This window comes from Streptomyces sp. CAI-85 (assembly GCF_013363615.1).
Lineage (GTDB): Bacteria > Actinomycetota > Actinomycetes > Streptomycetales > Streptomycetaceae > Streptomyces > Streptomyces antibioticus_B.
Genome location: NZ_JAANNX010000043.1, coordinates 1 through 42,670 on the forward strand (window position 1 = coordinate 1; position 42,670 = coordinate 42,670).

37 protein-coding genes, 1 pseudogene and 1 riboswitch are annotated in these 42,670 nt (G+C 71.3%); of the genes and pseudogenes, 12 read left to right on the top strand and 26 right to left on the bottom strand.

The genetic code is table 11. The features are described from left to right. Positions 1 to 581 (bottom strand): annotated as a pseudogene (locus G6W55_RS28765) (tRNA 2-thiouridine(34) synthase MnmA); the annotation flags it as partial. A gap of 93 nt (positions 582 to 674) precedes the next feature. Here G6W55_RS28765 and G6W55_RS28770 point away from each other — a divergent pair. Beyond that, complete coding sequence (locus G6W55_RS28770; RefSeq protein ID WP_078634904.1) at positions 675 to 1,334, top strand: N-acetylmuramoyl-L-alanine amidase; 660 nt, start codon at positions 675 to 677, stop codon at positions 1,332 to 1,334. Between the two features lie 21 nt (positions 1,335 to 1,355). Here the strand turns inward: G6W55_RS28770 and G6W55_RS28775 are convergent, their stop codons facing one another. The 3 genes from G6W55_RS28775 to G6W55_RS28785 all read right to left on the bottom strand — a co-directional run bounded on the left by G6W55_RS28775 (position 1,356) and on the right by G6W55_RS28785 (position 3,095). Further along, on the bottom strand, positions 1,356 to 2,525 hold the full coding sequence (locus tag G6W55_RS28775; RefSeq protein ID WP_078634903.1) for a cysteine desulfurase family protein: 1,170 nt from the start codon (positions 2,523 to 2,525) through the stop codon (positions 1,356 to 1,358). Positions 2,526 to 2,607: 82 nt separating this feature from the next. Then, the gene (locus tag G6W55_RS28780) at positions 2,608 to 2,883 is read right to left on the bottom strand and encodes a DUF4190 domain-containing protein (RefSeq protein WP_078634902.1); all 276 of its coding nucleotides are present in this window, start codon (positions 2,881 to 2,883) and stop codon (positions 2,608 to 2,610) included. Between the two features lie 41 nt (positions 2,884 to 2,924). After that, entirely contained in the window at positions 2,925 to 3,095 is a 171-nt protein-coding gene (locus G6W55_RS28785) for a hypothetical protein (protein WP_167797263.1), read from the bottom strand. Between the two features lie 145 nt (positions 3,096 to 3,240). Between G6W55_RS28785 and G6W55_RS28790 the strand changes: the two genes are divergently transcribed. Then, positions 3,241 to 3,867: a TetR family transcriptional regulator gene (locus G6W55_RS28790; RefSeq protein WP_175523704.1), complete on the top strand. Its 627-nt coding sequence runs from the start codon at positions 3,241 to 3,243 to the stop codon at positions 3,865 to 3,867. 90 nt (positions 3,868 to 3,957) lie between these two features. Here G6W55_RS28790 and G6W55_RS28795 read toward each other — a convergent pair whose 3' ends face one another. The 11 genes from G6W55_RS28795 to G6W55_RS28845 all read right to left on the bottom strand — a co-directional run bounded on the left by G6W55_RS28795 (position 3,958) and on the right by G6W55_RS28845 (position 15,217). Beyond that, positions 3,958 to 4,338, bottom strand: a complete 381-nt coding sequence (locus G6W55_RS28795) for a hypothetical protein (protein ID WP_254876485.1) — start codon at positions 4,336 to 4,338, stop codon at positions 3,958 to 3,960. A 127-nt stretch (positions 4,339 to 4,465) separates the two neighbouring features. Next, a complete protein-coding gene (locus G6W55_RS28800; protein WP_175523705.1) occupies positions 4,466 to 5,326 on the bottom strand; it encodes a thioesterase family protein in 861 nt (286 codons plus the stop codon). 56 nt (positions 5,327 to 5,382) lie between these two features. Further along, complete coding sequence (locus G6W55_RS28805) at positions 5,383 to 6,045, bottom strand: trimeric intracellular cation channel family protein (RefSeq protein ID WP_217687507.1); 663 nt, start codon at positions 6,043 to 6,045, stop codon at positions 5,383 to 5,385. Between the two features lie 58 nt (positions 6,046 to 6,103). Continuing rightward, positions 6,104 to 7,309, bottom strand: coding sequence for an ABC transporter ATP-binding protein (locus G6W55_RS28810; RefSeq protein WP_375372482.1), 1,206 nt, complete (start codon positions 7,307 to 7,309; stop codon positions 6,104 to 6,106). 14 nt (positions 7,310 to 7,323) lie between these two features. Then, complete coding sequence (locus G6W55_RS28815) at positions 7,324 to 8,421, bottom strand: ABC transporter ATP-binding protein (protein WP_030793626.1); 1,098 nt, start codon at positions 8,419 to 8,421, stop codon at positions 7,324 to 7,326. Beyond that, entirely contained in the window at positions 8,418 to 9,416 is a 999-nt protein-coding gene (locus G6W55_RS28820) for an ABC transporter permease (RefSeq protein ID WP_175523708.1), read from the bottom strand. The genes G6W55_RS28815 and G6W55_RS28820 overlap by 4 nt, the downstream gene beginning before the upstream one ends. A 110-nt stretch (positions 9,417 to 9,526) precedes the next feature. Beyond that, positions 9,527 to 11,329 (bottom strand): ABC transporter substrate-binding protein, encoded by a 1,803-nt coding sequence (locus G6W55_RS28825; protein WP_030793620.1) that lies wholly within the window; start codon positions 11,327 to 11,329, stop codon positions 9,527 to 9,529. A gap of 80 nt (positions 11,330 to 11,409) precedes the next feature. Continuing rightward, the gene (locus G6W55_RS28830) at positions 11,410 to 12,417 is read right to left on the bottom strand and encodes an ABC transporter permease (RefSeq protein WP_030793617.1); all 1,008 of its coding nucleotides are present in this window, start codon (positions 12,415 to 12,417) and stop codon (positions 11,410 to 11,412) included. A gap of 328 nt (positions 12,418 to 12,745) precedes the next feature. Then, entirely contained in the window at positions 12,746 to 13,540 is a 795-nt protein-coding gene (locus tag G6W55_RS28835; RefSeq protein ID WP_175523709.1) for an enhanced serine sensitivity protein SseB C-terminal domain-containing protein, read from the bottom strand. Positions 13,541 to 13,634: 94 nt separating this feature from the next. Continuing rightward, entirely contained in the window at positions 13,635 to 14,423 is a 789-nt protein-coding gene (locus tag G6W55_RS28840; RefSeq protein ID WP_030793611.1) for an enhanced serine sensitivity protein SseB, read from the bottom strand. A gap of 113 nt (positions 14,424 to 14,536) precedes the next feature. Then, the gene (locus G6W55_RS28845) at positions 14,537 to 15,217 is read right to left on the bottom strand and encodes an AAA family ATPase (protein WP_375372481.1); all 681 of its coding nucleotides are present in this window, start codon (positions 15,215 to 15,217) and stop codon (positions 14,537 to 14,539) included. Positions 15,218 to 15,394: 177 nt separating this feature from the next. Then, positions 15,395 to 15,498, top strand: a riboswitch (glycine riboswitch). A 166-nt stretch (positions 15,499 to 15,664) separates the two neighbouring features. Between G6W55_RS28845 and gcvT the strand changes: the two genes are divergently transcribed. From gcvT to G6W55_RS28865, 4 genes are all read left to right on the top strand, one after another. Then, entirely contained in the window at positions 15,665 to 16,786 is a 1,122-nt protein-coding gene (gene gcvT, locus G6W55_RS28850; RefSeq protein WP_175523710.1) for a glycine cleavage system aminomethyltransferase GcvT, read from the top strand. A gap of 110 nt (positions 16,787 to 16,896) precedes the next feature. Next, positions 16,897 to 17,274, top strand: coding sequence for a glycine cleavage system protein GcvH (gcvH, locus tag G6W55_RS28855; protein ID WP_078634896.1), 378 nt, complete (start codon positions 16,897 to 16,899; stop codon positions 17,272 to 17,274). A gap of 14 nt (positions 17,275 to 17,288) precedes the next feature. Further along, a complete protein-coding gene (glyA, locus tag G6W55_RS28860; protein ID WP_205072043.1) occupies positions 17,289 to 18,554 on the top strand; it encodes a serine hydroxymethyltransferase in 1,266 nt (421 codons plus the stop codon). A 113-nt stretch (positions 18,555 to 18,667) separates the two neighbouring features. Further along, on the top strand, positions 18,668 to 20,035 hold the full coding sequence (locus G6W55_RS28865; RefSeq protein ID WP_175523711.1) for an L-serine ammonia-lyase: 1,368 nt from the start codon (positions 18,668 to 18,670) through the stop codon (positions 20,033 to 20,035). Positions 20,036 to 20,052: 17 nt separating this feature from the next. Here the strand turns inward: G6W55_RS28865 and G6W55_RS28870 are convergent, their stop codons facing one another. The 5 genes from G6W55_RS28870 to G6W55_RS28890 form a co-directional block, all read right to left on the bottom strand. Continuing rightward, entirely contained in the window at positions 20,053 to 22,413 is a 2,361-nt protein-coding gene (locus G6W55_RS28870) for an arylsulfatase (protein WP_175523712.1), read from the bottom strand. Between the two features lie 112 nt (positions 22,414 to 22,525). Next, entirely contained in the window at positions 22,526 to 23,470 is a 945-nt protein-coding gene (locus G6W55_RS28875) for an HAD family phosphatase (RefSeq protein ID WP_175523713.1), read from the bottom strand. Continuing rightward, positions 23,467 to 24,465: a formylglycine-generating enzyme family protein gene (locus G6W55_RS28880; RefSeq protein ID WP_217687510.1), complete on the bottom strand. Its 999-nt coding sequence runs from the start codon at positions 24,463 to 24,465 to the stop codon at positions 23,467 to 23,469. Before G6W55_RS28880 ends, G6W55_RS28875 begins: the two co-directional genes overlap by 4 nt. Before the next feature lie 66 nt (positions 24,466 to 24,531). Continuing rightward, positions 24,532 to 25,254, bottom strand: a complete 723-nt coding sequence (locus G6W55_RS28885; RefSeq protein ID WP_175523714.1) for an NADPH-dependent F420 reductase — start codon at positions 25,252 to 25,254, stop codon at positions 24,532 to 24,534. Between the two features lie 61 nt (positions 25,255 to 25,315). Next, positions 25,316 to 25,528, bottom strand: a complete 213-nt coding sequence (locus tag G6W55_RS28890) for an EF-hand domain-containing protein (protein WP_175523715.1) — start codon at positions 25,526 to 25,528, stop codon at positions 25,316 to 25,318. 99 nt (positions 25,529 to 25,627) lie between these two features. Between G6W55_RS28890 and G6W55_RS28895 the strand changes: the two genes are divergently transcribed. Continuing rightward, complete coding sequence (locus G6W55_RS28895; protein ID WP_175523716.1) at positions 25,628 to 26,281, top strand: GNAT family N-acetyltransferase; 654 nt, start codon at positions 25,628 to 25,630, stop codon at positions 26,279 to 26,281. An 11-nt stretch (positions 26,282 to 26,292) separates the two neighbouring features. On the opposite strand, the gene G6W55_RS28900 is transcribed toward G6W55_RS28895, so the two are convergent. From G6W55_RS28900 to G6W55_RS28925, 6 genes are all read right to left on the bottom strand, one after another. Further along, a complete protein-coding gene (locus G6W55_RS28900) occupies positions 26,293 to 27,498 on the bottom strand; it encodes a YncE family protein (protein WP_175523717.1) in 1,206 nt (401 codons plus the stop codon). Continuing rightward, complete coding sequence (locus tag G6W55_RS28905; RefSeq protein WP_175523718.1) at positions 27,498 to 28,286, bottom strand: polysaccharide deacetylase family protein; 789 nt, start codon at positions 28,284 to 28,286, stop codon at positions 27,498 to 27,500. The genes G6W55_RS28900 and G6W55_RS28905 overlap by 1 nt, the downstream gene beginning before the upstream one ends. A 95-nt stretch (positions 28,287 to 28,381) precedes the next feature. Continuing rightward, entirely contained in the window at positions 28,382 to 28,885 is a 504-nt protein-coding gene (locus G6W55_RS28910) for an ATP-binding protein (protein ID WP_175523719.1), read from the bottom strand. 289 nt (positions 28,886 to 29,174) lie between these two features. Next, entirely contained in the window at positions 29,175 to 29,942 is a 768-nt protein-coding gene (locus G6W55_RS28915) for an enoyl-CoA hydratase/isomerase family protein (protein WP_030793570.1), read from the bottom strand. Positions 29,943 to 30,031: 89 nt separating this feature from the next. Then, the gene (locus G6W55_RS28920) at positions 30,032 to 31,282 is read right to left on the bottom strand and encodes an Ig-like domain-containing protein (RefSeq protein ID WP_175523720.1); all 1,251 of its coding nucleotides are present in this window, start codon (positions 31,280 to 31,282) and stop codon (positions 30,032 to 30,034) included. A gap of 190 nt (positions 31,283 to 31,472) precedes the next feature. Then, on the bottom strand, positions 31,473 to 32,714 hold the full coding sequence (locus tag G6W55_RS28925) for an Ig-like domain-containing protein (RefSeq protein WP_175523721.1): 1,242 nt from the start codon (positions 32,712 to 32,714) through the stop codon (positions 31,473 to 31,475). Positions 32,715 to 32,865: 151 nt separating this feature from the next. Between G6W55_RS28925 and glgX the strand changes: the two genes are divergently transcribed. The 5 genes from glgX to G6W55_RS28950 form a co-directional block, all read left to right on the top strand. After that, complete coding sequence (gene glgX / locus G6W55_RS28930; RefSeq protein WP_175523722.1) at positions 32,866 to 35,100, top strand: glycogen debranching protein GlgX; 2,235 nt, start codon at positions 32,866 to 32,868, stop codon at positions 35,098 to 35,100. 91 nt (positions 35,101 to 35,191) lie between these two features. Further along, positions 35,192 to 37,042 (top strand): ABC transporter ATP-binding protein, encoded by a 1,851-nt coding sequence (locus tag G6W55_RS28935; protein WP_175523723.1) that lies wholly within the window; start codon positions 35,192 to 35,194, stop codon positions 37,040 to 37,042. Then, positions 37,039 to 38,898 carry an ABC transporter ATP-binding protein gene (locus G6W55_RS28940; protein ID WP_175523724.1) on the top strand — a complete coding sequence of 620 codons (1,860 nt, stop codon included), beginning with the start codon at positions 37,039 to 37,041 and terminating at the stop codon, positions 38,896 to 38,898. The genes G6W55_RS28935 and G6W55_RS28940 overlap by 4 nt, the downstream gene beginning before the upstream one ends. 247 nt (positions 38,899 to 39,145) lie before the next feature. Further along, complete coding sequence (locus tag G6W55_RS28945; RefSeq protein ID WP_175523725.1) at positions 39,146 to 41,194, top strand: M4 family metallopeptidase; 2,049 nt, start codon at positions 39,146 to 39,148, stop codon at positions 41,192 to 41,194. A 298-nt stretch (positions 41,195 to 41,492) separates the two neighbouring features. Continuing rightward, positions 41,493 to 42,670, top strand: a 1,178-nt coding sequence (locus G6W55_RS28950; protein WP_175523726.1) for a M4 family metallopeptidase, incomplete at its 3' end; no start/stop codon positions are given.

Here is a 42,670-nt window from a genome sequence, read left to right on the forward strand (position 1 = left end):
TCGGCCTCGGCGCGGATCTCGTCCTTGGTGGTGAGGGTGTCGCCGAGCGGGAACAGCGCGTGGGCGAGCTGCTTCTCGTCCAGGACGCCCAGGACGTACGACTGGTCCTTGGCCATGTCGGAGGCGCGGTGCAGCTCGCGGGTGCCGTCGGCGCCGGTGACGATCTGCGCGTAGTGGCCGGTGCACACCGCGTCGAAGCCGAGCGCCAGCGCCTTGTCGAGCAGGGCGGCGAACTTGATCTTCTCGTTGCAGCGCAGGCACGGGTTGGGGGTGCGGCCGGCCTCGTACTCGGCGACGAAGTCCTCGACGACGTCCTCGCGGAAGCGGTCGGCGAGGTCCCAGACGTAGAACGGGATGCCGATGACGTCGGCGGCCCGGCGGGCGTCGCGGGAGTCCTCGATGGTGCAGCAGCCGCGCGCGCCCGTGCGGAAGGACTGGGGGTTGGCGGAGAGCGCCAGGTGGACGCCGGTCACGTCGTGGCCGGCTTCGGCGGCACGGGCGGCGGCGACCGCGGAATCGACCCCGCCGGACATGGCGGCGAGTACACGGAGGGGGCGGGGGCGCTGCGAGGTCTCAGTCATAACCCTTCCAGGGTACGGGGCGCCGGGAACCGGATCCCGCGGATATCCGTTGACGGGTTCGAGGGGCGACGAAGGACGGGTGAAGGACAGGTCATGGGGGCGAGGAAGCGGGACTCCGACCGGCGGATCGGCCGGCGGGCGCTGCTGGTCGGCGGGGCGGCGGCGGCCGTGGGCTCGGCGTTCCTGGCGCGGGACGAACTGTCCGAGTTGTACTGGCGGCTGCCGGGGGTGCGCAAGCCCCGGGTGGAGGGCGCGGTGGACTACCGGGGCGCGCGCTGGGTGTCGGCCTCGGAGGCCAACTTCCGCTGGGCGGACCGTCCGGACGACTACGGGATCGACATGATCGTGGTCCATGTCACCCAGGGCGGGCTGGAGAGCGCGGTGAAGGCGTTCCAGGACCCGGGCCACCAGGCGGCCGCGCACTACATCGTGGGCAAGGACGGCCGGGTCACGCAGATGATCCGCGAGCTGGACGTGGCGTACCACGCGGGCAACCGGGGGTACAACGAACGCAGTGTGGGCATCGAGCACGAGGGCTTCGTGGACCGCCCGCAGGACTTCACGGACGTGATGTACGAGGCGTCGGCGCGGCTCGCGGCCGGGATCTGCCGGCGGTACGGCATACCCGTCGACCGGGAGCACATCGTCGGGCATGTGGAGGTCCCGGGGACGGACCACACGGACCCGGGCGAGCACTGGGACTGGGACCGGTACATGAAGCTGGTGGCGGCGGCGCACACCGCCACCGCCTGAGACGACGGGCCGCGCGCAGCCTCAGGTCAGGCCGGCCGCGCGGGCGCGTTCCACGGCCGGTCCGATGGCCTTGGCGACGGCCTCCACGTCGGCCTCGGTGGAGGTGTGGCCGAGGGAGAAGCGCAGGGTGCCGCGGGCCAGGTCGGGGTCGGTGCCGGTGGCGAGCAGGACATGGCTGGGCTGGGCGACTCCGGCGGTGCAGGCGGAGCCGGTGGAGCACTCGATGCCCTGGGCGTCGAGCAGCAGCAGCAGCGAGTCGCCCTCGCAGCCGGGGAAGGTGAAGTGGGCGTTGGCGGGCAGCCGGCCCCCGGGTGCCGGGTCGCCGCCGAGGAGGGCGTCGGGGACGGCCGTACGGACCGCGGTGACCAGGGAGTCGCGCAGGGCGCCGATCTCGCGGGCGAACCACTCCTGCTGCTCGGCGGCGAGCCGGCCGGCCACCGCGAAGGAGGCGATGGCGGGGACGTCGAGGGTGCCGGAGCGGACGTGGCGTTCCTGGCCGCCGCCGTGCAGCACGGGCACGGGGCTGTACGCGCGGCCGAGGAGCAGCGCGCCGATGCCGTAGGGTCCGCCGACCTTGTGGCCGGAGACGGTCATGGCGGCGAGGCCGGAGGCGCCGAAGTCGACGGGGATCTGCCCGAACGCCTGGACCGCGTCGGCGTGCAGCGGGACGCCGAACTCGGCGGCGACGTCGGCGAGTTCACGGATCGGCAGGACCGTGCCGATCTCGTTGTTGGCCCACATGACGGTGGCGAGGGCGACGTCGTCGGGGTTGCGGGCGAGGGCGGTGCGCAGGGCGTCGGGGTGGACGCGCCCGTAGGAGTCGACGGGGAGGTACTCGACGGTGGCGCCCTCGTGCTCGCCGAGCCAGTGCACGGCGTCGAGGACGGCGTGGTGCTCGACGGGGCTGGCCAGGACGCGGGTGCGGGCCGGGTCGGCGTCGCGGCGCGACCAGTACAGGCCCTTGACGGCGAGGTTGTCGGCCTCGGTTCCGCCGGAGGTGAAGACGACCTCGCTGGGGCGGGCGCCGAGGGCGTCCGCGAGGGTCTCGCGGGCTTCCTCGACGGTCCTGCGGGCCGTGCGGCCGGACGCGTGCAGGGAGGAGGCGTTGCCGGTGACGCTCAGGTGCGCGGCGAGTGCCTCGACCGCCTCCGGGAGCATCGGGGTGGTCGCGGCGTGGTCGAGGTAGGCCATGGTGACCCCGATTCTACGGGGCCCGGTTCGGAGCCTCGCCGCGTGGTCGGCCGCGCGGGTGGGACGACCGGCGGACGATGGCTCAGAAGCTCCAGGAGATGGTCGAGTCCGCGTGCATGAAGGCCAGCAGGACGACCAGGTCGGCGACGCCCAGGGTGAGGCCCAGGAAGGCGCGGCCGCGGCGGGCCGTGCCGCGCCAGAGGGCGACGGAGGCCAGGACGATGGCGATGGGGCCGAGGAACACATTGAGGACGAGCAGTCCCAGCAGGCCCAGGATGAAGGACGCGACGGCCATGCCGTCGGCGTCACGGGCGGCGGTGCGCTGCGGGGTTCGGGTGGCGGGTGCGGTGAGCTGCATGACGGTTCGACTCCTCGGGTCGTGGGTGCGCGGGGTGCGGGTCAGTGGGTCGGGGTGGTGTGCCGGCGGCGGCCGTGGCGCTCGCGGAGCGCGAAGATGCCCAGCCAGACGGCGATCACGGCGGCGGTCACCAGGGTGAAGGTGAGCGGCGCGTGGGCCACGGTGCCCATGACCACGCCGAGCAGCAGAAGTGCGGCGACGAGGAACAGCATGCGATGAAACCCCCTCCGGACGGTCCGGACGACCGTCTCTCGTTAAACTTCGGTGAACAGTTGTAGTTACAGTTGTTCACTGACTCTCGAGTCTAGCGCGTCCGACGACTTTTCAATTCCGGAGAACAGTTGTTAACTGGATGACATGAGTCACACCCTCGGCATCCGGCAGGCCCAGAAGCAGAAGACCCGGCAGGCGCTCCTGGACGCGGCGCTCGTCCTGCTGGAGGAGCAGAGTCTGAGCAGCCTGGGTCTGCGCGAGGTCACCCGGGCCGTCGGGGTCGCCCCGACCGCCTTCTACCGGCACTTCCGCTCCACGGCGGATCTCGGGGTGGCGCTGGTCGAGGAGGCGCTGGGCAGCCTGCACCCGATGATCCAGAACACGGTGGCGGGCGCGCACACCAGCGAGGAACGCATCACACGGGCCGTCGAGCTGATCGCCCGTCATGTCCACACGCAGCCGGCGCACGTCCGGTTCATCGCCCGGGAGCGGCACGGCGGGGTGCAGCCGGTGCGGGAGGCGATCCGCAGCCAACTGGGCCGGTTCGCCGAGGAGGTGCGGGCCGAGCTGGCCAAGGACCCCGAGTCGGCGGGCTGGAGCGAGGAGGATCTGCTGATGCTGGCGCATCTCTTCGTGGACCAGATGCTCGTGACGGCCTCGCTGTTCCTGGAGTCCCTGGAGGCCCCGGAGGAGGAGCGCGAGCGGGTCACCCAGCTCGTGACCCGCCAGATGCGGCTCATCAGCATCGGACGCCATCACTGGCTCGACTGACGCGCGCGGGTACGGGCGTACGGCCGGGGGCGGCGCCCCCTCGGTCGGGTGCGCCGCCCCCGGTGGGTCGGTCCGCCGTGCCGTCGTGGTTCAGCCCTGCGACGGCTGTCCGCCGCCCGGCCCGCCGCAGCCGCCCTGGCCACCACCGGGACCCCCGCTCGGCATGCCCGACGGGACACCGGTGGGGATGCCGGTCGGAGTGCCGGTGGGGGTACCGGTCGGGGCACCGGTGGGCGCGCCCGACGGGACACCCGACGGAGCGCCGGACGGGGCACCGCCGGGTCCCCCGCCCGGGCCGCCGCTCGGCATGCCGGAGGGCGCCTGGCAGCCCTGGCCGCCGGAGGTGCCGCTGTCCGAGGTCGACGAGCCACCCGAGCCGCAGGCCGCCAGGGCGAGGGGCGAGAGCGCCAGCAGCGCCACGACGGGGACGAGACGACGAGGCATCGGCATCTGTACCGGCACACGCTTCATGAGAGTCGGCTCCAAGCGGGATGAGGAAGTCCTGAGACCGGCACTATGACAATGCCGGCTGGGCTTTCCTTGGGCCTCGCCTGTCACCTGACTGTCGATCAGGCCGAGCCGCGCCTCCGCCCTCCCGTCAGGCGAGCCTGGCCCGCGCCAGTTGCCGGGACTGTGCCACCAGGCGCCCCGCGCTGTCCCAGACCTCCGCGTCCTCCTCCAGGAAGCCGCCGGCGAGGTTGCGGGTGGTGATGGAGACGCGCAGCGGCCCGGGAGCCGGGCGGGAGCGGACGTGGACGGTGAGTTCGACCGTGGGGACCCAGCCGCGCAGGCCGATCTCGAACGCGGTCGGCGGCAGCGCGTCCACCGCGAGCAGCAGGGAGAGCGGGTCGTGGTCACGGCCGTCCTTCAGACCGAACCAGGCCCGCATCTCGCCCTTGCCGGAGGGCTGCCCGAGCGCCCAGCCGAGGGTGGCGGGGTCGAGCTTGAGCATCAGCCGGTCGGCGATCGCGGAGCTGCCGTCGACGGGCGCGGGGCCGTCCTCGGGGCCGAAGCACTGTTCCATCGGCGGCATCGCGGGCGGTGTCGCCGTCGTCCGTACGTCGTCGGGCAGGGCGCCCAGGTCGCCGTAGGAGGCGAGGACGCGGATCCGCTCGACCTCGTTCCCCTGCTCGTCGTACTGGAGGAGCGAGGCGGTGCCGGTGGAGAGGGTGCGGCCGCCGCGGACCACGTCGGTGCGCACGACGGCCGGGCCCGGCTGGGAGGCGGTGAGGTAGTGCGCCGAGATCGTGAACGGGTCCTGGTGCGGCAGGGCGTCCGCGAGGGCGCGGCCGAGGACGGCGAGCAGATAGCCGCCGTTGACGGCATTGATGATCGTCCAGCCGGCCGAGAGGTCGATGTCGTAGACACCGGGTGCGCGCCGGGTCAGCGCGGTGTCCCGGTCGAACTCGCTGTCGCCGATGGTGGCCCGCGGGGCCGCCGCGGTAGCTGCTTCTGACATGACTGAACGGTACAACAGGTAATTACTAAGCGGTAGCTTTCTCCGCCCCTGCCCTCTTACTCCTCCCGCACCGTCGACCGCCGGTTCCACGCGCGCGGTGCCCGCCAGTGGTACCGCATCGCCAGCAGGCGCAGCACGAAGGCCACGGCGGCGGCGAAGCCGCTGGCCAGCGGGGTGAGGGCGTCGTAGCGGATGCAGAGCACGACCATCCCGGCGCCCACGATCGCCGGGACCGCGTAGAGGTCACGGTCCCAGCGCAGCAGGGAGGGCACCTCGTTGGCCAGGACGTCGCGCAGCACACCGCCGCCGACGGCGGTGGCCAGGCCGAGCGCCGCGGAGGCGGTGAGGCCGAGTCCGTAGTCGTACGCCTTGGTCGTGCCCGTGACACAGAACAGGCCGAGGCCGGCCGCGTCGAAGACGTTCACACCGGTCTGGATCCGCTCCACCTGAGGGTGGAGGAAGATGACCAGGAGCGCGGCGAGCAGCGGGGTGAGGAAGTAGCCCAGGTCGGTGAAGGCGGCCGGCGGCACCGCGCCGATGACCAGGTCCCGGAAGAGTCCGCCGCCCAGCGCGGTGACCTCGGCGAGGACACCGATGCCGAAGACGTCGAAGTTCTTGCGGACGGCCAGCAGCGCGCCCGAGATGGCGAAGACGAAGATGCCGATCAGGTCGAGCGTATGCTGAACGGACGGAGTGAAGATCTGCTGCATCACCTTCATATTGTGACGCAAAGCGAAGCCCCCGCCTTACATTGCAAGGCGGGGGCTCCGTGTTGATCTACTTCTCTTCGGCGTCCTTGGCGACCTCGGCGGTCTCCTTGGCCGTCTCCTTGGCCGTCTCGGCGACCTCCGCCGCCACCGCGGCCGACGTCTCCGCCGACTCCGCGAGCACCTCGTCGGCCACCAGCTCCGCCGCCTCCTTCGCGGCGGTCAGCAGGACGGTGTCCTGCGGGGCCTGGTCCGCGAAGTTCTCCGGGTGGTGGCAGGCCACCTGCTGGCCGGTCCGCAGCTCGATCAGCTTCGGCTCGGTCGTGCGGCAGATGTCCGTCGCCTTCCAGCACCGGGTGTGGAAGCGGCAGCCGCTCGGCGGCGAGATCGGCGAGGGCACGTCGCCCTTGAGCAGGATCCGCTCGCTCTTGGCGTTCCGGCGCTTGGGGTCCGGGATCGGCACCGCCGACATCAGCGCCTTGGTGTACGGGTGCATCGGCGACTTGTAGAGCTGCTCGCGGTCGGCCAGCTCCACGATCTTGCCGAGGTACATCACCGCGATCCGGTCCGAGACGTGCCGGACGACCGAGAGGTCGTGCGCGATGATCACGTACGTCAGACCCAGTTCCTCCTGGAGGTCGTCCAGCAGGTTCACGACCTGGGCCTGGATCGACACGTCCAGCGCGGACACCGGCTCGTCGGCGACGACCAGCTTCGGGTTGAGCGCGAGGGCGCGGGCGATACCGATGCGCTGGCGCTGGCCGCCGGAGAACTCGTGCGGGTAGCGGTTGTAGTGCTCGGGGTTGAGACCCACGACCGACAGCAGCCGCTGCACTTCCTTCTTGATGCCGCCCTCGGGCGTCACGCCCTGGAGCTTGAAGGGAGCGCCGACGATCGTGCCGATGGTGTGCCGCGGGTTCAGCGACGAGTACGGGTCCTGGAAGATCATCTGCACATCGCGGCGCAGCGGACGCATCCCGCTCACACCGAGGTGCGTGATGTCCTTGCCCTCGAACTCGATCGTGCCGCCGGTCGGTTCGAGCAGGCGGGTGATCAGCCGGCCCATCGTCGACTTGCCGCAGCCGGACTCGCCCACGACACCGAGGGTCTCGCCGGACCGGACCTCGAAGTCCAGACCGTCGACCGCGTGCACCGCCCCGACCTGCCGCTGGAGCAGGCCCTTCTTGATCGGGAAGTGCTTCTGGAGCCCGGTGACCTTCAGCAGGACGTCGCCGTCGGTCCGGCCCGGTCCCTTGCTCTGCGCGGGGATCTTCACCGCATTCTCGTCACTCACAGCTTCGGCGCAATCTCTTCGGTCCAGATACGCTCCCGCTGCTCCGTGCTCATGTGGCAGGCGGCCCAGTGACGGCCGCCGACCTCGGCGAGCTCCGGACGGACGGTGCGGGTGACGTTGTCCTTCGGGAGGTCCGCGTACGGGCAGCGCGGGTTGAAGGCGCAGCCGGACGGGATGTTGATCAGGGAGGGCGGGGAGCCCTTGACCGGGATCAGCCGTTCCTGCTGGTCACGGTCGAGGCGCGGCATGGAGCCGAGCAGACCCCAGGTGTAGGGGTGGCGGGGCTCGTAGAACACCTTCTCCGCCGGGCCCCGCTCCACGCAGCGGCCGCCGTACATCACCAGGATGTCGTCGGCGAGTTCGGCCACCACACCCAGGTCGTGGGTGATGACGATGACCGCGGAGCCGAACTCCTTCTGGAGGTCGCGGATCAGGTCGAGGATCTGCGCCTGGACGGTCACGTCGAGGGCGGTCGTCGGCTCGTCCGCGATCAGCAGCTCGGGGTTGTTGACCAGCGACATCGCGATCATCGCGCGCTGGCGCATACCGCCGGAGAACTCGTGGGGGTAGTTGTCCACGCGCTTGTCGGGCTGCGGGATGCCCACCCGGTCGAGCATCTCGACCGCGCGTCGCTTCGCGGTCTTCTTGTCGACGTCGTGGTGGATCCGGTACGCCTCCACGATCTGCTGGCCGATCGTGTAGTACGGGTGCAGCGCGGACAGCGGGTCCTGGAAGATCATCGCCATCTCGCGGCCGCGCAGCTTGCGCACGTGGTCCGGGTCGGCGGAGAGCAGCTCGGTGCCGTCCAGCCAGATCTCGCCGGAGATCTGCGCCTTGCGCTTGCCGTACTGGCCGGCGGTGTGCAGGCCCATGATGCCGAGCGAGGTCACCGACTTGCCGGAGCCGGACTCGCCCACGATGCCGAGGGTCTTGCCCTTCTCCAACTGGAAGCTGAGCCCGTCGACGGACTTGACGAGACCGTCGTCCGTCGGGAAGTGCACCTTGAGGTCGCGCACCTCGAGGAAGGCGGTCGGCGCGGGCGAGGCGGGGGTGGGTTCGCCCACGGCCGCTCCGCTCTTGCTCAGGTCGGTCATGCGAGCCTCACTCGGGGGTCGATCACGGCGTACAGGATGTCCACCACGAGGTTGGCGACGAGCACCGCGAGGGAAGTGACCAGGGTGACGCCCAGGATGATGGGCAGGTCCTGGTTCTTGATGGCGTTGAGCACGGCCTGGCCGAGGCCGGGCAGGTTGAACGCCGTCTCGGTCAGGATCGCGCCGCCGATCAGGGCGCCGAGGTCCATGCCGAGCATGGTCAGCAGGGGGGTCATGGTGGAGCGCATGGCGTGCTTGCCGATGACGGTCCGCTCCGTGAGGCCCTTGGCGCGCGCGGTGCGGATGTAGTCCTCGCCGAGGATCTCCAGCATGGTGGCGCGGGTGATCCGGGCGTACATCGCCGCGTACAGGAAGGCGAGCGTGACCCACGGCAGGATCATGCCGCCGAACCAGGCGCCGAAGTTGTCCTCCAGGGGCACGAACTGTCCGTCGAACAGGTCGAGTCCGTAGACGAAGATCGACAGCGCGACCATGCCGGTGAAGTAGATCGGGAGGGAGACGCCCGACAGCGCGATCACCATCGCGCCGCGGTCCCACAGGCTGCCCCGCTTGAGGGCGGAGAGCACACCGGCCGAGACACCCATGAGCAGCCACAGCACGGCGGCACCCAGCGCGAGCGCCAGGGTCACCGGGAAGCGGTCGGTCAGCACAGGCCAGACGGCCTGCTCACTGCGGAAGGAATAGCCGAAGCACGGGGCGGCGCAGTGGATGGAGTCGCCGCCTCCCGCGTAGGTGCGGCCGGCGAATATTCCCTTGAAGAACTCCCAGACCTGGGCGTAGATCGGGTCGCCCAGGCCCAGCTTCTCGCGCACACCCTCGACGGCGGCAGGGTCGGCCTGCTTGCCCACGAAGCTCAAGGCGATGTCTACGCCCGCCCACTTGGGGATGAGAAAGAAGATGCCGAAGACCACCATGACGATGACCACGAGCATCACTGCGGCGGCGAACAACCGCCTGATGAGGTAAGCGAGCACAGCTCTCGGCCCGCCGCGGACCGCGGGCCACCGGAGGTCGTCCGGTGGCCCGCGGTCACGCCGCGACGGCCTTCACCTGCCTTTCGTGCCGTTCGGCGGGTGTGCCGCGACTACTTCTTGGGGTTCTTCAGACCGAGGTTGACGAAGTCGTACTGACCGCTGTAGCCGTCGGTCGTGTAGACGTTCGCCAGGTTGTCCGAGCGCCAGTTGATGAAGCGCTCGAAGACGAAGGGCAGGTAGTACGCGCCCTCCATCACCTTGTGGTTGATCTCCGTGGAGATCTTGGCCTTGCCGGCGTCGTCAAGGGTGGTGACGTACGAGTCGAAGAGACCGTCGATCGTCTTGTCCTTGATGAGCGCGTAGTTGTTGTTGCCGCTCTCGGAGATGTACTTGCTGCTCCACAGCGGGAGACCGAAGCCCTGCACGGACGGGAAGTCCGGGCCCCAGCCCATGATGATGATGCCGTAGCCCTTCTTCTTCACGTTCGAGGGGCTGCCGATGATGCCGGCGGTCTGCGAGCCGTCGTACTGGTCGATCTCGGCGGTGATGCCGATCTTCTTCAGCGACGCCTGGAGGGACTGCGCGGTGGCCACCTCGACCGGCTTGTTGTTACGCACCGCGATGGTGGTCTTGAAGCCGTCCGGCTGACCGCAGGCCTTCAGGGCCTCCTTGGCCTTGGCCTCGTTGCCGCTCTTGTTGGCGCCGGAGATCTCGTACGGGTCGTACTTCTGGCCCTCGGCACCCGGGACGGACGGCGGCAGCATGTTCGTGCCGATGTCGCCACCGGCGATCGGGCCGCCACGGGCCGTCTGGAGCGAGACGTGGTCCGCGCCCAGGATGACGGCCTTGCGGCACTCGATGTTGTCGAACGGCGCGACGCTCTGCGGGAAGACCGCGTAACGGACGTAGCCGGAGACCGGGTTGTCCAGGTTGGCCTTGTGCTCCTTCAGGGCGGTGGTGCGGCCCTGCGGGGACATGCCGGTCTGGTTGAGGTCCAGGTCCAGGTCACCGCTGATCAGACGCTGGTCGAGCTGGTTGGCGTCCGAGAAGAACTGGATCGTGATCTTGTCCGGGTAGGCCTTGCGGACCGGGTCCGACGCCTGCGCCCACTTGTCGTTGCGGACCAGGGTGAGGTCCTTGCCCGGGGCGTACGACTCGAACTTGTACGGGCCGGAGGAGAACGGCTTCAGGCCGTACTTGGACTTGGTGTCCTTGTCCTGGCGGACCGGGGAGGCCGAGACGAGCGCCAGCATCTCCTCGAAGTCCGAGTTGGCCTGCGGGAGCTTGAAGACGATGGTCTTCTCGTCCGGCGTCTCGATGGACTTCAGGCCGAGCTTGTCCTTGGAGGTGTCCTTGTAGGGGCCCTTGTACTCGCCCTTGGGGTCGAGGACGTCCTTCAGGTACGTCGGACCGCCGGCCAGCACGTCCTGCGCCCAGACACGCTCGATGCCGTACTTGACGTCCTGGGAGGTGATCGGCTTGCCGTCCTCCCAGGTGATGCCGTCACGCAGGGTGTACGTGTAGGTCTTGCCGTCGTCCGTGACCTTGGCGGTCTCGGTCGCGAGGTCCGGCGTGATCTCGGCACCCGCGGCACCCGGCTCAGCCTTGTTCGTCACGAGCTGACGGCTGTAGTAGCGGGCGAAGTTCCACATCATGCCGTAGTAACCGCGCGTGGTGTCCCACGAGTCGGCGTCCTGGGCGGCGCCGAACTTCAGCGTGCCGCCCTTCTTGGCGAGGGACGCCTGGGCGACCTTGTTGTTGGCTGCGTCGAAGCCGGCGGCACCGGTGCTGGAACCCTTGCCGCTGTCGTCGTCGCTGCCGCCGCCGCACGCCGCCGTGGTCAGCAGCGCGGCGACCGCGACGGCAGCGGCAAGTGCCTGCTTCCGCCGCCCTGAGGTGCGTTGGGTAGTCACGATCTCGGATCCTCCGGATTTGATGAGAGCCCCCGTGTCAGTGCCACGGGACATTTGTGGTGCGGCTGCGGTGCGGCGGTTCAGCGGGACGCCTTCGGGTCGAGCGCGTCCCGGACGCCGTCGCCGAAGAGGTTGAACGCCAGCACGGTGATGAAGATCGCCACGCCGGGGACCACCATGAACATGGGGTCGGACTCGTAGTAGTCGATGGCGCTGGAGAGCATCTGGCCCCACGAGGCGGTGGGCGGCTTGACGCCGACGCCCAGGAAGCTCAGCGCCGCCTCGGTGAGGATGTTCGTGGGAATCATCATCGTCGTGTAGACGACGATCGGGGCGACGAGGTTCGGCAGCAGCTCCTTGAAGAGGATGTACAGCCGGCCCGCGCCCAGCGACCGGGCGGCCTCGACGTACTCGCGCTCGCGCAGCGAGAGGGTCTGGCCGCGCACCACGCGTCCGATGTAGGGCCAGCCGAAGAAGCCGATGACGAGGATCATCACGAAGACGCGCACGCTCGAACCGGTGAGGCCCAGCAGGTTGTTCGGCATCACGGAGACCAGCGCGATGATGAACAGGAGCTGCGGGAAGGCGAGCAGACCGTCCATCACCCGGCTGATGAGGGAGTCGACCCAGCCGCCGAAGAAGCCGGCGAGGATGCCCAGGATCGTGCCGAGGATGACGGCGACGACGGCGGACAGGAAGCCGACCAGCAGGGAGATCCGGGCCCCGTAGAGGATGCGGGCGAGGATGTCGCGGCCGTTGACGGGCTCGACGCCCAGCAGGTGGTCGCCGCTCAGACCGCCGAGGGACCCGGTCGGGGTGCCGAACAGCGGGTCGATGAGGTTCTCGTGGTACTCGTTCGGGTCCTGCCCGAGCAGGCCCGTGATGAACGGGGCGAACACGGCCACCAGGACGAGGACGAGCACGACGATGCCGCCCGTCAGGGCGAGCTTGTCCCGCTTGAGGCGCTCCCAGGCGATCCGGCCGAGGGAACGACCTTGGACGGCCTTGGCGCCCGAGGTGGCGACCGCCGCTTCGTCGGCCGCGCTCGGGGCCGCTTCCGCGGTCGGCTCGTGCAATGGTGCCGTCATCTGGCAGGGACCCCTCTCAACCGGCGGTAGCCGGCCCGCGCTTGCCGCTGTGGCGGCTGATCCGTCCGTCGTACACAGGGACGAAGTCCCCTGGACCGGGAGTCTTCAACGCTTTGGCGATCTGTAGCCAGACTTGACGGTGAAAGGATGCGTAACCGTGATACGGGTGGGTAGATTCCGTTATCCGGACGCCGGGTAACGCCCCCCGGACACCCACGAGTTGGGGCAGAAACGGACAACTCGGTATTTATCGGCGCCATCTACGCGCGAAGATCCCTTGGAGATTCTCCGGGTATTCTGAGCGCGCGCACCGCCCGTTTCCGACGGATCAGTACCGGCCGGAGGGCGGATAGCCGTACCCCGCGGCCGGTGCCTGCGCCGGAGCGGGAGCGTGCGCCTCACGGTCGTAGAACGGCCGCGCACCGGCCCGCATCCACATCACGACCGGGTCGTACTCGTCGGTCATCGCGACCGTCGACACCGAGAGCCCGTCCGGCACCGCCCCGATCGACTGCTGCATCATCGCCCGTACGGCGTCCACGGCCGGCGGCGAGGAGTCGTACACGTCGAGCCCGACGGCCAGATACGGCGCGCCCAGCGCCGGCTGCACCCAGGCGCGGCGCAGCGCGCGCACGGCCGGGGTGCGATGGGCGTTCTGTGTGAGCAGGGCGTAGAACTGCGGGATCTCGATGGCCGGTTCGGAGAGCCTGAGCGGTCCCGCGGGCTGACGGTCGAGTCCGGTCGCGATCCGGCGCAGATCCAGCCAGGGGATGCCGACCCCGCCGCCGGGGGCGTGCGGGTTGAGCCAGAGCCCGTAGTGGTCGGGGAAGAGCGTGCGGGCCGCGTCGATCCCGTCGACCACCTCGTAGGAACGGTTCCAGCCGCTCGCCGACAGTTCCTGGGCGGAGGTGACACAGGGGGCGTAGCCGTGGCCGTCCACCTCCATGGTCCCGTACTGGGCGTCCGGGGATCCGGCCCGGCCGTGCCACAGGAGCATCCAGACCTGGCCGGAGGCGGGGGTGGCGAGGGCGCGCAGGAGCGCCTCGTAGGCGTCGTACCGCCCGGGCGTGACCTGGCGCAGCATGTGCTCGACCTGTCCGGCCGCGATGCCGCTGGCGCTCACCTGTACCGCCCCTTCGTCCATGAGTTGCCCCGCGTACGGGAACAGCTTAAGCGCCCACGGGCCCGGGGCCGCCGACGGCGGCGGCCGGGAGCCGCTAACGCCGGTAGAAGGGGCGGACCTTGTCCTTCATCCACTCCCCCACCGGATCCTGGGCCACGTCCAGGAGGATCAGGTTGACCGGCCAGCCCACCGGGGCCCGGCCCAGGGCGCGGCCGAGGGCGTCCAGCGGGAGTTCGCGCAGGTCGGGGTCGAGGTGGGAGACCTCGACGCCGATGAACATCACCGGGTCGGCCGTCTCGATCGCCGCCAGGCAGCGGCGGGCGGTGCGGACCACGCCCGTGGCGTCGAACTCGGCCGAGGCGGCGGCCAGGAAGTCCACCGGGTCGTCCTGCCAGTCGGGCTCGAAGAGACGGACGCGGCCGCCGGCGGCGGGGCCGTCCAGCGGGGTGCGGCCGGCCCGGCACAGCTCGGCCACGGCGGCCGGCGGCAGCGGGACGCCGACCACGCCCTCCGGGTTGACGAACAGGCCGGCCTGCGGCGGCAGACCGCGCGCGAACTCCACGGCCGGGGCGATCGTGAACGACATATGGGTGCCGGCGACCTGGCGGAGCTGTTCCTCGGAGCTGAACACCGGCACGTACGCCTGCCCCTCCAGCTCGATGGCGGGCAGATCGAGGGGGCCGCTGCGCGGGCCGCCGCCGCTGGGCAGCGGGACCCAGACGAAGCTGCGGCCGAGCACCTCCACGATGCGGCCGCCGGCGCCGGGCACGCCGAGGGAGGCGGAGAGCACCTCCTCCAGTTCGTTGCCCGGCCATCCGCCGTGCGGATGGGGGTGTGCCGGTGCGGGGAATGCCGTCGGGAAGTCCGCCGGTGGGAAGTCCATCTGCCTACCGCCTGCTGGTGACCACGGGTGTGGCTGAAAGGCTAACGGGTACGGGGGCGCTTTCCTCCGGGTTCCTCCGGGCAAGAGGGGAGCGCCGGGGCCGCCCGTGGTGATCAGCCGGAGAAGCCGATCCGGTTCAGGGCGTCCGCCGCGTCCCGGTCGAGCAGCACCGCCGCGCCGACCCCGGCGGGCAGCCGACCCCGCTCCACCGAACGCAGCAGCCGGGCCGCGGCCGTGCGGTGGCGCAGGAACGCGTACCGCGAGACGCCCCGGCCGCGCTCGCGCTGCCCGGCCAGCGCCGCGTCCGGGGTGACGTCGAGCAGCAGCAGATGCAGGGTGGCGCCGCGGCGCCGGGCCTCGCGGGCGAGCCAGTCGCGCACCCACGCCTGGGTGCCGCAGTCGTGGACGACGACGCCCTCACCGGAACGCAGGGCGCGGCGCAGCGCGGCGAAGTGGGCGAGCCGGACCAGGGGGCGGTAGAGGGCGTACGGCAGGAGGCGGGGGGTGCGGGCGTCCCAGCGGTCGCGGGTGTCCTGGGAGTCGATGCGGGTGCCGGTGACCGCGCGCCGCATCAGCGTGGACTTGCCGCTGCCGGGCAGTCCGGTGACCACCACCAGGTCGTGGCGGCCGAAGAGCAGTCCGTGCGGGCCGCGTCCCGAGCGGTCGCGCAGATCGCGGACGACGGGTGCGGTCCGGGCGCGGCGCGCCTCCCGGGCCGGGGCGGCGGGCTGTGCGGGCAGCGCGAGCGCCGAGGTGGTCGCGAGGACCGTGGTCCTCGCGGGGGTCCTGTTCACCGTGATCGTCCTCCCCTGGGGTCAGGCAAGTCTTCTCCCCACCGAGCGTAAAGAGAAGGTAATGCGTGCTGTCTCGCGTTTTCGTGCGCGTACCGCCACAGGCCGGTTACAGATGCGGCCTGTGGCGACCCGGGCGGGGCGTGCAATGATGGGCCCGCCAACTGCATACCGGCCGTTTGAATCCGCGCGGGAGAGTTCCCAGTCTTCGCAGTCTTCGCTGGGGCGCCGAAGGAGCAAGTCCCTCCCTTGAATCTCTCAGGCACCGTTACCGCGCGGGCGAGGCACATCTGAAAAGCGGACCGCCGTCACCGGTGGTCCCACCCAAGGTGCAAGCCACGACCCGCCGTGTCCACAGGCGCGCGGTCATGGCGAACCTCTCAGGTTCCGATGACAGATGGGGAGGAACGCCCTCGCCCTGTCTGTCATGCCTTGGGAGACGAACGACCGATGAGCAGTACCGCAGAACTCCGTCACACCGCGCTCGATGCCCTGCATCGCTCGCTGGGCGCGACGATGACCGACTTCGCCGGCTGGGACATGCCCCTGCGCTACGGCTCCGAGCGCGACGAGCACACCGCCGTCCGCACCCGCGCCGGGCTCTTCGACCTCTCGCACATGGGCGAGATCGCCGTCACCGGCCCGCAGGCCGCGGCCCTGCTCGACTTCGCCCTGGTGGGCAACATCGGCGGGGTGCAGCCCGGCCGGGCCCGCTACACCATGATCTGCCGGGCCGACGGCGGCATCCTGGACGACCTGATCGTCTACCGGCTGGCCGAGACCGAGTACCTGGTCGTCGCCAACGCCTCCAACGCGCAGACCGTGCTGGACGCCCTGGTGGAGCGGTCGGCCGGCTTCGACGCCGAGGTCCGTGACGACCGGGACGCGTACGCGCTGATCGCCGTCCAGGGCCCCGAGTCGCCCGGGATCCTGAAGTCCCTCACCGACGCCGACCTCGACGGTCTGAAGTACTACGCCGGTCTGCCGGGCACGGTCGCCGGGGTCCCCGCGCTGATCGCCCGCACCGGCTACACCGGCGAGGACGGCTTCGAGCTGTTCGTGAAGCCGGAGCACGCCGTCGAGCTGTGGCAGGCGCTGACCGAGGCCGGCGCGGGCGTCGGACTGGTCCCGTGCGGGCTGTCCTGCCGCGACACGCTGCGCCTGGAGGCGGGCATGCCGCTGTACGGGCACGAGCTGTCGACCGCGCTGACCCCCTTCGACGCGGGCCTCGGGCGCGTGGTGAAGTTCGAGAAGGAGGGCGACTTCGTGGGGCGCGAGGCGCTTCAGGAGGCCGCCGAGCGTGCCGCCGCGAAGCCGCCGCGGGTGCTCGTCGGCCTGGTCGCCGAGGGCCGCCGGGTGCCGCGCGCCGGGTTCTCCGTCGTCTCCGGCGGCGAGGTGATCGGCGAGGTCACCTCCGGCGCCCCCTCCCCGACGCTGGGCAAGCCGATCGCGATGGCCTACGTCGACGCCGCGCACGCCGCTCCGGGCACCCCGGGCGTCGGCGTGGACATCCGCGGCAGCCACGAGCCGTACGAGGTCGTGCCGCTGCCGTTCTACAAGCGGCAGAAGTAGACACTGAGCACCGCGCGCGGGTGAGCCCTGCGCGTCTTCGCGCTGCCCACCCGCGTGTGCAGCGGTCCCTCATTCCCCAGCAGTCCCTCGCGTACAGGAGAATTCAGGCCATGAGCAACCCCCAGCAGCTTCGGTACAGCAAGGAGCACGAGTGGCTGTCGGCCGCCGCGGACGGCGTCTCGACGGTCGGCATCACGGAGCACGCGGCCAACGCGCTCGGCGACGTGGTCTTCGTCCAGCTCCCGGAGGTCGGCGACGCGGTCACCGCGGGCGAGTCCTGCGGTGAGCTGGAGTCCACCAAGTCGGTCAGCGAGCTGTACTCGCCGGTCGACGGCGAGATCGTCGAGGTCAACCAGGACGTCGTCGACGACCCGTCGCTGGTGAACTCCGCCCCCTTCGAGGGCGGGTGGCTGTTCAAGGTACGCGTGACGGGCGAGCAGGAGGAGCTGCTCTCCGCCGACGAGTACACCGCCTACACCGCCGGCTGAGGAGTCGTAGCCGTATGTCCGTCCTGAACACGCCCCTGCACGAGCTCGACCCGGAGATCGCGGCCGCGGTCGACGCCGAGCTGCACCGCCAGCAGTCCACCCTGGAGATGATCGCGTCGGAGAACTTCGCTCCGCTCGCGGTCATGGAGGCCCAGGGTTCGGTCCTGACCAACAAGTACGCCGAGGGTTACCCCGGCCGCCGCTACTACGGCGGCTGCGAGCACGTCGACGTGGCCGAGCAGATCGCCATCGACCGGGTCAAGGACCTGTTCGGCGCCGAGTACGCCAACGTCCAGCCGCACTCCGGCGCCTCCGCCAACCAGGCCGCGCTGTTCGCCCTGGCCCAGCCCGGCGACACCATCCTCGGCCTGGACCTGGCCCACGGCGGCCACCTCACCCACGGCATGCGCCTGAACTTCTCCGGCAAGCAGTTCGACGTGGTCGCGTACCACGTCGACGCGGAGACCGGTCTGGTCGACATGGCCGAGCTGGAGCGGCTCGCCAAGGAGCACCGCCCCAAGGTGATCATCGCCGGCTGGTCGGCGTACCCACGCGAGCTGGACTTCGCCGAGTTCCGCCGGATCGCCGACGAGGTCGGGGCCCACCTGTGGGTGGACATGGCGCACTTCGCGGGTCTGGTCGCGGCCGGTCTGCACGCCAACCCGGTGCCCCACGCCGACGTGGTCACCTCCACCACCCACAAGACCCTGGGCGGCCCGCGCGGCGGCATCATCCTGGCGCGCAAGGAGTTCGCGAAGAAGCTGAACTCCTCGGTCTTCCCCGGCTTCCAGGGCGGTCCGCTGGAGCATGTGATCGCCGCGAAGGCGGTCTCCTTCAAGGTCGCGGCCTCGGAGGACTTCAAGGAGCGCCAGCGCCGCACGGTCGAGGGCGCGCGGATCCTCGCCGAGCGTCTGACCGCCGCCGACGCCCGTGAGGCCGGGGTGAACGTGCTGTCCGGCGGTACGGACGTGCACCTGATCCTGGTCGACCTGCGCGACTCCGAGCTGGACGGGCAGCAGGCCGAGGACCGCCTCCACGAGGTCGGCATCACGGTCAACCGCAACGCCGTCCCGAACGACCCGCGGCCCCCGATGGTCACCTCGGGCCTGCGGATCGGCACCCCGGCACTGGCCACCCGCGGCTTCACCGCCGAGGACTTCGCCGAGGTCGCGGACGTGATCGCCGAGGCGCTCAAGCCGTCGTACGACGCGCAGGCGCTGAAGGCGCGGGTCACCGCGCTGGCCGAGAAGCACCCGCTGTACCCCGTTCTGAACAAGTAGTTCCTTTTCGTCGGTCGCCCCGCACACTCGGAAGTGAGACCCGGAGGTGCGGGGCACCCGGCGAGCACCTGTGACGCACCACCCCTGCACCACCCCTGCTGTGAGGAGTACCCGTGGCCATCTCGGTCTTCGACCTGTTCTCGATCGGCATCGGCCCGTCCAGCTCCCACACGGTCGGCCCGATGCGCGCGGCCCGGATGTTCGCCCGCCGGCTGCGCAACGAGGAGCTGCTGGACGCCGTGGCCTCGGTCCGCGCCGAGCTGTACGGCTCCCTGGGCGCCACCGGCCACGGCCACGGCACGCCCAAGGCGGTCCTGCTCGGCCTTGAGGGCGCCTCGCCGCGCACGGTCGACGTGGAGTCGGCCGACGAGCGCGTGGAGCGGATCAAGGAGTCGGGCCGGCTGAACCTGCTCGGCACGCACGAGATCCCGTTCTCCTTCGACGACGATCTGGTGCTGCACCGCCGCAAGACCCTGCCGTACCACGCCAACGGCATGACCATCTGGGCCCACGACGCCTCCGGCGCCGAGCTGCTCTCCAAGACGTACTACTCGGTCGGCGGCGGGTTCGTCGTCGACGAGGACGCGGTCGGCGCCGACCGCATCAAGCTCGACGACACGGTCCTGAAGTACCCCTTCCGCACCGGTGACGAGCTGCTCCGGCTGACCAAGGAGACCGGCCTGTCGATCTCCTCGCTGATGCTGGAGAACGAGCGCGCCTGGCGCACCGAGGAGGAGATCCGCACCGGTCTGCTCGACATCTGGCACGTGATGCGCGCCTGTGTCACCCGGGGCATGTCACGCGAGGGCATCCTGCCGGGCGGGCTGCGGGTGCGCCGCCGCGCCGCCGTCACCGCGCGCCAGCTCCGCGCCGAGGGCGACCCGCTGGCCCACGCCATGGAGTGGATCACCCTGTACGCGATGGCGGTGAACGAGGAGAACGCCGCCGGCGGCCGGGTCGTCACCGCCCCCACCAACGGCGCGGCCGGCATCATCCCCGCCGTTCTGCACTACTACGACAACTTCGTCCCCGGCGCGGACGAGGACGGCGTGGTCCGCTTCCTCCTCGCCGCCGGCGCGATCGGCATGCTCTTCAAGGAGAACGCCTCCATCTCCGGCGCCGAGGTCGGCTGCCAGGGCGAGGTCGGCTCCGCCTGCTCGATGGCCGCCGGCGCCCTCGCCGAGGTCCTGGGCGGCAGCCCGGAGCAGGTGGAGAACGCCGCCGAGATCGGCATGGAGCACAACCTCGGCCTGACCTGCGACCCCGTGGGCGGCCTGGTCCAGATCCCGTGCATCGAGCGCAACGGCATGGCCGCCGTGAAGGCCGTCACCGCGGCCCGGATGGCCATGCGCGGCGACGGCTCCCACAAGGTCTCCCTCGACAAGGTCATCAAGACCATGAAGGAGACGGGCGCGGACATGAGCGTCAAGTACAAGGAGACGGCCCGGGGCGGGCTCGCGGTGAACATCATCGAGTGCTGACCGCCCCTCGTGGCGGGCTACTCGCGGGCGAGCATCGCCTCCGCCTCCCGTTCCAGGTCGACGTAGGGGTCGCCGCTGACGTCGACGGCGACGCGGTGGAGGGTGCCGCCGGTGAAGGCGTGGGGGGCGGGGCCGGGGTAGTCGGAGGTGACGGCGTCGCCGCCGTCCCTGCCGACGTTGAGGCCCTCGCCGGCCAGGGTGAAGCGGCCGGGCTGGGTCCTGATCCGGCCCTCCCCCACCTTGCGGTCGCCGTGATAGAGGCTGAGGACGCCGGTGGCGACGCCGGGTGAGACCTCGCCGTCCTTGTCGAAGGACGCGGCCAGGATGACCTGATCGCCGGTGGGCAGCTCCTCGGTCGCGGTGATCCGCTGCTCCTCGCTGCCCAGGAAGTTGTAGACGTACGTCAGCCTGCCGTCCTTGACGTAGAGCGCGTGCCCGCCGAAGCGGCCGCCGTGGGCGAAGAGCACGCCCGCCGCTGCGGGGCCGCCGGGCAGGTCGACGAGGGCGCCGATGGCGTACGAACGGTTGCGGATGTTGACGGCGACCGCCTCGGGCACCTCGGAGCCGCCCGGCCGGTACACGTACCGGTTGCGGGCCGGGGTGAGTTCGGGGCGCGGGGTGGAGAGGATCTCCAGGGCGGAGCGGTCGTCGAGCGGGAAGGCACCGTTGACCCCGGCCTCGTGGAACCACAGGCCGATCAGCTCCTGGAGCCGCTCGGGCTCCTGGCCCGCGAGGTCGTGGAGTTCGGAGCGGTCGGTGTCGGTGTGGTACAGCTCCCAGGTGTCCCGCTGGAAGTTGCTCCAGCCGCTGATCGCGGGGTGGGTGGTGACGGCCTTCCAGCCCTGGTGCCAGATCCCGCGGGTGCCGAGCATGGAGTAGAACTGCGTGCTCTTCGCGGACGGCAGGGCGGCCGAGTCGAAGCTGTAGCGCATGCTGACGCCCTGGAGCGGGATCTGCGGGGCGCCCTTGACGGTCGCGGGCAGCTCCAGGCCGAGGCAGTCGAGCAGGGTGGGGACGATGTCGATGGCGTGGTGGTACTGGTCGCGCACCTCGCCCCGGGCCGCGATCCCGGCCGGCCAGGAGATCACGCACGGGTCGCAGGTGCCGCCGTTGAACGAGTACCGCTTCCACATCTTGAACGGCGTGTTGAAGGCCATGGCCCAGCCGTTCGGATAGTGCCCGTACGTCTCCAGACCGCCCAGCTTGTCGATCATGGCGAGGTTCTCGGCGAGGTCGTCGGCGACGTTGTTGAAGAACTTGTTCTCGTTGACCGAGCCGTTCGGGCCGCCCTCGCCGCTGGCGCCGTTGTCGGACACGACGACGAAGATCGTGTTGTCGAGCTGCTCGATCTCCTCCAGATAGGCGAGCAGCCGGCCGATCTGGTCGTCGCAGTGCGACAGGAACCCGGCGTACACCTCGGCCATCCGGGAGAACAGCCGCTGCTCGTCCGCGCTCAGCTCGGCCCACGGGCGGGTGAAGTCCAGCGGCGGGAACGGCTCGCCGTCCGGGCCGCTCCGGGTCTCGGGGGTGCCGATCGGGTTGAGCGGCGGCAGCTCGGTGTTCTGCGGGACGAGCCCGAGTTCCTTCTGCCGGGCGAGGATCTCCTCGCGCATCGCCTCGTACCCGGCGTCGAACCGCCCCCGGTAGCGGTCGATCCACTCGGGCGGCGCCTGGTGCGGGGCGTGCGCGCAGCCGGGCGCGTAGTAGAGCAGGACGGGCCGCTCGGGGGCGATGGCCTTGACGTCGTCGATGTACTGGAGGGCCTTGTCGGTGATGTCGACGCCGAAGTGGTAGCCCTCCTCCGGGGTGGCGGGCTGCTCCACCGGGTGCTGGTCGTGGACCAGGTCGGGGTGCCACTGGCTGGTCTCGGCGCCCAGGAAGCCGTAGAAGCGTTCGAAGCCGCGGCCGGTGGGCCAGTTCCGGCGGGTGGAGGCGAGGTTCATCTCGTCCTCCGGGCACAGATGCCACTTGCCGACCAGCGCCGTGCTGTAGCCGCGTTCGACGAGGACCTCGGCGAGGGTGGCGCACTCGGACGGGATGTGGCCGTTGGCGCTGGGGAAGCCGATCGCGGCCTCGCTGATGCAGGCCATGCCGTTGGTGGTGTGGTTGCGGCCGGTCAGCAGGGCGGAGCGGGTCGGCGAGCACAGGGCGGTGGTGTGCCACTGGGAGTAGCGCAGGCCGTTCGCCGCGATCCGGTCGATGTTCGGGGTCTCGATCGGGCCGCCGTAGCAGCTCAGCGCCCCGAAGCCGACGTCGTCGAGCACGATGTAGACGATGTTCGGCGACCCGGCGGGAGCCTTCGCCTGCTGGTACGGGGTCCAGTCCGGGACGGAGTCGCGGACATCGAGGTTGATCACACCACGGAACGTGTCAGACACCGGGCGTCCTTCCCTGCGGGCTTCGGGTCGCGAGAACGCGGTTGCCAGCAGCTTCGCGGGTGCGGGCGCCGGCCGCCCGTCCGGGCGGTGCGAACGGGTGGCCCGGGGCGGGTCAGGGGGCCGGGGTGTCCTCCGGGGGCGGGAAGACGCGGGACCAGTCGTCGCGGACGCTGACCGTCGTCCACCCTCGGCGCGCCGCCTCGCGCAGGGCCTGTTCGGCGCCGGTGTCGTAGGCGGGGTCGGCGCGGTCCGGGTCGTCGTGGTGGACCAGGAGCGCGAGGCCGCCTGGGCCGGCCGCGGCGTAGGACAGCATGTCGATGTCGCCGTTGGAGTTGCCGCAGGCCAGCAGGGGGCGGCGGCCCAGCCGGCTCCAGATGCGCAGGGGTTTCTCGGGGCCGTCGTCCAGCAGCTCGATGCCGTCGCCGTAGACGACGTCCGCGCGGTCGGGGTCCCAGCGCAGGGCGGGGGTGGAGCCGATGACGCGCTCGGGCGGCACCCCGTACACCTCCTCGGAGATCACGCGCATGAAGTCCCGGCCGCCGCCGGAGACGATCACCGTGGTGAACCCGTGCCCGCGCAGCAGGCCGAGCAGCTCGCGCATCGGCTGATAGGCGCACGCCGGGTAGGGCCGGTCGAGCTGTGGGTGCCGGGCGGTGGCGAAGAACTCCCGGATCCGGGCGGCCAGGGTCGCGGTGTCCAGGCCGCGCTGGGTGGCGATCACGGCCTCGGCGAGCGCGGGCAGCCGGGTGTCGTCCCCGGCGTAGTGGTCCGCGACGACGGAGGCGATCCATGCCGGGTCGCCGATGAGCGCCGAGGCGTACGGCTCCTCGGCGGCCAGCTCGGGGCGTTCGGCGGCCATGTGCCGCCACTGCTCGGTGAGGTGGTGCAGTTGGACGGGCATGGGCAGCTCGGGCCAGAGGGTGCCGTCGTTGTCGAAGGCGGCGATCCGGGCCTCGGGCGGCACGAAGGACGGGCCGCCCGGGGTGGTCACCTCGTCGACGAACCGGAGGAGGGTGGTGCGGGTGCGGCCGTCGCGCCAGGAAGGGAGCGGGTTCAACGGGGTCTCCTCGTACGGTCGGCGGGCGGGGCGGCCGGGGTGTCCGGGGTGTCCGGGGTGTCCGGGCGGATCACGCAGCGGAAGCCGAGGTGGCAGGTGGCGGTGTCCTCGCTCTGGCCGGTGCGGGCGGCCGGGCGGTAGCGCAGGCAGTAGTTCGGGGCGCAGAGGTGGGAGCCGCCCTTGGTGACGCGGCGCGGGAACCGCTCCCCCGCGAGCCGGTCGCCCGGGGCGCAGCAGGGCCGCGGGGCCGGGCCGGGATGCCGGTCGGTGTAGGGGTCCGCCGTCCACTCCCACACGTTGCCCGTCATGTCGTGGAGGCCGTAGCCGTTGGGCGGGTACGTGCCCACGGGCGTCGTGCCGGGGTACGGCTGCCGCGGCGAGGCCGGGACGTACTCCCAGGGGAACGCGCCGTGCCAGGTGTTCGCCATCCGCCGGCCCCGGGGCGCGAACTCGTCGCCCCACGCGAAGACCGCCCCCTCCAGCCCGCCGCGGGCGGCGCACTCCCACTCGGCCTCGGTGGGCAGCTCCTTGCCCGCCCAGGCCGCGTAGGCGACGGCGTCCTCGAAGGCGACCTGGGTGACCGGGTGGCGCTCCCGCCCGTGCAGGGTGCTGCCGGGTCCTTCGGGCCGGTGCCAGCAGGCGCCGGGCCGGTACGTCCACCAGCGGTGCCAGTCGTCCAGCGGCACCGGGCCGGGGGTGCCGAGGAAGACCAGCGCGCCGGGGAGCAGGGCGGCGGGGTCGGCGTCCGGGTGGTCGGCCGGGTCGGGCGGCCGTTCGGCGACCGTCGCATGGCCGGTCGCCTTCACGAACCTGCGGAACTCCGCGACCGTCACCGGGTGTTCGTCGATCCAGAACCCGTCCACCGACGCCCGGTGGACGGGCCGCTCCTCGGGATAGAACTCCTCCGATCCCATGAGGAACGACCCGCCCGGGATCCACGCCATCCCCTTCGGCGACGGCCCGCCCGCGGTCCGGGGCTCTTCGGTGACGGTCATGCCCTCACCGTGCCTCAGCCGCGTCGAGGGTCCGCGTAGCGACGCGCGCCCCGGAGGACGGCAGGCTCAGCCGCGGAAGGCCGCCGGGCGCTCCGGGTTCGCCTCGGACAGCGCCTTGGTGACCTCGTCGACGCCGCCGCGCAGGCCGTAGACGGGGGTGTCGGGCTGCTGGCGCCAGGAGTCGTCGATACCGCCGGCGTCGACGGTGTCGAAGCCGATCTCGTCGATCAGGGCGCGGATCCTCGCCTTGGCCGCCTCGTCGTCGCCGGCGACCGGCAGGGCCACACGCTCGGGGTCACCGGCCGGGCGGGGGCGGTCCAGGATGTCCTGGGCGTAGGTGCCGTTGAACGCCTTGATCACGGGGTGGCCGATCTGGCGCTCGGTCCAGCGGCTCTCGGTGATGCCCTCGTCCTCGATGCCGGCGATCCGGCCGTCGCGCTGCTGCGGGTAGTAGTTGTTGGTGTCCAGGACGGCCACGTCCTCGGCGGCGCCGTCCAGGACTCCGGAGGGCAGGTCCGGAATCGCCTTGAGGGGAATGGTGATCACCACGACCTCGGCGCCGCGGGCCGCGTCCTCGACGGCGACCGGGGTGGCGCCCGTCTCGGCCGCCAGTTCCGTGAGCGTGTGCGGCCCGCGGGAGTTGGCGACGGAGACCTCGTGGCCGACGGCGGTGAGCCGTCGGGTGAGGTTGCCGCCGATGTTGCCCGCGCCGATGATGCCGATCTTCATATCAGGGCCTTCCGGTCCGTATGTGTCCGTCGGTGTCGTCCGTCCGGAGGATGGATGCATGCGCATACACCCTCCGGTGGTCGACAACCGCGGCCGGCCGGCGGCTATTCCGGGGAGGGCGTCACTTGTTCAGGTGACCCCAGAACTCGTCGAACGAGAGAACCTTGTCGCCGTTCAGGTCGCGGCTCTTGATGAGGGCCTCGGCGACCGGCTCGGTGACGTTCCAGTCACCCTGCTGGGCCAGGGCGGTCTTGAACTCGGCGGCGGTGATGAAACCGTCCCCGTCCGCGTCGATCCGGTCGAACTGCTTGCGTGCCTCTTCGATGTCGGCCACCGATCCGCCCCTTTTTCCGTCGCTTACTGTCGTACTGCCGCAGGTCAGATTAACGGCCCCGGGGAGCGCCCGGTGCGGCGGCCGGGAAGAGGGGGACGGGTGGAGACACTGCGGGACATTCTCGACGCGGCGGCGCACGGGGACTTCCCGCCGCCGGACGGCCGGACGACGGTCGTGCCGCAGATGTCGGACCGGGACGCCGGGGTGCTCGCCTTCACCGCGCACTCGGTCGTCTTCACGGACGAGGACCCGGAGTGGGTGGCGGCGGCGCTGCGCGGGGCCGACTGCGATCCGCTGTCCGCGACGATGAACCCGCGTTTCCTGTCGGCCCTCATGAACCGCACCGGCAGGACCGCCGAGACGATCGACGCGATGCTGGTGGCCGCCCCGCTGCCGGGCCCGCCGCCGGTCGCCCTGCGCGAGATCACCGACCGCGGCCATCCCCGTGTGCGGTACGCCCGCCGCCGGCGCGACCGGGTGAGGGTGTGGGCGGCGGACGGCGGGGTGCTGGTCATGGGCCGCGGGATCGGCGGCCGGCTGGAGGTCTCGGTCGAGGTGGACGAGGCGGTACGGCGGCGGGGGCGCGGGCGGCTGCTGGTGACCGCCGCCCGTCATCTCGCCGACGAGCCGGTGTGGGCCCAGATCGCGCCGGGGAACGCCCGCAGCGTACGGGCGTTCCAGGCGGCGGGGTACGTCCCGGTGGGCGCGGAGATCCTGCTGACGCGGCCGGAACAGCGCGCCCCGGCCGCATAGTTGACCGTCCGTCAGCGGAAGATGCCCGTGTGACCCAGGGAGTAGCGGCCGGGCTGGGGGTAGACGGCCAGGCCGTGCGGGCCGCTGCCGACCGGGATGCGGGCGAGCTGCTTGCCGGTGCGGGTGTCGATGGCGTACACCTCGGCGTCGTAACGCCCGGACAGCCACAGGACCTTGCCGTCCGCGGAGACGCCGCCCATGTCGGGGCTGCCGCCGTCGGGCAGGTGCCACTTCTTGGTGACGCGGTCCTCGGTGAAGTCGAAGACGGAGACGGTGCCCTCGCCGCGGTTGGAGACGTACATCTCGCGGGAGTCGCGGCTCACGTACAGCCCGTGGCAGCCCTTGCCGGTGGGCAGCAGGGTCGGCTTGCCGAAGGTGTCGCCGTCGATCACCCACATCCCGTCGGCCATCATGTCGGCGATGTAGAACCGCTTGCCGTCGGGCGAGACCTTCACGTCCTGCGGCATGGCGCCCTTGAAGGGGAGTTTCTGCTGTCCGACGACCTCCATCCGCTCGGTGTCGACCTTCAGCAGCTCCCCGCTGAACTCGCAGGAGACGATGAAGTACCGGCCGTCGCGGGAGAAGTCGGCGTGGTTGACGCCGTAACAGGTGACCGGCTCGGTCTTGATCCGCTTCATGGTGTGCGGGTCGCGGAAGACGAGTTCGCGGTCCAGGGAGGCCATCACGATCGCGTACTTGCCGTTGGGCGTGAAGTAGAGGTTGTACGGGTCGTGCACCTCCACCTCCTTGCCCGCCTTGCCGGTCTTCGGATCGATGGGGGTGAGGGTGTGCCCGCGGTTGTTGTTGACCCAGAGGGTCTTGAGGTCCCAGGAGGGCACGACGTGCTGGGGCTGCCGGCCGACGTGCAGGGTGTCGACGACCTTGTAGGTCTCCGGGTCGATGACGGTGACGGTGTCGGACTCGGTGTTGGGCACGTAGACGCGGGACGGGAAGTCCTTGACCACCGGGGAGAGCCGGTTGGGACGGTCCGCGGCGTAGACGTCGTTCGGGTCGAGCACCGGCGGCATGCCGGGCAGCCCCTGGACGGCCGGTTTCTCCTTCTGCCGCTGGTGCGCGGGGGCGGGCGCGGCGGCCTTGGGCGACTGGTCGGCCCCGCCGGCCTTGTCCTTGGACTCGGTGCCGCAGGCGGCGAGGGCGGCGACGGCGGTGAGCGCGGTCCCGGTGAGCAGGGCGCGCCGCAGGAGGGTGGGGTGCATCAACTGAGCAGCTCCGTGGTCGTGACCGCGCGCAGGCCGCGGCGGTCCAGTTCGTCCAGGACGGCGGGGAGGGCGGCGACCGTGTCGGCGTACCCGAAGTGCAGGCTCACGACGGATCCGGCCCGGACGGCGTCGAGGACGGTGCGGGTGACGGCGGGCGCGCCGGGCGAGGTGAAGTCGAGGGAGTCGACGTCGTAGGAGAGGACGTGGGGGTATCCGGCCCGGCGGGCCAGGGTCTCGACGAGCGGGGAGGCGCGGGCGGCGCGGGAGGGGCGGAACCAGGTGCCGACGGATCCGGTGAGCCGCTTCAGACGGGCGGCGCAGTCCTCGATCTCCCGGGTGGCGTCCGCCTCGGACATGGTGTTGATGTCGAGGTGGCGCATGGTGTGGTTGCCGAGGTCGTGGCCGCCGTCGAGGATCCGGCGGGCCATCCCGGGATGCGCGTCGAGCCAGGTCCCGACGGCGAGCACGGTGACCCGCGCACCGCGCCGCTCGGCCTCGGCGAGCAGCGCACGCGCGGTGGCGGGATCGCCGTTCCCGTGAAAGGTGAGCGCGACCCGGGGCCGGCCCCGGGGCCCGTGATCGACCTGCACGGGCTGCCCGGGGAAGCGCCGCGGCGACGGCGCGGGGCGGGCCGGGCCGGTCGGCGGGGGCGGGCTCGTGGCATCGGGCGCGGAGTGCGCGACGGCACCGGCCCTGGCACACCCCGCGGCGAACGCCCCCGCGACGGCGAGCCCGGCACCGGCCCGCAGAACCCCCCGACGATCAGTCGTGGTCACCCGCCCCATTTAAGGCGGTTGAGCCATCGAATCGGGCGATTGGTCCATTCGGCGGCCGGTTGGCCTCCCGCGCACGGAAGCCGCGGGGCCGCCCCGCGGAGCGGTCAGCGGTCGGCGACGCGCATCTCGAACCAGGTCGTCTTGCCGCGTGGGAGCAGGTCGACGCCCCAGCGGTCGGAGAGTTTGTCGACGAGGAAGAGGCCGCGGCCGCTGACGTCGAGTTCCTGGACCGGCATCAGACAGGGCAGACCACGGGACGGGTCGCGGACCTCGATGCGGATCCAGCCGCGGCGGCGGCGCATCCGGAGGCCGAACACCCGGGCGCCGGTGTGCCGTACGGCGTTGCCGACGAGTTCGGAGACGAGGAGGACCGCGTCCTCGGTCATCCGGGGGCTCAGGCCCCACTGCCGCAGGACGACGACCTGGGTGAGCCGGCGGGCCGTGGCGGCGGACTCGGGGCGGGACGGCAACGGCACCTCGCCCTCGGTCGGATTTCCGAACAACTCCAGCGCCTTGAGTGCCCGTTCGTCCTCGACCGCAGGTGACCATCGTGCCGCGGCCACACGCTCGTGCCCCCGCGGCTGTTCGATATCCTCCAGCCCCGCCATGCCCACCATGATGGCCGCCCGATGTCGCCCGCGTGGCCGTTCCGGGGGAATACGCCCCCTGTGCGACCCCTTTCCGCGCGGGCGAGTTGACATATGCCAGAGGCAGGCCGGAGCCGTCCGGACCCCAACCGACCTGCGCGGTAAGCCCTTTCGGGGGCAAGCCCAGGATCCCTGGCCAAGGCAGGCTTAAGGTCGCCTTAAGGTTCCCATAATCCGCCCCATCGAGGGATCCCGGGTCAGACACCCTGTCAATTGCAAGGGGTTCCGGCCGGATTCACAGAGATGTGCCTCACAGGAACGTGGCCTTGCCGGGGCCGTCCTCCACGAAGCTGCGCATCCCGATCTCACGGTCGGGGGTGGCGAACAGGCCCGCGAACCAGTTGCGTTCGACCGCGAGGCCGGTGTCGATGTCGGTCTCCAGACCGGTGTCGACGGACTCCTTCGCGGCCCGCAGCGCGAGCGCCGGGCCCTGCGCCAGCTTGGCGGCCCACGCGTGCGCCTGGGTGTAGACCTCGTCGGCCGGCACCACCCGGTCGACCAGACCGAGCGTCAGCGCCTCGTCCGCCTTGACCATCCGGCCGGTGAAGATGAGGTCCTTGGCCCGGGAGGGGCCCACCAGCCGCGCCAGCCGCTGGGTGCCGCCGGCGCCCGGGATCAGCCCGAGCAGGATCTCCGGCTGGCCGAGCTTGGCGTTCTCCCCCGCGATCCGGTAGTCCGCGCACAGCGCCAGTTCGCAGCCGCCGCCCAGCGCGTAGCCGGTGACGGCCGCCACGACCGGCTTGGGGATCCGGGCCACCGCCGTGAACGCGTCCTGGAGGGCGCGGGCGCGCAGGACCATCGCCGTGTGGTCCATGGCCTGCATCTCCTTGATGTCCGCGCCCGCCGCGAACACCTTCTCCCCGCCGTACACCACGACGGCCCGCACGTCCTCGCGGCGGGCCGCCTCCTCGGCGACCTCCTTCAGCCGGTCCTGGGTGGCGATGTCCAGCGCGTTCATCGGCGGACGGTCGAGACGGATCGTGCCGACGCCGTCGGCGACTTCGAGATTCACGGTCATGGCAGCAGGTTAACGCCGACTAACAGCGACGGGCCCGGTGCCGTGGCTCACAGCACCGGGCCCGTCCGCCCGAAAGGATCGCGGGTGGACTACTTCGTCCACTCCGCCCACGAGAGGTTCCAGCCGTTGAGGCCGTTGGAGGGGTCGACCACCGGGTCGGTGGAGTTCTTCACGACCACCACGTCACCGATCATCGACTGCTTGAAGAACCACGCGGCCGGCGCCGAGCCGTCGTAGCCGCCGCGCACGTCCCGCAGGCCGATGCAGCCGTGGCTGGCGTTGTAGTTGCCGAAGGCGTCGCCGCCCCAGTAGTTGCCGTGCACGAAGGTGCCCGAGTTGGTCAGGCGCATGGCGTGCGGGACGTCCTTGATGTCGTACTCGCCGTCGTAGCCGACGGTGTCGCCGTTCATCCGGGTCACCGTGAACTTCTCGCTGATGACCATCTGGCCGTTCCAGGTGGCGTAGCCGGGCTTGCCGGTGGTGACCGGGATGGTCTTGACGACCTTGCCCTCGCGCATGACCTTCATCGTGTGCTTCTTGGCGTCCACGATCGACACCTGGTCGCGGCCGATGGTGAAGGAGACGGTCTTGGCCTGCTTGCCGTAGACGCCCTTGCGGCCCTCGACGCCGTCGAGGTTGAGCTTGACGGTGACCTTGGTGCCGGCCTTCCAGTACTCCTCGGGCCGGAAGTCGAGGCGGTCGTTGCCGAACCAGTGGCCCTGGACGTCGACGGCCGGCTCGGTCGTGATCTTGATGGCCTTCTCGACGTCGTCCGGCTTGGTGATGCCGCGCGTGAAGCGGACCGAGAACGGCATGCCGACACCGACGGTGGAGCCGTCCTCGGGCGTGAAGTTGCCGGTGAAGGTGTTCTGCGGGCTCAGCGTGGTGAAGGAGGAGTCCTCGGCGGCCGTGCGGCCCTCGGAGTCCTTGGCCACCGCGTGCACCTGGTACTCGGTGGACGCCGCGAGATGCGTGGCGGGCGTCCAACTGGTGCCGTCGGCCGAGATCTCGCCCTCGATCTTCGTGCCGTCGTCGTCCTTGACGGTGACCTCGGTCAGCTTGCCCTTGGCCGCGCTGACCTTGAGGGCGCCGCTGGTGTCCACGTCCTTGGCGCCGGCCTTCGGCGCGATCGTGACGACGGCCACCGACTGCTTGCTCTCGGCGGCGGCGGTGCTGCCCTTGTCGTCCTTGTCCTTGCCCCCGGTCCCCGCGTTCGATCCCCCGCCTCCGCCGCAGGCCGTGACGGCCAGCAGCGCGCCGCCGACGATCACCGCCCACCGCTTGTTGCGGCCGCGTGAGCGTCCACCCGCCGACGCCCCCGATATCGGTCGCACGTTCACAGTCGTTCTCCCCTCGCAAGGCCCGGTCAGGCCCCCACCCCAGCGCGTCCCGCGCGATCACTGGCGCATATTAACTGCACGGTTTTGAGCATCGTGTCAGGTCAATGTCACCGTTCCGTCGCAACTTGGACCGTGCGAGGGCGGAGATGGTTGCACGGAGAAGCGAACGCGGGGTGCGGGGCGCCGGGAATCAGCCGAGGGCGCTGCCCTCCGTCCACTCCCGCCAGCCCATGTTCCAGCCGCCGAGGCCGTTGTCGGGCGCGACCTGCTTGTCCTTGCTGTGGACCACCTCGACCACGTCCCCGACGAGCGAGCGGTCGAAGAACCAGCCCGCCGGGGTGTCCGAGGCGCCGCCCTTCACGTCCCGCAGGCCGACGCAGCCGTGGCTGACGTTCTCCCGCCCGAACACGTCGTCCGCCCAGTAGTTGCCGTGCAGGAACGTGCCGGACTCGGTCAGCCGCATGGCGTGCGGGACGTCGGGGATGTCGTACTCGCCCTTGCCGTTCTTCTTCTTGAAGCCGACCGTCGCGCCGTTCATCCGGGTCAGTTCGAGCATCTCGGTGACGACCATCTTGCCGTTGTACGTCGTCGTCTTCGGCGCCCCCGCCGTGATCGGCACGGTCGCGATCAGATCGCCGTCGCGGTGGACCTTCATGGTGTGGCGGGCCGCGTCGACCAGGGAGACCTGACTGCGGCCGACGGTGAAGGTGACCTTCTTGTCCTGCACGCCGTACACGCCGGGCGCGCCCTCGACGTCCCGCAGCCTCAGGTCGACGGTGACCTCGGTGCCGGGCTTCCAGTAGCGGCGGGGCCGGAAGTCCAGGCGGCCGTCGTGGAACCAGTGCGCCCGGATCTCGACGTCCGGGACGGCGGTGACCCGGACGGCGCGCTCCACGGCGGCCCGGTTCGCGATCTCCCGGCTGAACTCCAGGGAGACGATCATCCCGGTGCCGACGGTCGAGCGGTTCTCCGGAGTGACGTATCCGACGAAGCGTTCCTCGGGGACCTGGGTGGTGAACGTGGTGCGGCGCGCGGCGCGGTCGCCGTCGGCGTCGAGGGCCACGGCGTCGACGGTGTAGCGGGCGGCGAGGGCGAGCCGGTCGTCGTCGGGCCGCCAGCTCCGGCCGTCGGCGGAGATCCTGCCGGGCACCGCGGTCTCCTGGGCGTCCTGGGAGCGCACGACCTTCACCGACTCCAGCCGCCCTTCCGGCACCGCCACCCGCAGCCCGGCCGCCGGGCGGACGCCCTTGGTGCCGTCGGCCGGGGTCACCCGGATGGTGTCCGCGGCGGCCGGCGCCTTGCCCAGCATCCGGTCGAGTCCGCCGCCTCCCTCCGCGGTGCAGCCGGCCGCCCCGGCCAGCAGTCCTGCCCATGTCACTACGGCGGCCACTGCGACCCTCGCGCGCCGTGCGCGCCCTTGTACGTGCCTCACGGCGTGTCCAACGACCGGGCACGCTCCGGGGAAACGTGAGTGCGAGGCGCGCTCTGGGCAGAACAGGGGGGAGGACGACGCGACGGGGAGCAGCGGCCGGGACGCCCCGCCCCTTGCCCACGTCGTCCCACGAGCCGCGGGAGGCGGAACGGTGTCCAGCGCAGCCGAGCAGGAGACGGTGGCAAAGGAGCGGGTCGCGCCCGAAGCCGTCGTGAACGGTGCGTCGCACAGGACGCCCGGCGTGCCCGTGTGGCCGGGCGCGCCCACGCCGCTCGGCGCCCGGTTCCGCACCGGGCCCGACGGGGTGGCGGGAACCAACTTCGCGCTGTGGGCGGGCGGGGCGGAGGCGGTCGAGCTGTGTCTGTTCGACGCGTCGGGGCGGGAGACCCGCGCCCGGCTCACCGAACTGACGCACGAGATCTGGCACGGCTTCGTGCCGGGGGTGATGCCGGGCCAGCGCTACGGCTACCGGGTGCACGGCCGCTGGGACCCGTGGACGGGCGGCCGCTGGAACCCGGCGAAACTGCTCCTGGACCCGTACGCCCGCGCGGTGGACGGCGACTTCACCCTGCCGCCCGAGGTGTACGGGCACGTCCGGGACTGGCCGCAGCAGCAGGTCGCCGACACCGTGCGCGACGACCGGGACTCGGCGCCGTACGTCCCGAAGGGCGTCGTCGTCCACGATGACGACGACTGGGCCGACGACCGGCGGCCGAAGACGCCCTGGGCCGACTCGGTGATCTACGAGGTGCACGTCAAGGGCTTCACCCGGCGCCACCCGGGCATCCCCGAGGAACTGCGCGGCACCTACGCCGGGCTCGCCCATCCGGCGGCGGTCGAGCACCTGGTGAAGCTGGGCGTGACGGCGGTGGAGCTGCTGCCGGTCCACCAGTTCGCGCACGAGGACCATCTGCTGCGCCGGGGCCTGACGAACTACTGGGGCTACAACTCCATCGGCTACTTCGCCCCGCACGCCGGATACGCCTCCGCCGGGACCCGGGGCGAGCAGGTCGGCGAGTTCAAGCGGATGGTGCGGGCGCTGCACGCGGCGGGCGTCGAGGTGATCCTCGACGTGGTCTACAACCACACGGCGGAGGCGGGCGAGCTGGGCCCGACGCTGTCCCTGAAGGGCATCGACAACCGGGGCTACTACCGGCTCCAGCCGGACGCCCGCCGGTACGCGGACTACACCGGCTGCGGCAACACCCTGCACGTGGTGCAGCCGCACGTGCTGCGGCTGATCACGGACTCGCTGCGCTACTGGGTGACCGAGATGGGCGTGGACGGCTTCCGCTTCGACCTGGCCGCCGCGCTGGCCCGCTCCATGCACGACGTGGACATGCTGTCGCCGTTCCTCGCGGTGATCGCGCAGGACCCGGTGCTGCGCCGGGTCAAGCTGATCGCCGAGCCGTGGGACGTCGGCTCCGGCGGCTACCAGGTGGGCGCCTTCCCTCCGCTGTGGACGGAGTGGAACGACCGCTACCGCGACGCCGTGCGGGACTTCTGGCGGGGCGCGCTGCCGGACGTGCGCGAGATGGGCTACCGGCTGTCGGGCTCCAGCGACCTGTACGCCTGGGGCGGGCGGCGGCCATACGCGTCGGTGAACTTCGTGACCGCGCACGACGGCTTCACCCTGCGCGACCTGGTGTCGTACGAGCGCAAGCACAACGAGGCCAACGGCGAGGGCAACCGGGACGGCACGAACGACAACCGGGCCTGGAACTGCGGGGCCGAGGGGGAGACGGACGACGAGCGGGTCCTCGCCCTGCGCCGCCGGCAGCTCCGCAATCTGCTGACCACCCTGCTGCTGTCGACGGGCGTGCCGATGCTGGTCGCGGGCGACGAACTGGGCCGCACCCAGGGCGGCAACAACAACGCCTACTGCCAGGACAACGAGATCGGCTGGGTGGACTGGGAGCTGCTGGAGGACCCGTCGTGGCGGGCGCTGTTCGACCTGACGGCCCGGCTGATCGCGCTGCGCCACCGCCATCCGGTGCTGCGCCGGCGGGCGTTCTTCTCCGGGCGGGCGCACTCGGCGGACGGGCTGCGCGATCTGGCCTGGTTCACCACGCGGGGCACGGAGATGACGGAGGGGGACTGGTACGCGCCCGCCGCCACGCTCGGCATGTATCTGTCCGGCCGGGACATCCCGGGCCGGGACGAGCGGGGCGCGCCGATCACCGACGACAGCTTTCTCACCGTCCTGCACGCCGGGGACCGCCCCGTGGACTTCGTGCTGCCGGGGCCGCCGTGGGCGGAGCGCTACGAGGTGGTCGTGGACACCTCCCGCGAGGACCAGACGGACCCGCCGGCGGTCCATCACACGGCGGGCGAGGAGGTGACGGTGCCGGCGCGGGCGGTGCTGCTGCTGCGGGTCGTGGGGTGAGGGCCGGCGGGCCCTCGCGTGGTCGGGCGCTCGGGCCGTCGGACCGAAACTCGGTGGGCGATGTCAGTGGTGAACCGTAGGCTCGCTGCTGATGTCCACGATTCCTGAACCCGCCGAGGACCGGTCCGCGGTGCGCGCGCTGCTGCGCCTGTGGCCGTATGTGCGGCCCGTGCGGTCGCGCCTGTTCACCGCCGCCTTCGTCGCGGTGATCGCCTCCTGTACCGGGCTGGTGATCCCGCTCGTCCTGAAGTGGATGGTGGACGGGCCGGTCGCCGACGGGGACACGGCCGGCGTCTGGCTCGGCGCCCTGTACCTGCTGCTGCTCGGTCTCGCGGAGGCGGGCCTGTTCGGGCTGCGGCGCTGGCTGGTGGCCCGGCCGCTGTCGCGTGTCGAGGCGGAGATGCGGGCCGGTCTGTACCGGCATCTCCAGCGGCTCCCGGTGGCCTTCCACGACCGCTGGGCCTCGGGGCAGTTGCTGTCCCGGGGGACCACGGATCTGATGCTGGTGCGGATGTTCCTCGCCTTCCCGCTGACGTTCCTGCTGGTCAACTCGGTCACCATCGTGGTCGGCGTGATCATCATGCTGCTCCAGGACTGGACGCTCGGCCTGGTGATCCTGGGCCCGGCCGTCCCGGTGATGGTGATGTGCGTGGTCTTCGAGCGCCGGTACGCGGTCGTGGCCCGGCGGGCGCAGGACCAGGTGGGCGATCTGACGACGGTCGTCGAGGAGAGCGTCCTCGGCATCCGGATCATCAAGGGCTTCGGCCGGCACCGCAGCCAGGCCCGCGCCTTCCGCGAACTGTCGGCCACCCTGCGCGGCACCGAACTGCGCAAGGCGCGGCTGCTGGCGACCATCTGGGCGGTGATCGTGACGCTGCCGGAGGTGGCGATCGGCGCGGCCCTGGTGCTGGGCGCGGTGCAGGTGGCCGACGGCGAGCTGTCGGCGGGCACCCTGGTCGCGTTCCTGTCCACGGCGCTCGCGCTGCGCTGGCCGGTGGACTCGATCGGCTTCCTGCTCGCGATGAGCCAGGAGGCGGCGACGGCCACCGAGCGGTACTTCGAGGTGATGGACGAGCCGCCGGAGAAGGAGACCGTGTCCGGCACGAGCCCGGCCGCCGACGACGCCGGCGAAGAGGACGGCGGGCTGCGCTCGGAGGGCGGGCTGCGCTCGGAGGGCGGGCTGCGCTCGGAGGGCGGGCTGCGCTTCGAGGGCGTCGTCTTCCGCTACCCCGACGCGCGTCCCGGCTCCCCGCCCGTCCTGGACCGGATCGACCTGCACATCCGGCCCGGTGAGTCGATGGCCCTGGTCGGGGCCACCGGCAGCGGGAAGACCACGCTCACCGCCCTGGTGCCCCGGCTGCACGAGACGACCGCCGGACGGATCACGCTCGACGGCACGGACATCACCGCGATGCCGCGCGCCGAGCTGCGGGCGAAGGTCGCCGTCGCCTTCGAGGAGCCGACGCTGTTCTCCGCGAGCATCGGGGAGAACGTCCTGATGGGCGCCGACGACACCGCGGGCGCCGAGGAGCTGGAGCGGGCGCTGGAGGTCGCGCAGGCCGGCTTCGCGCACCGACTGCCCGAGGGCACCGGGACCCAGGTCGGCGAACAGGGCCTCAGTCTCTCCGGCGGACAGCGGCAGCGGCTCGCGCTGGCCCGGGCGGTCGTCGGACGGCCCCGGTTCCTGGTCCTCGACGACCCGCTCTCCGCGCTGGACGTGCACACGGAGGCCGCCGTGGAGGCCGCGCTGCGCGAGGTCCTCGCCGGCACCACCGCGCTGATCGTCGCCCACCGCCCGTCGACCGTGCTGCTCGCCGACCGGGTGGCCCTGCTGTCCGGCGGCCGGATCACCGCCGTCGGCACCCATCAGGAACTGCTGCGCGGCAACGCCGAGTACGCCCACCTCATGTCCGGAACCGGCCGCCAGGAGGACGACCGATGACCGCCCCCACCACCTCCTCCCCGGTCGCCGAGGAAGAGCCGGACGCCCCGCGCCCGCCGGCCGACGGCGACGCCTTCGACCAGGACGCCCTGCCCACCCCGCCGGGCGCGACGGGCGCGCTGCTGCGTTCCCTGCTCGCCCCGATGCGGGCCCGGGTGGCGTTCACGACCGTTCTGCTGCTGCTCCAGCAGGCGGCCGTGCAGACCGGCCCGCTGCTGGTGGCGTACGCGATCGACCGGGCCGTACCGGCGTTCCGCGCCGACGACCACGGGCCGCTGTTCGCGGTGGGCGCCGGCTATCTGCTGTGCGCGCTGGCGGCCGGCGGCCTCCAGTTCGCGTTCCTGACCGCGGCCGCCCGGGTCAACCAGGACGTGCTGCTCGATCTGCGCGGCCGGATCTTCCGGCACGCGCAGGCGCTCAGCGTCGACTTCCACGAGCGCTACACCTCGGGCCGGCTCATCTCCCGTTCCACCACGGATGTTGAGTCGCTGCGCGAGCTGCTCGACGAGGGGCTCCAGGAGCTGGTGACCGTCGTCCTGTCGTTCGTCTACATCTCGGCCATGCTGCTCTGGCTGGACCTGGGGCTCGGCGCGGTCGCGGTGGCGTCCTTCGTGCCGCTGTACCTGCTGGTGCGGATGTACCAGCGGCGCGCGGCACGGGTGTACGCGGCGCGGTCCACGGCGATCGCGGCGGTGATCGTGAAGTTCGTGGAGACGATGAACGGCATCCGCCCGGTGCGCGCGTTCCGCCGCGAGGCCGTCAACGACGCGGACTTCCGGGTGCTGAACCGGCGTCACGAGCGCTCCAACGGCGACGCGCTCCTGGAGATGGCCCGCTATGTGGTCGGCTCCCGGCTGGTGGCCAACACGGCCGTCGCGGCGATCGTGCTGTGGGGCGCCCACCGGGTGGCGGACGGCTCCCTGGAACTGGGTGTGCTGGCGGCCGCGGTGCTCTATCTGCGGCGGCTGTACGACCCGATCGACCGGCTCGGCATGTTCCTCAACTCCTACCAGTCGGCGGGCGCCTCGCTGGAGAAGATCGCCGGACTGCTCGCCCAGACCCCGTCGGTGCCGGAACCGGCCGTGCCGCGCGAACTCCCCGCGCGGGCGGGCGGACGGCCCGGCCGTGAGGTGGTGTTCGACGGGGTCTCCTTCGGCTACCGCACCGGCGGCGAGGTGCTCCCGGGCTTCGACCTCACCCTGCCCGCCGGGCAGACCGTCGCCGTCGTCGGCTCGACCGGCGCCGGCAAGTCGACCCTGGCCAAGCTGCTCGCCCGCTTCTACGACCCGACGGGCGGCCGGGTGCTGCTCGACGGGGTGGACCTGCGCGACCTGCCGGTGCCGGAGCTGCGGCGCGGGGTGGTCATGGTGACGCAGGAGGCATTCCTGTTCTCCGGGACGGTCGCCGAGAACATCGCGATCGGACGGCCGGACGCCACCCGTGAGGAGATCGAGCGCGCCGCGAAGGCGATCGGGGCGCACGAGTTCATCACCTCACTGCCCGACGGCTACGACACCGACGTCCGCAAGCGCGGCGGCCGCATCTCGGCGGGCCAGCGCCAACTCGTCGCGTTCGCCCGCGCGTTGCTCGCCGATCCGGCGGTGCTCATCCTCGACGAGGCGACCAGTTCCCTGGACGTCCCCGGCGAACGGGCCGTCCAGGCGGCGATGACGACGGTCCTCGACGGCCGCACGGCAGTGGTGATCGCCCACCGCCTGTCGACCGTGGAGATCGCCGACCGCGTCCTCGTCATGGAACACGGCCGCATCGTGGAGGACGGCCCCCCGTCCGAACTGATCACCGGCACGGGCCGCTTCGCGAACCTGCACCGCGCCTGGCGGGACAGCCTGGCCTGAACCGCGCCCCCTCCCTCCCCGCATCCGTATATCGAACATGAACTCCCGGACAACGGAACGTTTCCGGCCAATTTTCTGACGCGCTCCTGACAGAGAGCGCAATCCCCTGCCACTCTTCCCTCTGCTACTTCACAGCAACCCCACAGCTTCACGTTCTGCGTACCGCCTCTGTCGTGCCGGGCGGCCCACCCGCCGTCCGGTCTCCCCCCTGGCCGCGTGATCCGCGGCCGCGCAGAAGGAGTCAGTGTTGAGAAGCAGTTCCTCTCGCAGACGCACCCCCCACACCCCGCACCGCAGAACCGCCGCCGTCGCCCTGGCCGGCGTCGCGGCGCTCATCGCGGCCGCCGTGCAGACCGGCGCCGCCACCGCGGCCCCCCAGCAGGCGCCGTCGGCCGCGGGGCAGGTCCTGCCCGGCGCCGAGTCGGTCCGCCTCACCCCCGCCCAGCGCGCCGAGCTGATCCGCACCGCGAACGCCGGCAAGGCCGACACCGCCGAGGAACTCGGCCTGGGCGCCCAGGAGAAGCTCGTCGTCCGGGACGTCCTCAAGGACGGCGACGGCACCGTGCACACCCGCTACGAGCGCACCTACGCCGGACTGCCGGTCCTCGGCGGCGACCTGGTCGTCGAGTCGACCGCGGCCGACGCCACCGCGTCCGTCGTCAAGGCCACCCGCGCGAAGATAGCCCCGGCGACCACCGCCGCGGCCGTACCCGCCGCCAAGGCCGAGGCGCAGGCACTGAGCGCCGCGAAGGCGGAGGACGCCAAGAGCCCCGACGTCAACCGGGCCCCGCGCAAGGTGATCTGGGCGGCGAGCGGTACGCCGACGGTGGCGTACGAGACGGTCGTCGGCGGCTTCCAGCACGACGGCACCCCGCAGGAGCTGCACGTCATCACGGACGCCACCACGGGCGCGAAGCTCTACGAGTGGGAGGCGATCGAGACCGGCACCGGCAACACGGTCTACAGCGGCACGGTCAACCTGACGACCACGCAGTCCGGTTCGACGTACAACCTGACCGACGGCGCGCGCGGCAACCACAAGACGTACAACCTCAACCGCGGCACGTCCGGCACCGGCACGCTGTTCTCCGGGCCCGACGACGTCTGGGGCAACGGCTCCCCGTCGAACCTGGAGTCGGCCGCCGCCGACGCGCACTACGGCGCCCAGCTCACCTGGGACTACTACAAGAACGTGCACGGCCGTTCGGGCATCCGCGGCGACGGGGTCGGCGCGTACTCGCGCGTCCACTACGGCAACAACTACGTCAACGCGTTCTGGTCGGACAGTTGCTTCTGCATGACCTACGGCGACGGCTCGGGCAACTCCAACCCGCTGACGTCGATCGACGTGGCCGCGCACGAGATGACCCACGGTCTCACCTCCAACACCGCGGGCCTCAACTACTCGGGCGAGTCCGGCGGTCTGAACGAGGCGACCTCGGACATCTTCGGCTCGACCGTCGAGTTCTACGCCAACAACTCCTCCGACGTCGGTGACTACCTCATCGGCGAGGAGATCAACATCAACGGCAACGGCACCCCGTTGCGTTACATGGACAAGCCGAGCAAGGACGGTTCGTCCAAGGACAGTTGGTACTCGGGCATCGGCTCGATCGACGTGCACTACTCGTCGGGCCCCGCGAACCACTTCTTCTACCTGCTGAGCGAGGGCAGCGGCACCAAGACCATCAACGGTGTCACCTACAACTCGCCCACCTCGGACGGCCTTCCGGTCACCGGCATCGGCCGCGACAAGGCGGAGAAGATCTGGTTCCGCGCGCTGACCACGAAGTTCACCTCGACCACCAACTACGCGGGCGCCCGCACCGGCACCCTCGCGGCGACGGGTGAGCTGTACGGCACGACGAGCGCCGAGTACACGGCCGTGCAGAACGCCTGGGCGGCCATCGCGGTGGGCTCGCGGCCCGGTGGCGGCGGCGGTGGCGGCACCGTCTTCGAGAACAACACCCGGGTGTCGATCCCGGACCGGGGCGCGGCGGTCACCTCGTCGGTCACCGTCTCCGGGCGGACCGGCAACGCCCCCTCGAACCTCCAGGTCGGCGTGGACATCGTCCACACCTACATCGGTGACCTCCAGGTCCAGCTCGTCGCCCCCGACGGCAGCGCGTACACGCTGAAGGCGTACGGCACCGGCGGCAGCACGGACAACATCAACACCACGTACACCGTGAACGCCTCCTCCGAGGTGGCCAACGGCGTCTGGCAGTTGCGGGTCCAGGACAACGCGTCCCTGGACACCGGCTACATCAATGGCTGGAAGCTCACCTTCCCGTAGGCCCGAGCGAACCAGGCCCGGCAAGCCCGGCTCGGCGCAGCCCCGGAGGTCCGACCTCCGGGGCTGCGCCCCTTTTTTGCCTCCCGATGACCGACGCCCTGTTGGCCCTTTACCGAGGTCAACGGGGTTTACGTTCCCGCAATGTTCATCGGTTGGTCGATTTTGAGCCAACATCACCAAGGGGTCCTGACATGTACGCGACTGTGGTGCCAGGCTTCGTCGCACCCGCCGCACAACTTCACGACCGTCACGGCCGGCCCCCCACGCCTGCCGGGCACCCCCACTCCAAGGAGCTTGTGTGTCCTCCCTCTACGCGCGTCGCAAGCGCACCACCCTGGTCATCGCCACCGCCGTCGCGGCCGGTGCGCTGGTCACCACCGGCCTGACCACCGGGAGCGCCGCCGCCCAGACCCCGGCCGACGCCGGCGCCCGGACGCCGCTGGCCGTGCCCGTGGCCCTGAGCGCCTCCGCCCGCACCGCCCTGATCCAGGACAAGCAGGCCGACGCCGGCACGACCGCGCGGGAGATAGGTCTCGGCAGCCAGGAGAAGCTGATCGTCCGGGACGTGGTGAAGGACGCGGACGGCACCGTCCACACGCGCTACGAGCGGACCTACGCGGGCCTCCCGGTGCTCGGCGGCGACCTCGTCGTCCACGAGTCGGCCGCGGGCGCGAGCCAGGGCGTCACCAAGGCCACCAAGTCGGTCATCGAGGTGGCCTCGGTCAAGCCGGTCATCGCCGCCGCCAAGGCCGAGAAGCAGGCCCTCACCCTCGCCAAGGCCGCCGGCTCCGCCGAGACCGCGGCCGACGCCGCGCCCCGCAAGGTGATCTGGGCGGGCAACGGCAGCAAGCCGGTCCTCGCCTACGAGACGGTCGTCGGCGGCCTCCAGGACGACGGCACCCCCAACGAGCTGCACGTCATCACCGACGCGGCGACCGGCGCGAAGCTCTACGAGTACCAGGGCATCGAGACCGGCACCGGCAAGAGCCTCTACTCCGGCACGGTGACGCTCGGCACGACCCTCTCGGGCTCGTCGTACCAGCTCTACGACACCTCCCGCGGCGGCCACAAGACGTACAACAAGGCGCGCGCCACCAGCAGTTCGGCGGGCACCCTGTTCACGGACGCCGACGACACCTGGGGCACCGGCGCGGCCTCCAGCTCCTCGACCGACCAGACCGCGGCGGTGGACGCGGCCTACGGCGCCCAGACCACCTGGGACTTCTACAAGAGCACCTTCGGCCGCAACGGCATCAAGAACAACGGCGTCGCCGCCTACTCCCGCGTCCACTACGGCAACGCGTACGTCAACGCCTTCTGGGACGACTCCTGCTTCTGCATGACCTACGGCGACGGCGCGGGCAACACCAAGCCGCTGACCTCGCTGGACGTGGCCGGCCACGAGATGACCCACGGCGTCACCTCCAACACCGCGGGCCTCAACTACTCGGGCGAGTCCGGCGGTCTGAACGAGGC

Excerpts from the sequence above, each read along its gene's own strand:
- G6W55_RS28770 (WP_078634904.1), top strand. The coding sequence starts at position 675 with ATGGGGGCGAGGAAGCGGGACTCCGACCGGCGGATCGGCCGGCGGGCG.
- G6W55_RS28775 (WP_078634903.1), bottom strand. The coding sequence starts at position 2,525 with ATGGCCTACCTCGACCACGCCGCGACCACCCCGATGCTCCCGGAGGCG.
- G6W55_RS28780 (WP_078634902.1), bottom strand. The coding sequence starts at position 2,883 with ATGCAGCTCACCGCACCCGCCACCCGAACCCCGCAGCGCACCGCCGCC.
- G6W55_RS28785 (WP_167797263.1), bottom strand. The coding sequence starts at position 3,095 with ATGCTGTTCCTCGTCGCCGCACTTCTGCTGCTCGGCGTGGTCATGGGC.
- G6W55_RS28790 (WP_175523704.1), top strand. The coding sequence starts at position 3,241 with ATGAGTCACACCCTCGGCATCCGGCAGGCCCAGAAGCAGAAGACCCGG.
- G6W55_RS28795 (WP_254876485.1), bottom strand. The coding sequence starts at position 4,338 with ATGAAGCGTGTGCCGGTACAGATGCCGATGCCTCGTCGTCTCGTCCCC.
- G6W55_RS28800 (WP_175523705.1), bottom strand. The coding sequence starts at position 5,326 with ATGTCAGAAGCAGCTACCGCGGCGGCCCCGCGGGCCACCATCGGCGAC.
- G6W55_RS28805 (WP_217687507.1), bottom strand. The coding sequence starts at position 6,045 with ATGAAGGTGATGCAGCAGATCTTCACTCCGTCCGTTCAGCATACGCTC.
- G6W55_RS28815 (WP_030793626.1), bottom strand. The coding sequence starts at position 8,421 with ATGACCGACCTGAGCAAGAGCGGAGCGGCCGTGGGCGAACCCACCCCC.
- G6W55_RS28830 (WP_030793617.1), bottom strand. The coding sequence starts at position 12,417 with ATGACGGCACCATTGCACGAGCCGACCGCGGAAGCGGCCCCGAGCGCG.
- G6W55_RS28840 (WP_030793611.1), bottom strand. The coding sequence starts at position 14,423 with ATGGACTTCCCACCGGCGGACTTCCCGACGGCATTCCCCGCACCGGCA.
- gcvT (WP_175523710.1), top strand. The coding sequence starts at position 15,665 with ATGAGCAGTACCGCAGAACTCCGTCACACCGCGCTCGATGCCCTGCAT.
- gcvH (WP_078634896.1), top strand. The coding sequence starts at position 16,897 with ATGAGCAACCCCCAGCAGCTTCGGTACAGCAAGGAGCACGAGTGGCTG.
- glyA (WP_205072043.1), top strand. The coding sequence starts at position 17,289 with ATGTCCGTCCTGAACACGCCCCTGCACGAGCTCGACCCGGAGATCGCG.
- G6W55_RS28880 (WP_217687510.1), bottom strand. The coding sequence starts at position 24,465 with ATGACCGTCACCGAAGAGCCCCGGACCGCGGGCGGGCCGTCGCCGAAG.
- G6W55_RS28885 (WP_175523714.1), bottom strand. The coding sequence starts at position 25,254 with ATGCATCCATCCTCCGGACGGACGACACCGACGGACACATACGGACCG.
- G6W55_RS28900 (WP_175523717.1), bottom strand. The coding sequence starts at position 27,498 with ATGCACCCCACCCTCCTGCGGCGCGCCCTGCTCACCGGGACCGCGCTC.
- G6W55_RS28905 (WP_175523718.1), bottom strand. The coding sequence starts at position 28,286 with ATGGGGCGGGTGACCACGACTGATCGTCGGGGGGTTCTGCGGGCCGGT.
- G6W55_RS28910 (WP_175523719.1), bottom strand. The coding sequence starts at position 28,885 with ATGGCGGGGCTGGAGGATATCGAACAGCCGCGGGGGCACGAGCGTGTG.
- G6W55_RS28915 (WP_030793570.1), bottom strand. The coding sequence starts at position 29,942 with ATGACCGTGAATCTCGAAGTCGCCGACGGCGTCGGCACGATCCGTCTC.
- G6W55_RS28935 (WP_175523723.1), top strand. The coding sequence starts at position 35,192 with ATGTCCACGATTCCTGAACCCGCCGAGGACCGGTCCGCGGTGCGCGCG.
- G6W55_RS28940 (WP_175523724.1), top strand. The coding sequence starts at position 37,039 with ATGACCGCCCCCACCACCTCCTCCCCGGTCGCCGAGGAAGAGCCGGAC.